General features: G+C 50.2%; 54 protein-coding genes (1 of these 54 running past the window's edge). 31 read left to right on the top strand and 23 right to left on the bottom strand.

What is annotated here, in order from left to right:
• The first annotated feature begins 286 nt into the window (after positions 1-286).
• Positions 287-718 (top strand): hypothetical protein, encoded by a 432-nt coding sequence (locus O4H49_RS00005; RefSeq protein ID WP_269421351.1) that lies wholly within the window; start codon positions 287-289, stop codon positions 716-718.
• Positions 719-799: 81 nt separating this feature from the next.
• Here O4H49_RS00005 and O4H49_RS00010 read toward each other — a convergent pair whose 3' ends face one another.
• The 3 genes from O4H49_RS00010 to O4H49_RS00020 form a co-directional block, all read right to left on the bottom strand.
• Positions 800-1,027: an amphi-Trp domain-containing protein gene (locus O4H49_RS00010; protein ID WP_269421352.1), complete on the bottom strand. Its 228-nt coding sequence runs from the start codon at positions 1,025-1,027 to the stop codon at positions 800-802.
• A gap of 215 nt (positions 1,028-1,242) precedes the next feature.
• Positions 1,243-2,130, bottom strand: a complete 888-nt coding sequence (gene sigJ / locus O4H49_RS00015; RefSeq protein ID WP_269421353.1) for an RNA polymerase sigma factor SigJ — start codon at positions 2,128-2,130, stop codon at positions 1,243-1,245.
• A 37-nt stretch (positions 2,131-2,167) separates the two neighbouring features.
• Positions 2,168-2,599, bottom strand: a complete 432-nt coding sequence (locus O4H49_RS00020; protein ID WP_269421354.1) for a carboxymuconolactone decarboxylase family protein — start codon at positions 2,597-2,599, stop codon at positions 2,168-2,170.
• 202 nt (positions 2,600-2,801) lie between these two features.
• On the opposite strand from O4H49_RS00020, the gene O4H49_RS00025 reads away from it, so the two are divergent.
• Positions 2,802-3,836 carry a P1 family peptidase gene (locus O4H49_RS00025; RefSeq protein WP_269421355.1) on the top strand — a complete coding sequence of 345 codons (1,035 nt, stop codon included), beginning with the start codon at positions 2,802-2,804 and terminating at the stop codon, positions 3,834-3,836.
• Positions 3,837-4,152: 316 nt separating this feature from the next.
• A complete protein-coding gene (locus tag O4H49_RS00030; RefSeq protein ID WP_269421356.1) occupies positions 4,153-4,869 on the top strand; it encodes a 5-formyltetrahydrofolate cyclo-ligase in 717 nt (238 codons plus the stop codon).
• Between the two features lie 156 nt (positions 4,870-5,025).
• Here O4H49_RS00030 and wrbA read toward each other — a convergent pair whose 3' ends face one another.
• The 3 genes from wrbA to O4H49_RS00045 form a co-directional block, all read right to left on the bottom strand.
• Positions 5,026-5,625 (bottom strand): NAD(P)H:quinone oxidoreductase, encoded by a 600-nt coding sequence (gene wrbA, locus O4H49_RS00035; RefSeq protein ID WP_269421357.1) that lies wholly within the window; start codon positions 5,623-5,625, stop codon positions 5,026-5,028.
• Between the two features lie 69 nt (positions 5,626-5,694).
• Entirely contained in the window at positions 5,695-6,324 is a 630-nt protein-coding gene (gene ycaC, locus O4H49_RS00040; protein WP_269421358.1) for an isochorismate family cysteine hydrolase YcaC, read from the bottom strand.
• Between the two features lie 44 nt (positions 6,325-6,368).
• A complete protein-coding gene (locus O4H49_RS00045) occupies positions 6,369-7,223 on the bottom strand; it encodes a pirin family protein (RefSeq protein WP_269421359.1) in 855 nt (284 codons plus the stop codon).
• 107 nt (positions 7,224-7,330) lie between these two features.
• On the opposite strand from O4H49_RS00045, the gene O4H49_RS00050 reads away from it, so the two are divergent.
• From O4H49_RS00050 to O4H49_RS00060, 3 genes are all read left to right on the top strand, one after another.
• Positions 7,331-7,696, top strand: a complete 366-nt coding sequence (locus O4H49_RS00050; RefSeq protein WP_269421360.1) for a winged helix-turn-helix transcriptional regulator — start codon at positions 7,331-7,333, stop codon at positions 7,694-7,696.
• Between the two features lie 321 nt (positions 7,697-8,017).
• Positions 8,018-9,361, top strand: coding sequence for a DEAD/DEAH box helicase (locus tag O4H49_RS00055; RefSeq protein WP_269421361.1), 1,344 nt, complete (start codon positions 8,018-8,020; stop codon positions 9,359-9,361).
• A gap of 293 nt (positions 9,362-9,654) precedes the next feature.
• Positions 9,655-11,331, top strand: coding sequence for a monovalent cation:proton antiporter-2 (CPA2) family protein (locus tag O4H49_RS00060; protein ID WP_269421362.1), 1,677 nt, complete (start codon positions 9,655-9,657; stop codon positions 11,329-11,331).
• 35 nt (positions 11,332-11,366) lie between these two features.
• On the opposite strand, the gene O4H49_RS00065 is transcribed toward O4H49_RS00060, so the two are convergent.
• The 4 genes from O4H49_RS00065 to O4H49_RS00080 all read right to left on the bottom strand — a co-directional run bounded on the left by O4H49_RS00065 (position 11,367) and on the right by O4H49_RS00080 (position 15,093).
• Complete coding sequence (locus O4H49_RS00065) at positions 11,367-11,906, bottom strand: hypothetical protein (protein WP_419715198.1); 540 nt, start codon at positions 11,904-11,906, stop codon at positions 11,367-11,369.
• 474 nt (positions 11,907-12,380) lie between these two features.
• Entirely contained in the window at positions 12,381-12,803 is a 423-nt protein-coding gene (gene arfB / locus O4H49_RS00070) for an alternative ribosome rescue aminoacyl-tRNA hydrolase ArfB (protein ID WP_269421364.1), read from the bottom strand.
• Between the two features lie 45 nt (positions 12,804-12,848).
• On the bottom strand, positions 12,849-13,514 hold the full coding sequence (locus O4H49_RS00075) for a glutathione S-transferase (protein WP_269421365.1): 666 nt from the start codon (positions 13,512-13,514) through the stop codon (positions 12,849-12,851).
• 235 nt (positions 13,515-13,749) lie between these two features.
• Positions 13,750-15,093 carry a DEAD/DEAH box helicase gene (locus O4H49_RS00080; protein WP_269421366.1) on the bottom strand — a complete coding sequence of 448 codons (1,344 nt, stop codon included), beginning with the start codon at positions 15,091-15,093 and terminating at the stop codon, positions 13,750-13,752.
• Between the two features lie 446 nt (positions 15,094-15,539).
• Between O4H49_RS00080 and O4H49_RS00085 the strand changes: the two genes are divergently transcribed.
• Genes O4H49_RS00085 through O4H49_RS00100 form a run of 4 tightly spaced genes read left to right on the top strand, consistent with a single transcriptional unit; the run spans position 15,540 to position 17,880 of the window.
• Positions 15,540-16,505 (top strand): CsgG/HfaB family protein, encoded by a 966-nt coding sequence (locus O4H49_RS00085; protein ID WP_269421367.1) that lies wholly within the window; start codon positions 15,540-15,542, stop codon positions 16,503-16,505.
• Positions 16,505-16,804: a hypothetical protein gene (locus tag O4H49_RS00090; protein ID WP_269421368.1), complete on the top strand. Its 300-nt coding sequence runs from the start codon at positions 16,505-16,507 to the stop codon at positions 16,802-16,804. Before O4H49_RS00085 ends, O4H49_RS00090 begins: the two co-directional genes overlap by 1 nt.
• A 27-nt stretch (positions 16,805-16,831) precedes the next feature.
• Positions 16,832-17,188 (top strand): DUF4810 domain-containing protein, encoded by a 357-nt coding sequence (locus O4H49_RS00095; RefSeq protein WP_269421369.1) that lies wholly within the window; start codon positions 16,832-16,834, stop codon positions 17,186-17,188.
• Complete coding sequence (locus tag O4H49_RS00100) at positions 17,185-17,880, top strand: DUF799 domain-containing protein (RefSeq protein ID WP_269421370.1); 696 nt, start codon at positions 17,185-17,187, stop codon at positions 17,878-17,880. The genes O4H49_RS00095 and O4H49_RS00100 overlap by 4 nt, the downstream gene beginning before the upstream one ends.
• Positions 17,881-18,143: 263 nt before the next feature.
• On the opposite strand, the gene O4H49_RS00105 is transcribed toward O4H49_RS00100, so the two are convergent.
• The 5 genes from O4H49_RS00105 to O4H49_RS00125 all read right to left on the bottom strand — a co-directional run bounded on the left by O4H49_RS00105 (position 18,144) and on the right by O4H49_RS00125 (position 22,706).
• Positions 18,144-18,782 carry a lysophospholipid acyltransferase family protein gene (locus O4H49_RS00105; protein ID WP_269421371.1) on the bottom strand — a complete coding sequence of 213 codons (639 nt, stop codon included), beginning with the start codon at positions 18,780-18,782 and terminating at the stop codon, positions 18,144-18,146.
• Between the two features lie 2 nt (positions 18,783-18,784).
• Positions 18,785-19,768: a phosphatidate cytidylyltransferase gene (locus O4H49_RS00110; protein ID WP_269421372.1), complete on the bottom strand. Its 984-nt coding sequence runs from the start codon at positions 19,766-19,768 to the stop codon at positions 18,785-18,787.
• Positions 19,765-20,385 carry a CDP-alcohol phosphatidyltransferase family protein gene (locus O4H49_RS00115; protein ID WP_269421373.1) on the bottom strand — a complete coding sequence of 207 codons (621 nt, stop codon included), beginning with the start codon at positions 20,383-20,385 and terminating at the stop codon, positions 19,765-19,767. Before O4H49_RS00115 ends, O4H49_RS00110 begins: the two co-directional genes overlap by 4 nt.
• A 142-nt stretch (positions 20,386-20,527) precedes the next feature.
• Positions 20,528-22,246, bottom strand: coding sequence for an SDR family oxidoreductase (locus O4H49_RS00120; RefSeq protein ID WP_269421374.1), 1,719 nt, complete (start codon positions 22,244-22,246; stop codon positions 20,528-20,530).
• A complete protein-coding gene (locus O4H49_RS00125) occupies positions 22,239-22,706 on the bottom strand; it encodes a thiol-disulfide oxidoreductase DCC family protein (RefSeq protein WP_269421375.1) in 468 nt (155 codons plus the stop codon). Before O4H49_RS00125 ends, O4H49_RS00120 begins: the two co-directional genes overlap by 8 nt.
• Before the next feature lie 161 nt (positions 22,707-22,867).
• On the opposite strand from O4H49_RS00125, the gene O4H49_RS00130 reads away from it, so the two are divergent.
• Together O4H49_RS00130 and O4H49_RS00135 are read left to right on the top strand one after the other, a co-directional pair.
• Positions 22,868-23,674 carry a substrate-binding periplasmic protein gene (locus O4H49_RS00130; protein WP_269421376.1) on the top strand — a complete coding sequence of 269 codons (807 nt, stop codon included), beginning with the start codon at positions 22,868-22,870 and terminating at the stop codon, positions 23,672-23,674.
• A gap of 194 nt (positions 23,675-23,868) precedes the next feature.
• Positions 23,869-24,225, top strand: coding sequence for a cupin domain-containing protein (locus O4H49_RS00135; protein WP_269421377.1), 357 nt, complete (start codon positions 23,869-23,871; stop codon positions 24,223-24,225).
• 20 nt (positions 24,226-24,245) lie between these two features.
• On the opposite strand, the gene O4H49_RS00140 is transcribed toward O4H49_RS00135, so the two are convergent.
• From O4H49_RS00140 to ovoA, 3 genes are all read right to left on the bottom strand, one after another.
• Positions 24,246-24,863, bottom strand: a complete 618-nt coding sequence (locus O4H49_RS00140) for a LysE family transporter (RefSeq protein WP_269421378.1) — start codon at positions 24,861-24,863, stop codon at positions 24,246-24,248.
• A 50-nt stretch (positions 24,864-24,913) separates the two neighbouring features.
• Complete coding sequence (locus O4H49_RS00145) at positions 24,914-25,360, bottom strand: Lrp/AsnC family transcriptional regulator (RefSeq protein WP_269421379.1); 447 nt, start codon at positions 25,358-25,360, stop codon at positions 24,914-24,916.
• Between the two features lie 122 nt (positions 25,361-25,482).
• Positions 25,483-27,651, bottom strand: a complete 2,169-nt coding sequence (gene ovoA / locus O4H49_RS00150; protein WP_269421380.1) for a 5-histidylcysteine sulfoxide synthase — start codon at positions 27,649-27,651, stop codon at positions 25,483-25,485.
• A gap of 274 nt (positions 27,652-27,925) precedes the next feature.
• Between ovoA and O4H49_RS00155 the strand changes: the two genes are divergently transcribed.
• A complete protein-coding gene (locus O4H49_RS00155) occupies positions 27,926-28,867 on the top strand; it encodes a threonine/serine dehydratase (RefSeq protein ID WP_269421381.1) in 942 nt (313 codons plus the stop codon).
• A 309-nt stretch (positions 28,868-29,176) separates the two neighbouring features.
• Positions 29,177-29,896 carry a substrate-binding periplasmic protein gene (locus O4H49_RS00160; RefSeq protein WP_269421382.1) on the top strand — a complete coding sequence of 240 codons (720 nt, stop codon included), beginning with the start codon at positions 29,177-29,179 and terminating at the stop codon, positions 29,894-29,896.
• An 88-nt stretch (positions 29,897-29,984) separates the two neighbouring features.
• Here O4H49_RS00160 and O4H49_RS00165 read toward each other — a convergent pair whose 3' ends face one another.
• A complete protein-coding gene (locus O4H49_RS00165; RefSeq protein WP_269421383.1) occupies positions 29,985-30,377 on the bottom strand; it encodes a DM13 domain-containing protein in 393 nt (130 codons plus the stop codon).
• A 194-nt stretch (positions 30,378-30,571) separates the two neighbouring features.
• On the opposite strand from O4H49_RS00165, the gene O4H49_RS00170 reads away from it, so the two are divergent.
• From O4H49_RS00170 to O4H49_RS00195, 6 genes are all read left to right on the top strand, one after another.
• Entirely contained in the window at positions 30,572-31,198 is a 627-nt protein-coding gene (locus tag O4H49_RS00170; RefSeq protein ID WP_269421384.1) for a TetR/AcrR family transcriptional regulator, read from the top strand.
• A gap of 275 nt (positions 31,199-31,473) precedes the next feature.
• Complete coding sequence (locus O4H49_RS00175; protein WP_269421385.1) at positions 31,474-33,249, top strand: sensor histidine kinase; 1,776 nt, start codon at positions 31,474-31,476, stop codon at positions 33,247-33,249.
• Positions 33,250-33,369: 120 nt separating this feature from the next.
• Complete coding sequence (locus O4H49_RS00180) at positions 33,370-34,281, top strand: DMT family transporter (RefSeq protein WP_269421386.1); 912 nt, start codon at positions 33,370-33,372, stop codon at positions 34,279-34,281.
• A 68-nt stretch (positions 34,282-34,349) separates the two neighbouring features.
• Complete coding sequence (locus O4H49_RS00185; RefSeq protein WP_269421387.1) at positions 34,350-35,501, top strand: PA0069 family radical SAM protein; 1,152 nt, start codon at positions 34,350-34,352, stop codon at positions 35,499-35,501.
• Positions 35,502-35,634: 133 nt separating this feature from the next.
• Positions 35,635-36,504: a GNAT family N-acetyltransferase gene (locus O4H49_RS00190; RefSeq protein WP_269421388.1), complete on the top strand. Its 870-nt coding sequence runs from the start codon at positions 35,635-35,637 to the stop codon at positions 36,502-36,504.
• Between the two features lie 172 nt (positions 36,505-36,676).
• Complete coding sequence (locus O4H49_RS00195) at positions 36,677-37,075, top strand: DUF983 domain-containing protein (protein WP_269421389.1); 399 nt, start codon at positions 36,677-36,679, stop codon at positions 37,073-37,075.
• Here the strand turns inward: O4H49_RS00195 and O4H49_RS00200 are convergent, their stop codons facing one another.
• Complete coding sequence (locus O4H49_RS00200) at positions 37,076-37,507, bottom strand: Lrp/AsnC family transcriptional regulator (RefSeq protein ID WP_269421390.1); 432 nt, start codon at positions 37,505-37,507, stop codon at positions 37,076-37,078.
• A gap of 143 nt (positions 37,508-37,650) precedes the next feature.
• Here O4H49_RS00200 and O4H49_RS00205 point away from each other — a divergent pair, with 143 nt between their 5' ends.
• Both O4H49_RS00205 and O4H49_RS00210 read left to right on the top strand, forming a co-directional pair.
• Positions 37,651-40,683, top strand: a complete 3,033-nt coding sequence (locus O4H49_RS00205) for an aminotransferase class III-fold pyridoxal phosphate-dependent enzyme (protein ID WP_269421391.1) — start codon at positions 37,651-37,653, stop codon at positions 40,681-40,683.
• A 90-nt stretch (positions 40,684-40,773) separates the two neighbouring features.
• Complete coding sequence (locus O4H49_RS00210) at positions 40,774-41,343, top strand: TetR/AcrR family transcriptional regulator (RefSeq protein WP_269421392.1); 570 nt, start codon at positions 40,774-40,776, stop codon at positions 41,341-41,343.
• Here O4H49_RS00210 and O4H49_RS00215 read toward each other — a convergent pair.
• Positions 41,340-42,239 (bottom strand): DMT family transporter, encoded by a 900-nt coding sequence (locus O4H49_RS00215; protein ID WP_269421393.1) that lies wholly within the window; start codon positions 42,237-42,239, stop codon positions 41,340-41,342. The two genes, O4H49_RS00210 and O4H49_RS00215, sit on opposite strands and share 4 nt — an antisense overlap.
• A 208-nt stretch (positions 42,240-42,447) precedes the next feature.
• On the opposite strand from O4H49_RS00215, the gene O4H49_RS00220 reads away from it, so the two are divergent.
• Both O4H49_RS00220 and O4H49_RS00225 read left to right on the top strand, forming a co-directional pair.
• Positions 42,448-43,323 (top strand): AraC family transcriptional regulator, encoded by an 876-nt coding sequence (locus tag O4H49_RS00220; RefSeq protein WP_269421394.1) that lies wholly within the window; start codon positions 42,448-42,450, stop codon positions 43,321-43,323.
• An 86-nt stretch (positions 43,324-43,409) separates the two neighbouring features.
• Positions 43,410-44,000, top strand: coding sequence for an NADPH-dependent FMN reductase (locus O4H49_RS00225; RefSeq protein ID WP_269421395.1), 591 nt, complete (start codon positions 43,410-43,412; stop codon positions 43,998-44,000).
• A gap of 94 nt (positions 44,001-44,094) precedes the next feature.
• Here O4H49_RS00225 and O4H49_RS00230 read toward each other — a convergent pair whose 3' ends face one another.
• Positions 44,095-44,706, bottom strand: coding sequence for a YceI family protein (locus O4H49_RS00230; RefSeq protein WP_269421396.1), 612 nt, complete (start codon positions 44,704-44,706; stop codon positions 44,095-44,097).
• 257 nt (positions 44,707-44,963) lie between these two features.
• Between O4H49_RS00230 and O4H49_RS00235 the strand changes: the two genes are divergently transcribed.
• Positions 44,964-45,530 carry a D-sedoheptulose-7-phosphate isomerase gene (locus tag O4H49_RS00235; RefSeq protein WP_269421397.1) on the top strand — a complete coding sequence of 189 codons (567 nt, stop codon included), beginning with the start codon at positions 44,964-44,966 and terminating at the stop codon, positions 45,528-45,530.
• 27 nt (positions 45,531-45,557) lie between these two features.
• Here O4H49_RS00235 and O4H49_RS00240 read toward each other — a convergent pair whose 3' ends face one another.
• The gene (locus O4H49_RS00240; protein WP_269421398.1) at positions 45,558-46,235 is read right to left on the bottom strand and encodes a D-glycero-alpha-D-manno-heptose-1,7-bisphosphate 7-phosphatase; all 678 of its coding nucleotides are present in this window, start codon (positions 46,233-46,235) and stop codon (positions 45,558-45,560) included.
• 485 nt (positions 46,236-46,720) lie between these two features.
• Between O4H49_RS00240 and cysD the strand changes: the two genes are divergently transcribed.
• The 6 genes from cysD to O4H49_RS00270 form a co-directional block, all read left to right on the top strand.
• Positions 46,721-47,614 (top strand): sulfate adenylyltransferase subunit CysD, encoded by an 894-nt coding sequence (gene cysD, locus O4H49_RS00245; protein ID WP_269422260.1) that lies wholly within the window; start codon positions 46,721-46,723, stop codon positions 47,612-47,614.
• A complete protein-coding gene (cysN, locus tag O4H49_RS00250; protein ID WP_269421399.1) occupies positions 47,614-49,512 on the top strand; it encodes a sulfate adenylyltransferase subunit CysN in 1,899 nt (632 codons plus the stop codon). The genes cysD and cysN overlap by 1 nt, the downstream gene beginning before the upstream one ends.
• Positions 49,513-49,844: 332 nt before the next feature.
• Complete coding sequence (locus O4H49_RS00255) at positions 49,845-52,205, top strand: alpha/beta fold hydrolase (protein WP_269421400.1); 2,361 nt, start codon at positions 49,845-49,847, stop codon at positions 52,203-52,205.
• Positions 52,205-53,932 carry a long-chain-fatty-acid--CoA ligase gene (locus tag O4H49_RS00260; protein ID WP_269421401.1) on the top strand — a complete coding sequence of 576 codons (1,728 nt, stop codon included), beginning with the start codon at positions 52,205-52,207 and terminating at the stop codon, positions 53,930-53,932. The genes O4H49_RS00255 and O4H49_RS00260 overlap by 1 nt, the downstream gene beginning before the upstream one ends.
• Positions 53,933-54,021: 89 nt before the next feature.
• Positions 54,022-55,164 (top strand): thiolase family protein, encoded by a 1,143-nt coding sequence (locus tag O4H49_RS00265; RefSeq protein ID WP_269421402.1) that lies wholly within the window; start codon positions 54,022-54,024, stop codon positions 55,162-55,164.
• A protein-coding gene (locus tag O4H49_RS00270) for a 3-hydroxyacyl-CoA dehydrogenase/enoyl-CoA hydratase family protein (RefSeq protein ID WP_269421403.1) crosses the window boundary here: on the top strand, positions 55,161-56,663 show its 5' portion. Its footprint extends 825 nt past the window's final position; only the first 1,503 of its 2,328 coding nucleotides appear in the window; its start codon is at positions 55,161-55,163; its stop codon lies beyond the right edge, outside the window. Before O4H49_RS00265 ends, O4H49_RS00270 begins: the two co-directional genes overlap by 4 nt.

The following is a 56,663-nucleotide window of genomic DNA, read 5'->3' on the forward strand; positions in this document are numbered from 1 at the left end:
GCGGGGTGGAGCAGCCCGGTAGCTCGTCAGGCTCATAACCTGAAGGTCGCAGGTTCAAATCCTGCCCCCGCAACCAATTAAAAAACCCCCTTAGTCAGGAATGACTAAGGGGGTTTTTTGTTGCCGTTGGCTACGCGCTCTTGAAGATGTACAAATCTTAATTACCTTGGGATTATAGTGATCATGCTATTTATATAGCTCACTTGTTATCTTTTTTGGGTAGCACTGTTATTCAAAACAAAATTTTATCACAAATTACGTTTGATGGTCCGCCTGGTTTTATAAAATGAAATTGGTCTTGGTTGAAAAGAAAATATTATCCAGCTGTGTTTTTGAGACTTTCGAGTGCAATGGGGAGTTCCTCCATCGCGTAGAGCTGACCGGAAATACGGGCAGGCAGGAGCGCATTCCGCTTTACCAAGAAACTCTGGCATTGAATAAGTCTAAAAATTATTTCTGCATTCTCGATAACAGGCGTGGGTTCGAGAATACTCTGACACTGGATGATATACGTTATTTTGACGATATGCTGGTTTGTGCCGGAATAGAATGTTTCTATGGGGCGACAGTTACTTTGGATAATGAGTATAAAAAGATAACCACACTGGCCAACTTCAATGTGGAGGTTTCGAAGCTGACCGGTGAATTGTTGGCGACCAGCAGTTATCAGGAAGCAGAGGATTTTATCTTTTCTCAGATGAAAACAAGATATTCCTAGAGTAAAGTGCCGCACCTGATATTTCGAATTGCTTCCCGAACGGCCTGTTTATCCAAGGGGAAGAATGGAGCAGGAGAAAACTTACTTCACGTTGTTCCATTTGATCTGGAATTCAATTTCTTCTTCTCCATCACCGCGTTCATGTTCGATGTTATAGATCGCCCGGACCGGGACATAGATGCGTTCCCCTGCGATCTGGATTTCAAAACTCTTGTTTTGCTCGAGTGAATCAGCCAGACGGCGCAGCTTTGCGATGAAGTCCTCCAGGGGATAGGTTTTCTCGATATCTCTTTCGGGCTTGTGCGCCATGACTGGATCCTTGTCTCTGTGTTTTTATCGTAAAAAGTGACGCGGTAATCTTTACCGGATCATCTCTTTGAGGCAAGGGGCAGAATATCTTTCCATTCAAGGTGATGGTTGAGGAAAATGGATTGTTGTTCCATAGCGAATGATAGTGTGTGCCGGAAATTTGTTATGTCGCCTTCTCTTAATCTTTGATCTGGTCTGATCAAAAGGAAAAAGTATTAGTGAACTATTTCAGGTGTCATGCGCCTGAGCTTGTCGGGGTTGCGCACGATGTAGATATCTGTCACATCACCGTTCTCCCCGTAGGCAAAGGTAACACTCGCCAGAATTTCACTGTCTTTTTGCAGGAAAAATCCACGTGTTCCGTTGATTTCAGCCGTGATCCAGTCGTAGCTGGCCCACCAGGCGTAGAGGCGTTCAACCAGGAAGGGAATGACATCGGCTTTGCCCCGGAGTGTCTCAAGCAGGGTCTGTACCTTGCCACCCCCGTCAGCACTTAGGCGGATATCATCTGAAAGTAATGTGGCGAGTTGGGCTGGTGTCCCTGTGGTGATTGCCTGTTGAAAAGCGCAAAGGAGCTGCTCCTGGCGTTCTACAGGGGTGTAACTTCTGATTTTATTTTTATCAATCTGTCCTTTGGCGCGGGAGACAAGCTTGCGGCAGGTGGTTTCCTGCAAGGTCAACATGCCGGATATTTCAGCGTAGGAAAGATCAAAGATATCATGGAGCAGGTAGGCGGCGCGTTCTTTTGGTGTCAGGCGTTCGAGCATCAGCATAAAAGCGGTGGTCAGGGTTGAGGCAAGCTCCAGCCGGGTGTCTGTTTCGTGATCTGTTGCCATATGGAGAGGCTCCGGGAGCCAGGAGCCGACATAATCGACCCGGGCACGATGGGCAGAGCGAAGCAAATCAATGCTGCGACGGGTACAGCTGGTCATCAACCAGGCGGCAGGGTTTTCTATTCCCTCCTGTCTGGTGTTTTGCCATTTGATAAAGGTATCCTGTACCGCGTCTTCCGCATCGGCGCGAGACCCGAGGATCCGGTATGCCAACCCGTAGAGACGGGGACGACAGGCTTCAAACATATCTGTGTGGTCGTGTTCTGGCATAAAAGTTTCCCTGTGTATCCGGGTCTCTTTGGGTATATCAGTCTCTTGATATCTGGATACGGTTCCACAGGTTGATCATCGCAATGGTTCCTGTGAGTATCCCGATTTCCTTTTCAGTAAAATGTTCTCTTAATTCCGCACGTAACTCTCCAAGATTTACGTTGTGCGCCATGGAGGTCAAGGCTTCAGTCCAACGCAGTGCGGCGCGTTCCTTCGGGGTGAAATCAGTGACCTTGTCCCAGACTATCAGACGATCCAGTCGCGTAGTGGTTTCGCCATCCTCCCGGGCCTCTTTACTGTGCATCTTGATACAGAAGGCACAACGGTTCATCTGTGAGGCGCGCAGCTGCACAAGATGGTGGAGACTACGGTCAAAGCCGTGACTGTCCATAACTGTATGTACAGATGCCAGGCTTTTTAGAATGTCGGGGATTTCCTGTTCGTATTTGACGGCTTGCAGCGGGTTCATGTTCTTTATTCTCCTGGGTACAGAATTTGTGTGTCTATACCCTTATGACGATCCTGCTGATGTGTTTGTGACGTCTTAAAAGAAAATTCCGAAAAAGAGAGTGTTGAGCTATAAAACCACTTGGGAATATTTTTTGAGCTGGCCTGATGCAAAAGCGGAATAAGGGTTGCCTAAAAACAGAATTGGACCAGAGGGGATGCAGATGTCGGGGTTTCCGGGAAAAGAAGGCTGGTGGCGTCTGCCCCCGGGTTCAAAAAACACAGTATGTGATGTCCCCGGTGTGCTGGTTGGGCATCAGACCCTACATGAAGGGGAGATCCATACAGGGGTGACGGCAATTTGCCCGCATGGGGGAAATATCTATCGGGATAAGGTCCGGGCAGGGCTGGCCGTTCTCAATGGTTTTGGTAAGTCTGCAGGATTGCTACAGCTTGCAGAACTGGGGCAGATAGAGACGCCGATCATTTTGACGAACACCTTTGGTGTCAGTGCAGGGATTGAAGCCCTGGTCCGTCGAGCCATAACCGAGAACCCGGATATTGGCCGGAAAACAGCCACCGTTAATCCTGTTGTCATGGAATGTAACGATGGCTGGTTGAACGATATCCAGCGATTGTCGGTGACAGAGGATATGGTGAATAAGGCTTTGCACACGACAGCAGAAGACTTCGCCCAGGGCGCTGTCGGGGCTGGTGCAGGGATGAAAACCTTCGGCTTTGCTGGCGGTGTGGGATCGGCTTCACGAAAGATTATATGTGGTGATGGGACGATCTTTACCCTTGGGTGTCTGGTACTGTCCAATTTCGGTGTCCGGGAAGACTTGCGGATTTGTGGTGAAGTGTTTGAACCAGACAGAGAGGAAAGCAGGGATGAAGACAAGGGGTCTATCATTTTGGTCTTTGCCACAGATGCGCCGCTTGATGCCCGTCAACTTGGCCGACTTTGTCGAAGAAGCAGTGCAGCGCTCGGACGGCTGGGAAGTGTTCTTGGAAACCAGAGTGGTGACATTGCCCTGGCGTTTTCAACAGCTGGAACCGTAAGCCATGATGAAAAGTGTGCGGTAAAACAGCTGACGGGCTTTAATGAAAACGACATGAATGCGGTGTTCTATGCCGCAGTGGAAAGTGCGGAAAACGCTGTTCTTAACAGCCTGTGGCACAGCTCGGCTGTTTTGGGGCGAAATGGGCATAAAGCACCTGCCTTTCGTGAAGCTTATGAACTGTTAAACCGTGTTTGACAGCCAGCCGACAAGTGGCCTTGCCGTAGCTGGAATCTGCTTTTCAAAAAGCTGCACAGGCAAAGCCTTGATGTTTCCAGGCCCATGAGCTTCTTGACCGCTTGTATTCCGTCGGGGAATGAAAGAGCTAAGAGCTAAGAGCTAAGAGCTAAGAGCTAAGAGCTAAGAGCTAAGAGCTAAGAGCTAAGAGCTATTGGTATCGGGCTTGAAGATCAGATATAGCTGAGAGTCCATTAAATAGCATATGAGATGCCTGTTTATTTTACGCCAAGGCATGACCTGTTTTCAAATTGAACCAGATTGTTGGGGCAGAAGAATGAAGCTGGAAAACGAAGAGGAAGAAAACAAGGAGTTTGCTTCTCCACCTTGTATGATGCACGAGCTCGACCCGACTTATTCAGAGTTTGCTGTAAACAATAAGGATGCAGTCCAGGAGCAGGATGTAAAGCGCTGGCGCAAGGCAGAACGCGAACATCTGATTAAACAGCGGTTGGCTATCCCTCCGGATATCCGACGCCGGTCAAACGGGCAGATTACAGGCTATCTGGAAGAGGCCATTGGCGATGTCAAAGGACTGATTATCAGCTGTTACTGGCCTTTTAAAGGAGAACCTAACCTCCATCCCTTTATGAAAAGGCTCGAAGGTCAGGGTGGTATCTGTGCCTTGCCTGTTGTCGTATCTCTTGGGAAACCGCTATTCTTCCGGGCCTGGTCACAGGAAACGCCGATGACTCGCGGTGTCTGGAATATTCCGATTCCGCAAGAAACAGCACCGGTTGTTGTTCCTGACGTGGTTATTGCTCCCTTGATCGGCTTTGATCCCTCAGGTTACCGTTTGGGGTATGGAGGTGGGTTCTATGACCGGACACTCGCTGGTATAACCAAAACAGTGCGGGTTATCGGTGTCGGGTACCAACTCGCGGCTATTCCGACAATTTTTCCTCAATGGCATGATATTCCCATGGACATTGTGATTACAGAGCAGGGGGAAATACCACTGGAGGCAAAGAAAAGCTGTAACGAGGTTCGTTAAAAAGATCCTGTTCCCGGATATTTTGAAACCTTGGTTCCACGTGTTCAACTGATCTTATCTGAATGAAGAGCCTGGCCCTGTCTCATTGAAATAATCGAGACAGGGCCAGGCGTGATCTGAACAAACCCGGTATTCCGGGCTTGGCTTCAAGCAGGATCAGTCAAACAGTTTGATGCTGACTTCGGCAATACGGCGTCCCTGATACCGGGCGCCATCCAGATCTATCTGGCTGGGCTGGCGGCTTCCATCACCGCCGGCAATCGTCGTGGCGCCGTAGGGCGCACCACCAACAATCTCGTCTTTATTCATCTGCCCGGCATAGCCATAATCAAGGCCTACAATCGTCATGCCAAAATGCAGAAGATTGGTGATCATGGAAAAGAGGGTTGTTTCCTGCCCGCCATGCTGTGTGGCAGTGGACGTGAAAGCACCGCCAACCTTGCCATTGAGGGCGCCGCGCAGCCACAATCCGCCCGCCTGATCCAGAAAGCTTGCCATTTGTGACGGGATACGGCCAAAGCGTGTGCCTGCGCCGATGATGATTCCGTCGTAATTTTCCAGCTCGGCAACTGTTGCGATGGGGGCTTTCTGATCCAGCTTGTAACCGCTTTTCTGGGCGATTTCCTGGGGGACAGTTTCGGGAACACGTTTTATATCAACTGTGGCTCCGGCAGATCTGGCGCCTTCAGCCACGGCTTCTGCCATCTGTTCGATGTGACCATAGGTAGAATGGTATAACACAAGGATTTTTGCCATTTTTTTATCCTGATCTGGTTTGAAAGTATGAGGAAAAGCTGGAAGCACACTGTGTGTGCTCGGGTTTGTTTATTTTGTTTTGCTGTTGACGGTGTTGTAGCTGGTGATCAGATTTCCGTAATCGGGGATATGGTTGGCAAACAGGGTGCCGAGCCCTTCGACATCATTACGCCAATCACGGTGGAGTTCGCAGGCAACAGCGAACCAGCTCATCAATTGGGCACCGGCCTGGGTCATGCGATTCCAGGCCGCCTGGCGAGTTATCTCATTGAATGTGCCGGAGGCATCTGTCACGACAAAGACATCAAAACCTTCTTCTATTGCGGAAAGAGCAGGGAAGGCCACGCAGACTTCGGTCACGACACCGGCAATAAGAAGCTGTTTCTTGCCCGTGGCTTTAATCGCTTTGATAAAATCTTCATTATCCCATGCGTTGATTTGTCCCGGGCGCGCTATAAAGGGGGCATCAGGAAATCTTGCTTTCAGTTCAGGCAACAGCGGGCCGTTCGGACCGTCTTCAAAGCTTGTTGTCAGGATTGTCGGAAGCTCGAAATATTTTGCCAGGTCCGCAAGCGCAAGAACGTTGTTCTTGAACTTGTCCGGATCAATGTCGCGGACAAGAGAAAGAAGCCCGGCCTGGTGATCAACCAAAAGCACGGCGGCATTGTCTTTATCAAGTTTTGTATAGGGCTTTGTCATTTTGTTAACTCTCAGTTGTGGGTGGATAAAATTAAACCTCGTGGTTAAAAGTGGCCAAATCGACCATTGTTGAAATCGTTGATTGCTTCGCGAATTTCAGCCTCGCTGTTCATGACAAAGGGGCCATAGCCAACGACGGGCTCGGCAATAGGCTCTCCGGTCATCACCAATAATGTCGCATTGCTTTCAGCAGTGAGTGTTATGCTGTTACCAGTGCTGGTCAGTTGGGCAATTTCGGCGGTGTGTATGTTTTGTCCGTCACTGGTAATATCCCCGGAAAGGACAGCAATCATTGCGTTGTGGTCCTGGGGCAGGTCCAGTGTAACCCCGGCTTGGGCATCAAGACGAACATCCCAGAGGTTGATGGGGGTGAAGGTCCGTGCAGGCCCCTTTGTTCCCTTGAATGTCCCGGCAATAATGCGCGCAGTTCCCTGTTCCAGATCGACAACAGGAATTTGGCTGCTGGAAAGAGCCTGATAAGCGGGCGGAGCGCTTTTGTCTTTTGCCGGTAAATTAATCCACAGCTGAACCATCTGGAATGGCCCGCCTGATTTGGAAAATTTCTCCGAATGGAACTCTTCATGAATGATACCGCTACCGGCGGTCATCCACTGGACATCTCCCCGGCTTATCGTTCCGCCGCCACCACTGCTATCCCTGTGACTGACTTCCCCCTCATAGACGATTGTGACAGTTTCAAACCCGCGGTGCGGATGCTGTTCCACACCACGCGGGTTCCGGATGTTTGGTTCGAACAGATGTGGTCCGGCATAGTCAAAAAGCAGAAAGGGACTGGTGGCTTCGGTGTCGCCCTGGTAGCTGAAAAGGGATCTGACGGGAAAACCGTCACCGACCCAATGAGAACTGCTGCTGCGCAGTATCTGTGCAATTTTTTTCATGACATTCATTCCATCAATAAAGTTGTTTTGATGCTGACGGGCTTGATTTCTGTCATATTAGCTCATACGTATTTTTTACAAGTACTATCATTTAGGATACTGTTGAAATGACAAAGCATTCCGGTTGCCCTACAGAGACGACGCTGGCTTTGATCGCTGGAAAGTGGAAAGTCATGGTGATCTACTGGCTTCTCAAAGAGAAACGGCGGTTTAACCAGCTGCAGCGGGATCTGTCAGGGATTACGCCCAGAACACTTGGCAAGCAGCTGAAGGAGATGGAACAGGATGGCCTGTTGAAGCGGGTCGACTATGGAGAGATTCCCCCAAGAGTAGAGTATAGTCTGACTTCGCTGGGAAGATCCCTAGAGCCTATTTTGATCGCGATGGAAGAATGGGCGCAGCTTAACGGGGAAAAAATTCCTGCTCGGAAAAAACAGCGACATCTTGAGAATAGCCTTGAAATAAAAGATTAAGGAATTTGAAATGAAGAAAAAATTATTTTGCATATGACCGTGCTGGTTTTATTCAATATCTAACTAATTGCAATTGTTATTTTTTACTCCTTTAGGGGAGGCTTTTCGGGTTCTGATACACATCACGTTGAATGTTCCGTTCAATGATCACTGTGACCAGAGAAATAACGATTGTCTGTTTCTGGACGAAATCATATAGCTGCTGGCCAATATTTGCCTTAATACACATGGCTGCTCCGCCTTTTGTTTGAGCGTTACATGATTGACTCTTTCCCCTATGCGCTATAGGTAATCGTCTCTCTCAACTTGAAAGTATGCCCCATGAGCAAATTTGCGGAACTCGGCCTGCGCGCACCAATTTTGCGCGCTCTGGAAGAGGGTGGTTATCAGGAGATGACGCCAATCCAGAGCAAGGCTATTCCCGACGTTCTCCTGGGGAAAGACCTGATCGGTGTTGCCCAGACCGGCACAGGAAAAACGGCGGCCTTTTCGCTGCCGATTATCCAGATGCTGCTCAAGGCAGAAGGCAAACGCAGTCCAAAGGCAGCCCGTTCACTTATTCTGGCGCCTACCCGTGAGCTGGCCGTACAGATCGCCGAGAACATCCAGGCCTATGCCAAGTACCTTCACCTGCGTATTGCGCTGGTCTATGGCGGCGCTTCGGAAAAACCGCAGATCAAGTCGATGCAACAGGGCGCGGATATTCTTATCGCCACACCTGGTCGTCTGCTTGATCTGGTAAACCAGAGCCATATAAATCTGCGACAGGTCGAGTTCCTTGTGCTTGATGAGGCGGACCGGATGCTTGATATGGGCTTTATCCGGGATATCCAGAAAATTGTGGCCTATCTGCCGAATGATCGTCAGACGATCCTCTTTTCTGCGACCATGCCCAAAACAGTGGAAAAACTGGCGAACAGTATTCTGGTTAATCCGATCCGGATTGAAGTTGCTCCGGCAGCGACAACCGCAGAAAAAGTCGAACAGCACGTTCTGATGGTGCCAAAATCGCGCAAGCGGGATCTGTTGGCACATGTGCTGCAAAATCAGGAAATCAAAAGGGTTCTGGTTTTCACACGGACCAAGCATGGAGCGAACAAGGTCTCAGAATACCTTGGAAAACTGGGGGTGACTTCCGGTGCTATTCACGGGAACAAATCCCAGAACGCCCGCCAGAAGGCATTGAATGATTTTCGTTCAGGTGATATCCGGGCACTGGTCGCGACCGATGTGGCTGCGCGCGGCATTGATGTTGATGGTGTAACCCACGTGATCAACTTTGAACTGCCAAACGAACCTGAAAGTTATGTCCATCGGATTGGTCGAACTGCACGGGCAGGAGCGACAGGTGTTTCACTTTCTTTCTGTGATCACGAAGAGCGCGGATATCTGAAAGATATTGAAAAAACCATTCGCCAGACCGTACCTTTGATGGAAGACCATCCCTATCACCTTGAGGGAATTGATTCCCGCTTTGATAGTGGGCCCAAAGAAGACAAGAACAAGGGGAGACGTCCGGGGGGCGGGGGGCGTCGGACGTCCAATGCTTCCAAGGCCAATCGGCATATCAATCAGCCGAAACCCCACGGGGCACCAGGTGGTGCGCAGCGCAAAGGCCGCCCTGGAAACAGAAGACCGAAAGCAGCCTCGACCTCGGGCCAGTAAGGGAAAGTCAAAAGGGGTGAGGGATGTTAACAATCCCGATCTGTTTTTTTGATTGTCCGGCGGGCCTTGTTATAAAACTCGCATAAAAAGAGCTGCAGTTCATGCGGCTCTTTTTTTGAGAAAACGAAATGTGCTAAAGGGAAAACAGGGGATATAGCTTGTTTAGACAGTTTTTTCGTTATGTCCTGATTGTTAATCGTATTTTTCCTTTGTGCGGTTAGCCTTGATGATTGAGGGGAATAACACTGATTTTCCCACCAGGTTAACGAGATAGAAAAGAAACGGGGAGCGGGATGGCTGAGATCGTATCGTTGTTGGCAGCATCTGTTTTGGCAGTCTTGCTGTTCAGTCGGTTGGGTCTTGGTTCTGTTCTCGGGTATCTGGCAGCAGGTGCTGTGATTGGCCCCAGCGGTCTGGCTCTGGTGACGGATGCAGACAACATGCGCCATATCGGCGAGTTTGGTGTTGTTTTCCTGCTGTTTCTGATCGGTCTGGAAATCAAACCGCAACGTCTTTGGGTCATGCGCCGACTGGTCTTTGGTCTTGGTGGACTGCAGGTTGCTGTCACTGGCGTATTCCTTGCCGGGTTGATTTATCTTGTTCTGGGCGTTGAAGCGCAAACAGCATTGATAATCGGATTTGGCCTGGCGCTTTCCTCGACAGCTTTTGGCGTTCAGATTCTGACAGAGAAGCAACAGACCACCAGTAACTGGGGCAGGATCAGTTTTTCTGTCTTGCTGTTTCAGGATCTGGCGGTGGTTCCGCTTTTGATTCTTTTACCCCTGCTGGCACTCGGCGAAATGCAATTCTCTGTCTCCATGGGATTTGCGGTTTTGCAGGCAATGGGAATTTTTATCTCGGTCCTGGTTGTCGGGCGTTATGCAATCAGCCCGCTGCTTAATGCCATTGCCTATAGCAAAAGCGGAGATGCCTTTGTTGCGACTGCCTTGTTGCTGGTCCTCGGATTTGCCTGGGCGATGGAACTAATTGGCCTGTCCATGGCCATGGGGGCTTTTATAGCGGGGGTTCTGCTTTCCGAATCAGAATACAAACATCAGATAGAAGCCGATGTGATGCCGTTTCGTGGCTTGTTGCTTGGCCTGTTCTTTATGAGTGTCGGGATGACATTTGTGCCCACCTCGGCGTGGAACAATCTGGGGGTGGTTGTCCTGGGCGCTTTGGCACTGGTCAGCATCAAGGCGGTAGTCCTGATCGGTCTTGCCCGCCTTTGGCGTGTTCCACTGTCGATCGCTGTAAAGTGTGGCTTTCTGCTATCTCAAGCCGGAGAGTTCGGTTTTGTGTTGTTCTCTCTGGCGCAAAATCTGGATCTTTTACCTGTTGGCATGATGGAGACCCTGATTTCCGTTATTGTCCTGAGTATGATCCTGACTCCCGTCATGGTGAAAATTGCCGAGAAACTGGCCCGGCGGTTAAAGTCTGCTGCTTCTTTTGCCATGGAGACTTCAGACCCTATCCCTGAAAGACCTGTCATCATCGCCGGGTTTGGTCGGGTCGGAGAAGTCATTGCCGGAATGTTGCGCGCGGTTGATGTTGCCTGTGTGGCGATTGATATGGATGCAGCACGGGTGGCCAGAGGACGTGAGCTTGGACACAGCCTTGTTTTTGGGGATGCCAGTCGCCCCGAGATCCTGCGGGCGATTGGTGCAGACCGGGCGCGTTTGATGGTGGTGACACTCGATGACCATCACATGGCTGAGGGAGTTGTCCGCACAATGCAACGGCTCTATCCCGAGGTGCCAGTTCATGTGCGCGCCCGTGACTGGGGGAGCGCTGATCATCTTACTGCTTTGGGGGCTTCGCATGCCATTCCAGAAACGGTAGAAGCCAGTCTGAGGCTGGGGGCTGCCGCCTTGAAAGCTGCAGGTGTCGGGGAAGATGAACGCCGGGCATTATTTGAGGACTTGAGAGAGGAAGACTATGCAAAGTTGCGGGAACATCAGAAAGCCTGAAAGGGCGTGTTATCGCGAACTCGAACCGGGTAATATCATTTTTCCCAGGTGATTCCATATTTTCCCGCAATCCAGTCAAAGCGGTTATCTGTGAAAACCGAAAAGAGGATTTTCTCCAGTTGGGCAGCGCTTATGGGGCCATTTTTACGCACGATACCAACAAAATTGTAAGGCTGATCATAGTGGTCTGAAATGAGTAATACAGAGCGCATTTCCTGATGAGACTGGAAATAATATTCCAAAAAGCTTTCAGTCATGACGCCAACCTGAACCCTTTTGGAAAGCACCATCTTGAGAATTTGCATCTGGTTGGTCACCAGTGAGATGTCAAATTTTTGGCTTAAAGCAGCTGGGTCTGCCTCATAATCTGAAAACCGATAATGGTATCCAAGAATGGCGCCTATTTTTTTATCAGAAAGGTCATCAAAAAAATCAGGGTGAACTTCTGAACCCGAAAGGGTTATATACCGCTCTCCTCCTGTGAGATAGCGTCTTGTTGCTTCTACCTGGGATCTGTCCCAGCCCCATTCAATATGATCAAATAGTGAGACGTCATAGGCACCCTTTTTGAACATCTGATGTCGCCTGCGGGCACTGGATTCAATAATTGAGAATCTGAACTTCGATTGGGTTTCATTCATTGCAGCGATCAGATCAATTCCGATGCCTCTGTGCGGAATGCCACTCTCAATTACATAAAACGGGGGGAAATGAGAGATATTAATCTTGACATCAACGGGGGGGGCCGCAGCCCGGACTGCTGACAACGGGAGTAGTAGAAGAAGCAAGCTCAGGGCAATCGCTAGTGTGAACTGAAGCCAAGGGTATTTGCGCACAGTTCTAGAAGTGGTCAGGGCCAGCAATGTATAATGATATCCTGTCGTAGCCTATAGAAAAGCGGGTTTGGGTTTTCAGTATACCTATTTTACAAGAAAAAGTGCGGAATTTCTTTGGGAATAGGTTGGGACACCCTGGAAGAATTATTCCAGAGTTGTCGAAGGTAAATATGATTGTTGACAGGGGGGGGCGGATTTAGGCAGGCTGGATAATCAATCAGAGAAAGAAACATTCCCACGGTTTTTTTTGATTGCACCGCGTTGCGTTTTTTTATCCGTACGTTTGGTTTTTGCCGACTTGCTTGGCTTGGTTGGACGGCGGTTTTTTTGCCGGATTGTTGCCTTCTGGATCAGTTCAATCAGCCTGTCCCTTGCATCCTGACGATTGCGATCCTGACTGCGATGGCTGTTGGCGGTGATAATGATTTCTCCATCACCAGTCATCAGATGGCTCGCCAGCGTTCGAAGGCGGTTAAAGACAAAGCTGGAGATCGCCGGACTGTTTTTTGCATTAAAGCGCAATTGTACTGCGGTCGATACCTTGTTCACATTCTGGCCACCGGCGCCAGAGGCCCGGATGAATGTTTCGCTCAATTCATCCGGATGTATCTCTATCTGATCTGTAATCCGGATCATGAGAGGTGCCTTTATCAATTTTTCCCGGTTTTACGTATGTCGGTTTTAGTGTGGTTCATTTTCCGGGAAAAGCGTTTCCCTGTCACCACTTTCCCACCGCGGATATTTTTTTAAAATCGCCCGGAAAATCGGGGAGTCCAGAAACTCCGTCAGCCATTTTTGCACAGAGGGATAATTTAACCGGGCAAACCAGTCCGGGTCCACTTTAGAGAATTGCCTGATAAAAGGCGCAAGGGCCATATCTGCCAGTGAAGGGGAGGGGCCAAAAAGATAGCCGGATCTGTTAAGCAGTGCTTCCAGTTTGATCAGAAAATTCTCGGCAATGTCTCGCTGTTCCAGGGCATCCACATCTTCATAGCGGTTGGGATACTTATAGCGGTCCAGATGGGGTTTGAAGTCGGTCTCACAGTGTTTGATCAGTGTGAGCATTTCGTCAAGAGATCCTGCATCGGGACTTAACCAGCCTTGCGGATCGTGTCGGTTGAGTGCCCAGAGCATGATATCGAGGCTTTCTTCCAGCACGGTTCCGTCTGGCAGAAGGAGCACCGGAACGGTGCCCTTGGGCGATGCATCAAGCATGCTTTCGGGTTTGTCGCGCAGGATGATTTCCCGCAGTTCACATTGCTGGTTGCTGCTCTGGAGGGCGAGGCGTGCCCGCATGGCGTAGGGACATCTGCGGAAGCTGTAGAGAATGGGGAGCTTTGTTTTCATCGTTTTATATTTGCTGATCAACTCTGGTCACTATGCGGAAAAAGATACAGGGGACAAGCTTTATTAAAAAGGATCATCTCTGTGTATGTGATCTGACGGTCAAGCCAGGTTTCAGGTGATCATTGTTGAGGGCGTAAAGAGTGCAATCACTTTAAAACAGGAAAAGGCCGCCGATGTGGCGACCTTTTCCTGTTTTATTATCAGCTTGGCTGCTTATGCCCGTAAGGCAGAAGGCTTAAGCTGCCTGGCGTTTGCCAAAACGTTTCTGGCCGTTGCCATTGGTGTTCTGGGCTGAACGTGGCTTGTAGCTGCGTCCGCGACCGGCGTCGTCACCACGGCCTGCGCCATCGCGTCCGCCACGGCCATTGCCGCCGGATTTGTTGAAAGGACGTCCACCGCGGCGGTTGGCAGGTTTCTGACTACCGGCATCGCGCGCACTGATTTCCACGTGGAAAGGATGATCTTTCATGACAACAATGTCCTGACGGATAACCCGTTCGATACGTTTGAGCGTGCCGATTTCCTTTGGTGAGCAGAAAGAATAGGCTTCGCCTGTAGCTTCTGCACGACCGGTACGGCCAATACGGTGAACGTAGTTTTCAGGATCGGTTGGCAGATCGATGTTCACGACGATCTTGATACCGGGAACGTCGATACCACGAGCAGCAACATCAGTTGCTACCAGTACATCAATGTCACCACGGCGGAACTTGTTCAATACCTTGGTACGGATACGCTGCTGCTTGTCACCATGAATGGCATCAACACGACGACCATCTTCGCGCAGGGCATCAGACCAACGATCGGCTTCGGCTTTGGTCTGCATGAAGACCAGAACGCGTTCACCAGGATTGTTGTCGAGAATGTGGTTGAGCAGCGCCTGTTTCTGACCGCCGTGCACATAGAAAGCACGCTGGGCGATGTTGGCAGACGTGGTCGACTGTGGCGCAGTCTCGATGCGAACGGGATCGTTCAGCAAAGAAGCAACCAGACGATCAACAGCTTTTGGCATTGTTGCCGAGAAAAGCACGGTCTGGTGTGGCTTTGGCAGGCTGTTGGCGATCTCGGTGACTTCTTCGGAGAAGCCGAGGTCGAGCATGCGGTCAGCTTCGTCAAGGATCAGCGTGGTGGTATTGTCCAGTTTCACAGATCCGCGGTTAATGTGATCTACCAGACGGCCCGGTGTTGCCACAAGAATGTGCACGCCACGATTGAGGTCGCGGAACTGTGGGAACATTGGTGCGCCACCGGTTACTGTGGTGTAACGGATCGGCAGAAATTTCGTGAAGAGACGAAGAACCTGGCCAATCTGCTGGGCGATCTCACGCGTTGGGGCGAGGATCAGCGCCTGTGGATGGTTAGGCTCGAAACGTTTGTTCTCTTCGGTCAGGCGCTGGAGCAACGGCAGAACGAAAGCAGCGGTTTTTCCCCCACCGGTCTGGGACAGACCGATAACGTCTTTGCCAGCGAGCAGGGCTGGAATAGCCTGTTCCTGGATAGCTGTTGGTGTGGTGAAACCCTGTGCGTCGATCGCGCGTTGAAGCGGCTCAATAAGATTGAGCTCGGAAAACTGAGTCATGCTGGATAAATCCTTTGAAAGCATGGTGAAGGCTATACCTGGATCAATCTAGCTCTTCGCCGCACTCTCGGAGATATCTGTGTACACACAAGAACAAGCGCCATCGATCAAGGCGGAGTTGATATGCAACTCCATTATCAGAGCGGGTATTCATGAAGTGTCCTTCATCCCCTCCCGCAAGGTGACGCAGCAATATAGGATCGGCCCCTGAGGGTCAAGCCCAATGGTGGGAATTCTTTTGCATGGCGCCTATGCGTTTGATCAATCTGTCCTTGAAGGGTAATTGATGATGGTTTTTGTTTTAGGAAGATAATTCTCACTTGATATTTTCGTTTTAAAGTAGAAAATCTCCTCCGCAGTTCTGGTAAGCTCGTTTGCTGAAACTAACGTTGCATTAGATTTTTAATGAGTTTTAAGTTATTGGTAAATAGGATTAATTTGTCTTGATGATAAGAAAAATCGCAATAATCGGATTGTCCGCTGTCTCTTTGGCAGCCTGTGCAGTCCCGGACAAAGTTGCTAAGCCGATCGAAGCGTCTGCTACACAGGCCGAGCAAGAACGTGCTCAGAAGCAGGCTTTTTCTACTCCAGAAGTCAAACGCCTAAAGCGCAAGGTTGCAATCGCGAGATTTTCCAATGAAACCCGGTATGGAAAAACATTCCTGAGAGACAACGAAGATGACCCTCTTGGCAAGCAGGCAACAGATATGTTGTCTTCACAACTAGTGGAATCTGGAAAGTTCTTGATTTTTGAACGTCCGGATATCGAGAAAATCAAAAAAGAGCAGGAATATATTCAAAACGTTAACATGGTTGGGGTTGATACGCTGATTGTTGGATCTGTCACAGAATTTGGCCGAAAAACTGTGGGCAAAAGTGGTTTCTTGAGTTCAACAAAAAAACAGGTTGCCCGGGCCAAAGTCGAAATTCGTCTGATTGATAGTAGAACGGGGCACGTTTTTTTCTCTGCGGATGGTGCAGGTGAGGCCACTAACGAGGCTGGAAGTGTCGTTGGTTTTGGCAACCGTGCGGAATATGATGCCACATTGAATGATCGGGCTATTGCTGCAGCAATTTCTTCGGTGATGAGCGAAGTTGTTCAGAAACTGGATGAGCGTACTTGGCGGACTGATATTCTTAGACAAGAAGGCAGTACTGTTTTTATCAGCGGGGGGGAACGTCAGGGGCTTTCTGTTGGAGATTTGCTTGTCGTGATGAAAGCTGGAGAAACTGTTCGCAGTGGGCAAAGTGGATTTGATATTCAGCTCCCGGCCGAAAAAATCGGATCCTTGAAGGTTGTCAGTTTTTTTGGCACGGACGAAACCAATGAAGGTTCAGTTACCCAAATTGTAGATGGGGTACTTGATCGTGTTGGCGAAGCTGAATTATTTGTTGCTGAGGAGGCAAACTAATGAAGAGATATTTCGTTCTTTTTTTCCTCGCTGTGTTTTTGCCTTCTTGTGCTCAGCCTGTTGAAACAACAAAAACCTTGGATGAACGTCCCAGTATCGGTTTTGACAATGTCCCGCAAACGGCTGAAATTTTTGTTGATGATCTGAGTATGGGAATTGTTGGCGATTACGATGGGAAAAGTCGAAGCCTGATACTTGTGAACGGTCGCCACAAAGTTAAGCTGATTCATGACGGTCAGGAGATCCTTTCTCAGGAAATCTACCTGAGGGGCCCGTCTGTTACAATCCTTCGTCCATAAACGCTGCTCTTAAGGGGGGAAGAAATAATGCGTTGTTTGAAGTACGCCGTTCTTTTGATGTCTGGCGCGATATTCTTAAGTGCTTGCGCTGCACCCGAGAAATATCATTGGGGAAGTTATGAACAGGATCTGCTTACTTATTATAAAGATAATGGGCAGCAGATTATTCTGGTAGAAAATTTGGGAATGATGATTGAGAAGGGGGAAGAACAAGGGCGTGTTCCCCCCGGGATTTACGCTGAATACGGATATTTGCTGCTTGAGAGTGGCAAGTTTGATGACAGCGTGACTTTTTTCAGGAAAGAGCAAGAAAGTTGGCCGGAATCTGAAACCTTAATGAATGCTATGATTCGCATAGCTGAAACGGAGGCTAAAAAACAATGATAACTATTGTCCGTTTCGTCCGATTTATGGTGGTTCCAGTGCTTTTATTAGCCCTTGGAGCTTGTCAGCATACAGCACAAGAACCGTATGATTATTCAAAACTCCGTGCGGACGACCCTCATTCTGTGCTTATTGTTTTACCCGTCAATCGAAGTGTTGAAGTTGAGGCGCCACAATACTTTCTTTCTACGATAAGCCGCCCTGTCGCAGAAAAAGGCTATTATGTGTTCCCGGTTAATCTAGTAAAACGGGTGATGGAAGAAGAGGGGATGTCCGACGCTGATTTGGTGTATAATTCTGATCCTACTGTGCTCGGTGAACTGTTTGGGGCAGATTCTATACTCTATATCTCCATTGATGAATGGACATCTAAATATATCGTGCTCGATACGCAAACGACGGTCAGTTTTTCCTATAGCTTGAAGAGTGGCCACTCTGGAGAGACACTTTGGGAGAGCTCTTCAAGTATTGCTTATTCTCCGAACCAAGGAAATTCCAATGGGGGATTAATTGGGCTCGTGGTTCAGGCTGTTGCTGCTGCAGTGGAAAAGGCTTCACCAAATTATATTCCCTTGAGCCGCAAAGCAAATTATTGGGCAGTTAATGCAACAGGTAAAGGATTACTGCCGGGACCCTACCACAAAGATTATGGGATGACTGAAGAAGCTCCTGCCGAACCTGTGGTTAACTAACGACATCATTCTGTCTCGCTGGATTGGCTAAAAGGCAGAGAAAATTTTCTCTGCCTTTTTCTTTTCTATTATCTGCTTCGGGCGATGTAGCGGATTTCTCTTCACATGAGGCTGTTTATAATAATCCAAGAGATTTGTGAGAATATCTGAATAGCCAGTTATCAAGCACATGTGCAGACCATCCAAATGAACGCTGATTAAAAGCAAACTCAATTATTTTAAAGAAATATATATTGAAACAGGTCGCTGTGTGACAACTCCGGCTACTTCCAGACGGGGAAACGTCCCTCGGCGGCGAGGTCGCTCATTTGTTGTTCCAGTGCTTTAATGAAGCTTTCTGTTTCTCCGGACCAATGTCTGGGCGACCCGACAAAAGCATCGCAGAAAAAGGGAACAAAAACGGCTTCCCCCCGGGGCAGGGCTTTTCCCAGGCCGTGAAGAAACAGGGGGGATATCGGTACATCAGGGAATTTTTTACTGATTATGGCGATCCCCTTTTTAAACTGGGTCAGCTCTTCCGGGTTGCCACGGGAGCCTTCGGGGAAAATGATCAGGATCTCTCCACGTTGCAAAGCTTCAAAGCTTGACGCCAGAGGGTTTCCGCCGCGTGTAACCCGTTTAACCGGGATAATGCCAATGATGTTAAGGGCAAACCAGGCAAGAAGAGGGTTTCTGAGGAAGTAGTCAGCAGCCGCGACCGGCCTTACTTTGGGTAAGAGTCTGAGGGGGAAAAGAGATAGAATTACCAGGGTGTCGAGGTGGGAGTTATGATTGGCAACAATCACGGCTGGCCCTTGCGCAGGAAGGAGCTCCCGGCGGCGGATATTCAACCCCATGGCAAGCAGTACCAAAGGCCTGACAATTATGACGATAAACAAGGCGCGGAGTAGCTGGTTGACCATGATCAGTAATAAAAATACCTGATATAATGAAAAAAGATCGGGGCGCTATAGGTCAGGCTGTCCAGACGATCAAGCAAGCCACCATGCCCTGGGATTGTACTGCCTGTGTCTTTGACCCCGAGATCCCGCTTGATTGCAGAGATTGTGACGTCGCCAATAAAACCTGCCAGGGCAGTAACAGCCCCGGCAATGCCAGCCATCATCAGCGACATGGGAGAAAGCAGCGGGCCAAGGGCAAGCGCGAGCAAGGAAGTTGAAAACATTCCACCGAGGAAACCGGCCCAGGTTTTCCCGGGGCTTACCTTGGGGATGATCTTGGGGCCACCGATTAGCTTGCCCCAGACATACTGGGCGACGTCGTTGAACTGGGTCAGGAGGACCAGCAGGAAGAGAAGGCCTGCGCCTGATTTGTCAAACTGCCGGACTGCGGTTGCGGGTGCGAGTTCAACAAGGGCACTTTCTGGCAAAACCAAAAGATAGGCGGCGTGGGACAGGGCAAAAACAGTCATCATCAGTCCCCAGCTCAGGGTGCCGATTGCCCTGAGGAAGCCTTCGGTTTCACCCAACAAGACCATGCGGAAAGGCAGGAAAAGAAAAACCCAGACGGGGATGAAAATGATGAACATGCCGTACCAGCCAGCATGGATCCAGTAAAACTGGATCGGAATGGCAAGATAGGCCCAGAAGAGAACCCGGTGATCGGCCCGGCGTGTCGGGATCATCGAGAGGTATTCTTTGAAAGCGAGAAAGGAAAGAAGTGCCAGAAAAATAACAGAGAGCGTGCGGTTGATAGCAATGGCAAAGATAAAAATTCCGGCCATGTACCACCAGGACTTTACCCGCAGCCAGAGCTCCTTGTGCACTTCATCGGCTTTGCCCCGGCGCATGACGGCGACCAGAAGGGTTGCGAACGCAAGAAGACCAAAAACACCGGCAATGACGTAGACAAGGTTTTCCGGGATGGGCAGGTCTTGCAAGGAGATCATGAAGGGGTGCTTTCGTCCGCTTCGCGCAGGGCTTTTTGCGCGCGATTAAAAAGTGTGTAACAGGACAGTCCGATCAGGATTGCCAGATAAACGGTGCTTAGCTGAGGGGAGATGAAATCAAAAGCAAGAAGAACCGCCAAAAGGCCAAAGGCAAAAGCCCGGTCACTTTTACCGAAGGGGCCGTCGTATCTTCTTGAGGCGCCGATCTGTACCGCAATGATCCCGGTCATCTCGACAATGATGCCAAGAAGGATCACCAGGGTACAAAGAACGGCTGAAACACCGGGTATCAAGGCAAAGGGGAGGTAGAGGGCAACATCGGCGAGTACATCCCCCAGTTCATTCAACACTGCACCGAGTCTGCTTTTCTGGTTGAACTCCCGTGCCATCATGCCATCGACGGCGTTAAGGGCCATCCGTATGAACAGGAGTACTGGCAGGGCCAGTAAAGGGAGGGCAGATCCTGGCGCAAGGGCGATCCAGATACCGCCAGCGCCGGAAAGGATCAGGGCGGCAAGAGTTATGTGATTGGCGACAAGGCCAATCTTGATAAAACGGGCGCAAATCGGCCGGAGCAGATTCTGAAATTGTGGCTTCAGATCATAAATCGTTATCACCTGCTCCCCCCGATAGCTTAATCACTGATAATACCCGCGATCATAAGTTGGGGATACGGGAGTTGTAAATCACTCAGTTGAATACTGTCTATGGTATGGGCCTGTGCCTTCTTGAGTTCATGATCTGGCCGGGTTTGTCAGCCTACGGTATCTCGTCTTTGGACATCTGGGCCAAGGGCTGGTTGCCCGGAACCAGCCAGCCACGGTAACTGATCAGGTGACCCCATAGGGGGAGAGAGATCTTTACTGAAAAATGGAAACGCCCTCGCTCATCCAGTTTCTCCTGTGTGTCACTGATCGGTGTCATCCAGCGGGGCAAAGGGCAGCCGAGAAAATAGGCCCGGATAACGACCATGTCGAGTATCCCTTCCTCTGAGACAGGCAGGGCCAAGAGAAAAGAAAGCGGTCCGAACTGCTCGATCTGCTCGCCTGGTTTTGCCGTTGATGGGCGAGACATGATGGATCTAAAGCTGTTCTTTCCAAATTTACGTTGCCATATCTCGCGATTGCCTTTTTTCTCAATCGTCACCTGTAACGGAATTTCCAATGTATCATCCGGAAATCCCATGATCTTTTTTATCAGTTTGGCAACCGGGTTACGACCACTTTTTACCGATGCCAAACCATGAAAAATCGCGAGGTCCTGAACTTTGTGCAACGTTTGGACAGGAAGAGGAAGGCGGTTGAATGCGTCCCCGAGAACCAGTTGATAGAGTGAGGGGGTTTCTTTTCTGACGGTTTGATAACTGGCTGGCAGTGTCGCGAGAGCTTGCTCAAGATCTTCCATTGCGAAGGCGCCAAGGCAGGGGCGCGCACCGGGTGATAAGGGGCCCGTTCCGGTGGGGGACTGAGAGGAAAGGAGGATTTTCTGTGCAAGTATCAAGCAGGGAAGAGCCGGAACAAAAGGCCCGTCACCCTTCTCAACAATCAGATCCCAACTGTGTTTGAAAAGTCGCCCCTTTCTGGTGCCTAGAACAGTGAGGAACATGCCTCCCCGATCCGTGCCAAAAGGTTTGAAGAGCCTGCTTGTGGCCATCAAGCTGTTTGTCAAAGGCAGAAGATTTCTGATCAAGCCAAATCTTGGCAGCAGGGACAGCAGCCAAAGACCCAGGTGTAACAGAGGATTCTCTAGTCCAACCCGGGTTTTGACTGCCCGGGCATTGTAGCGTTCAGGGAAAAGCCTGAGGTCGGGAAGCTCAATCAGGGCACTCCAGCGGCCCTTTAGGGAGGAGGCGGTATCTGTCTGTAATGTATGGCGGGTGAGACTTCCCCAACTCCATGCCTGAAACAGCTGGTTATCTCGCCAGATTTCCAGAGGTTGACCAGCCTGCTTGAGAACAGTCTCGACCAATGATCGCCCCCGAGGGGCCTTGTTGCCGGGCAGGATGGCACTTTCAATTAAAGCGATCTCATCCAGACCGGCAGTAAGATGGTCTGCCAGGACCGAGGTTATGGCTGGTGCGGTACTGGCACCTGAAAGAGCGATCCTGTTCTGAGCACGGGCAAGATCATCCAGCAGAGGAATGCCACGGACAAAATCGGGAGAGTCCGCCAGATCAAGATAGTGTGCACCTTGTTCCAGGGCAGCTTTTGCCAGTCGGTAAGGGTTGCGTCCATAGTCCTGAAAGGGACCCGCTGCATCAATGACCAGATCCGGGGACAGGAGCGCGAGTTGTTCGACCAGATCTGCTTCCCGTTCGAAATGTATGGCTGTTCCGCCATAACGTTTGCAGAAGCTGCGCGCCTTGGCGAGAGAGCGTCCGGCGACCAGAACAGAGAATTGCTTTTCCCGGATTAACAGGCGGCAAATCCGGCTGCCGAAAACGCCATAACCTCCGACCACCAGGATTGTTTTAATCAATGAAACGTTTCCTGATATCCGGCGTTGGAACCATACAGCTCTCGGATCGTCCAAAAATCCTGTAGCGGTTTTTGGCGATGCTTTCATAAAACCATCGATCAAGAGGAGAGGGAATAAAGCGGGCGAGCGATAGAAGACGCACGGGAAGAGGAAGTAAAGACATGATGGTTGTGAAAGCGTCCAAGCGGGCATAAGCCTGGCCGTTATAAACCAGCAGGTTGGTTTCGAAGTTCACCGGGTCAAGTCTGTAGTGTTGAAACAACGCCTGCCCCAAGGGAGATTGCGCGGCAGTAAAGTGGAATTTTTGTGCATGGTCATGTTTGAGGACAAATTTAATAAAGCCGGAACAGAGGATGCAAACCCCGTCATAAACAACCAGAGGACGGCTGTCGTCAAACCGGGGAACCGTGGCGTCTTCGGCAAATGAGTACGCCTTGAAGGGGAGAAAGGCTTTTGGCATGAGGGATCATATGGGGAGGAAATACCCCTTGTCGAGATGATTGTTCCGGGCAGGACAGGACCGAGGTGCATTAACGGTTTGATATCTCCTTTTTTGGTAAGCTTCTGGAGAGAGATTGGGGTGGTCAAGTTTGATTTGAAGGGGATTGCAGGGCCGGGAAGATGAACAAGATTGCCAGAAAAGTTTCAATTCTTATCGTCGCGATTGTTGTTATGGGCTGGAGCGGGATAGCCAGTGCCAATTGTGCAAGAAGTTATTCTGTTGCCTATTCGGACGACTATATCCCCTATCAGTACGAAGAGACAGGCAAAGGCCCTGCGGGGTTGGATATCGATATTATCAAGGCTGTCATGGACGAGTTGGGCTGTGACCTGGAAATCAGACTTGTGCCGCCAAAACGGGCACAGAAACTATTGCAGACAGGTGATCTTGATTTGATGCCAGCTGCATCTGTAACCGAGGAACGTCAAGGTTATGCCCATTTTTCCCTTCCCTACCGGGACGAGAAGGTTGTGATGTTTGTTCAGGTGAGCAAATGGGATCGCTATCAGGGGTATAGTATGGCTGACGCGATTGATCATCGGTTGCGGATGGTGGCAGGAATAGGCGGGTGGTACGGTGAGGAATATGGAAAAGAAAGCCAAAGGGCGATTGATAACGGCATCCTTGATCTGAATAACAGTACTCAAACCCGCATCAACCAATTGATTGTCGGAAGAGTTGATCTGGTGATTGCGGATCTTTTTGTCGGGTACCATCATGCGATCAAAGCAGATGAAGCAGACAAGATCATGCCGCTTCCTCACATCCTTAACAGTGACCCCGTACATTTCATGTTGAGCAAGGCTTCGGTTTCTGACAAGGAGGTAGAGGCATTCAATGTGGCGTTGAAGGCCGTTATTGAAAGTGTGGATTTCCAAACATTGTTGGAAAAGTATCGCCCAGCAAATACGGCGCCGATCAATTAGTTCAGCTTTTCAAAATCGATAGCAGCTCAGATGAACAGAAGGTGGAAGCCGGGATAATGTTTGTCGGGAGAGTTCTGGCATTATAGATTGGAGCAAATTGTGATGGTATACCCGAGTACTTTCTCTTGGGATCTAAGGGGTGAAGCCCTCAAACTGTTGCCTCTTGTAAAATTTGCTCATGGAGTTTCTGTAATATGCTGCCTCAAGGAATTATCCGAATTGATCGTGAAGCACCGGCAAGTGAAAGCAATATTGGGCAGGATGTGCTTCTTGCCGGGAAATCTGACACAAAACTCTGGAATGCTTTCACGGATCAGACCGGACAGTTCTCCGTAGGGCACTGGGCCAGCGGGAGTTGCAAGCTGAAGGTTTCCTATGATGAGAATGAGTTTTGTCTCTTGTTGAGCGGGAAGGCAATCTTGACTGATGAATCGGGTCAGAGTTGTGAGTTCGGACCCGGGGAAGCTTTTACCATCGCAGCCGGCTTTAAGGGGACCTGGGAATCAGTCGGAGATGTCGTCAAGATCTATGCGGCCTTTGAAGCAGCCTGATAGACAGGCTGTTCTGCTTTTCAGGACAAGAGAACATAAGTCCCAAACCCGCCGATAATAACAGCAGAGAGCAGGTTTATAGCTGTGATCGTGCCTGTGGACAGGCGGGTTCGCAGAAGGGCGCCAGTGGCTGCAATGCAGAACCACCAGCCCAGTGAACCGACAAAAATCCCTGAAGCAATTATCCAGCGCTCTGTTTGGGCTGCTTCGGCACCCAGTCCCGCAAAAATTGCCAGAAATGTCAGGATGGTCATGGGGTTCGTCATGGTCAGAGCGTAAGCACTGGTAAAAATAAGCAAAAGTCTGCTGGATTTTCTGCTTTCCAGCTTTGCAACTGCCGGGCGTTTGTGGTCCCGCAGTATTTTTAGAAGGCTGAACCCGGCCATCAAGAGCAGGATGGTGCCGCCCACGGTGCGGATAATATCATTGTAATCCAGCAGGACGCTGGTGATAGCTGTAAGGCCGAGCAGGGCAATAATACCATAAGACATGTCGGCAAGAGCAATGCCGAACCCTGTTGCGATGCCGGCTGACAGCCCGCGCTCAAGACTGAATTTCAGACAAAGCAGAGCCATGGGACCAACCGGTGCAGCTACCGCGAGGCCAATCAGCAACCCTTTTATGATCAAGATGAGCATGGGAGTGTATTTCCCTTGATTTGAACCCTGAAAACGATAGCCCCGAAAATCTAGACGGGCAGAATGGATGTTTCTTTTTCACTTTGCAGGACAACAATGGTTTCTGTTTTGGCAACAGCGGGTAATCTTTTGAGTCGTTGTTTTAAAAACTGTTGCAGGCCATTTGTGTCGACGACCCGTACCTTGGCAAGGTAGCTATGGGGACCAGTGATGTGGTGCAACTCCTGCAACTCGGGAAAACTGCGGGCTTCCTGGACAAAAGCGTCTTCGTCACAGTCAGGATGCAGGTCAACAAACAGAAAAGCTAGAAGATCGAGACCAACAGAACCGGGGGTGATGATCGCCTGGTTGCGCTGGATCGTTCCGTTGCTTTGAAGTTTGCGTACCCGTTCGTTTACAGCAGAGATACTCAGGCCAGTTTTCTCGGCGAGGAGGCTCATCGAGATCCGGTTGTCTTCCTGGAGGGAGGAGATTATTTTTCTGTCAATGTCATTCATATCAGGAAATATGCCTGATATTATAAAAATATCAAGATAATTTATTGTATTTTGTAAAATTTCAATAATTCCGAGGCCTCGACACAAAGGTTGAGGTCTCGGTATTATCTGTAACGCAGATTTCAGAGGCGTTTACGCCAGACTGAAACTTCTGACAGGCTGTGCTGGAATTTGCGCCGGGTTTCCCTGATGACAAAAGGGACATCCCGTGGCGGGCACACCATTTCAAATTCGGGGGTCAGGGTATCGCGCAAGCCATCAAGAGTTGTGTAGCTCTCTCCGGTGTTGGCCTTGAAACCCCCGAGCCAGTTTTCCCGTTGCGTGAATTCTTCCAGCCAGGTGTAGGGTGATGCCAGAACCAGCAGTCCTCCGGGCCGTATGCGTTGTTTGATAGTTTTGAGGAACTGGAGAGGGTCATAAAGTCGATCGATCAGGTTGCCGGCAAAAACAAGATCATAATTTGTATATTTGGCAGCGAGGTTACAGGCATCGCCCTGCATGAAGCTGATCCGGTCTTTGATGTTTTCGTAAGAATCAAAGTCGGAGAGTTTTATCTCTTTATAGCTGACCAGTTCACCTTCATCCTGGATTGTATAGCGCTGCGCACCCTTTTGTTGCAGGCTGGTCGGGGCCTGTATCAGTCGGGCAGAGAAATCTATTGCATCAACATGGTCAAAAACCCGGGCCAGCTCGAAAGATGCACGTCCTGTGGCACAGCCCAGGTCAAGCGCACGTTCTGTTCTGCCTTTTCCTGCGTGTTCGAGGCAAATCCTGGCACAGGCAACTGGAAAATTCGGCACAGAAAAGAACTCTTCGCCATAGTGAAACTCGATATACTGAGCCACAATGTCATCGGTTTCGTACATATTGACCTCATTTGCTGGAAGTTCATCAGCTTCAACGTACCGTAACCCGGAGTGCTGGAAAAAATGTCGGCGAAAGGCGTAGCGAGAATCCCTGATCGCATAATTCCCGGTAGAAATCCAGCAGCCGCCTTTGAAGATGTTATGCTTGCCATCAAACGTCGGGGTGGAAAAATCATCGTAGATGGGATGTACCCTGAAGCCTTCGAAACCATCAATCGGGGTTTCTGTCCACTGCCAGGCATTGCCGACAAGATCAAAAAATCCCTTGGCAAATTCGTGACGGTTAACCGGGCAGGATGACATCTCGCGCTCAAGGTTGATGTTGCCGGGAGCCTGTTCCCAGTCGGGTTGGTCTTCGGGAACAAGCGCACGCAATCTGTACCATTCAGCCTCTGTCGGCAGCCGGATAGATTTTCCTGTTTTTGCGGACTTCCAGTTACAGAAGGCTTTGGCTTCGAGGTAGTTCACATCAACTGGCCAGTCCCAGGGCATATCAATAAGAGAAAGCATGCTGCGATAGCGGTATTCCCCAGCCTGCTCTACCCAAAAGACCGGGTGTCTAGCCTTGCGATAGGAAGCCCACTTCCAGCCTTCTGTTGTCCAGTACTTTTCATTTTGATATCCGCCGTCGGTGACAAAGTCGAGATACTCCCGATTTGAGACGAGGAACTTACTGGCTTTGAACCCAGAGACATCCATATGTTTTTGTCCATATTCATTGTCCCAGCCATAGAGGTGATTGTTTTCTCCCTTACCCAGTGTAACCGTGCCGGCCGTAACCGGAAGCAGTTCGTTCTGTGGTGCCGAGCCGCTCTGTTTGCAGATGTTGCTCCAGATCCGGTGAGCTTGCAGCTTTTCCAGAGGAAGTTCGCGGATGAGAACCGAGGTGGTTTCAAGATGAATCCGTTCGTGTTCAATCCCCATCATGACGATCCAGAGCGGATCATTCTGAGTTATGGGTATGCGCAGATCGCAAGTCCGGATGAAGCGGTCAACCAGGTTCCGGGTCTTGTCGCGATAGTCTTTGACCTTTGCGGGGGTGGGCCAGACATAACTGGTGTCATTGAGGTCATCCCAGGACATTTCGTCGACCCCGATAGCGAGGCTGGATTCAATCTGTTCATCAATCCGTGTATCAATCAGTTTGGCGACATTAAGCTTGTTTATAAAAAAAACGGCTGTGTGCCCATAATAGAAAATCAGGGGATGGCGCAGGGGATTGGCCCGACGGTAGAAGGCCTCGTCATCAACAAGGCATTCGAAAATCGATTCATACAGTGAAAAGGTTTTATGAAAATAATTGAGAATTTCCTGGCGCTTTTCCTCGACTTGACCCTGATCAAGAATAACGGTGCGAGTGACAAGAAGCTCCTGATCAGAGAAGGTAATGTTCTGTTTCTGATCCCTGGTTATTTCCAATGACATGATGCTAAATCCCTGGTGACGTCTATCTGGGGCCTGTTCAAGCTATTTTATATAGGGTGCGGATGTTGTCTTCGCCCGGTAATGACGAAACTGTGATCGTGGAGAGCGATCATCGGTGATTAATTTTTTATCCTGTGAAGGGTAACGCAACATCTGGGCTGTAAAAAAGGAACATTTCCCCCTATTTCGTGAATGCGACAAAAAAGCAGTATGAAATTACTTTTAATACCGGTTTTCTTCCTTACATAACCTCTGTGAAAAATGGAGAATGATGATGGATGTATCTGCACGTGTTTCCCAAGCCTCTATCCTCGGCGCATATGAGCGGATACAACCGTTTATCAGAAGAACTCCGGTGCTGCGGGCACCTGCGGGGGAACTGCTTGAAACCAGTCCGGTGACGCTCAAGCTGGAACAGTTGCAACACGCCGGTTCGTTTAAAAGCCGGGGAGCTTTTAATGCGCTGTTGTCTGACGGAGATCTTCCCGAGGCAGGTGTGATTGCGGCATCGGGTGGAAACCATGGGGTGGCTGTTGCCTATGCAGCGAAACAGCTGGGCGTAAAAGTGGAAATTTTTGTTCCTGAAATCGTTTCTGCAAGCAAGCTGGCCAAGCTGGAAGAATACGGCGCTTCAATCCATGTGGTGGGCCATGACTTTGCAGCAGCACTGGCGGCTTGTTCCTTGCGTCAAAAGGAAACCGGAGCCCGGCTTCTGCATGCCTATGACCAGCATGACATTGTTTCCGGGCAAGGCACTGTTGGCCTTGAATTGTCCGAACAGGCACCTGAGCTGGACAGTCTCCTGGTCGCAGTTGGTGGTGGCGGGCTTATCGGAGGGATTGCTTCTTGGTATCAGGGCAGTTTGAAGATTATTGCCGTGGAGACAGAAGGCACTGCTACCCTTCACGCTGCGCGGCGGGAAGACAGGCCGACGGAGATAACAGTCTCGGGTCGTGCAGCTGATTCTCTGGGGGCCAGACAAATCGGACAAATCGGGTTTGAGGCAGCAAAGCGGTTTGTCAAAGAATCTGTCTTGGTGCGTGATGAGGCCGTTGCTCATGCGCAGGAAAGATTGTGGTCGGATTTCAGGGTTATTGCTGAGCCAGGGGGCGCGACCGCTTTTGCTGCCCTGCTTTCCGGGGCCTATCAACCTGGGAAAGATGAAAAGGTTGGTGTCCTTGTATGTGGAGGCAACGCCAATCTGGCAACCTTTTAACTGCTGAACCGCAGATTATGCACGACCCCGGCAGAGGTTAAGCCTTTTGTAAGTAGAATGGGCTATTCTCAAAGCTGTTCCGACAAATGGACTTCCCTAGAGTTAACGGGGATATGAGATTTGGAAACTGGTCTTGGCTTGATACCCGGCAGATTGAGGAACCTTCTGTGCTTGATGAGAAGCAGGAAGGCATGGGTTGGTTTTTTCTGTTTGCTTCTCTTTTTTAGCGGCAGGGGTGCGTTTGGCCAAGCGTTTGCAGAATCTGGAGAAAGCTCTTTCAATAAGCCCGTCCGGATCTGCGCTGACGAATTGGGTTTTCCCCCCTTTACCTATCTTGAAAAAGAAGTTCCCGACAAGCCGCAAAGAGAATTGACGGGGGCAAGTTATGAACTGATTTCACTCGTTTTTTCAGAAGCCGGTATTCCGGCGAAGGTCGAGTTGGCACCCTGGAAACGCTGCCTGGCAAGTGTAGCGCGCTTTTCGGTTGAAGGGGATTTTGAAATCTTTCTGGATGGTTCAAGTAATCGGGAAAGAGAAGGCCTCTATCTCCGTACCCAACCGGTTTATCTTGCCACCCGGGCAATCTATTATTCTAAAAAAAATCTTCCTCGTGCGACGCAAATACCAGAATTGGCAGCTTTGAATCAATATCGCCTCTGTGGAATTGCGGGCTATAATCTTCAGTGGCTGCGCTTGTACAGTGTAACCCAGTCTGTTGACCAGACGACCTATTCCTATGATCAGGCTTTTCACAAGCTTGACGAGGGAAGATGTGATTTTGTTATCGGTTACAAAGAACAGGTTGAGGGGCTGATAAAAGAGGGGGACCTGGCTCTGCCCAAAGATGTGGAAATCTTGAAAAACATGATTTTCCCGACAGAAACATTCTATTTGTGGATTTCGCGCAATTCTGAACGGGCAGATCATTTGCTGCAGATCGTCAATGATGGCATTGCCCTGCTGCAGCAGGACGGACGTTATGAGGATATTTTCCTGCGCTATGTAAAAGATGAGATGCTTGTGCGCTAGTATTTGTCTATGGGGACAGGCGTCAAGCTGGCCTCCTTGAAAGGCGAGGCCAGCTTGCGACAGGGGGGCAGCAGAAGGTTGTTGAGAGTTATTTCAGGCTTGCAACACCAAGCGGTACATCAAATTTCTCGCACCACACGTAAATTTCGTTGAACTGTGCGGGGTCAATAGAGGCAGGAAGCAGATATTCCTGTTTTCCGCTGTTGTGTTTCAGCGGGCTGAAAAGGGTGTTTTTGTTGATGCCATCATGTCCAAATGCCAGTTTTGGGTCGGGGGCCCCATCCAGGGAAAAATCTTCGCCAAGAATAACCTTGTAACTACCGTCACTGTTTTTGATCACCTCTACCTTGCCTGTGGTGATGTGGTCACTGCGTCCGGCAAAGGTTCCTTGTGAAATAATGTCCGCGGCTTGGGCCTGGCTAAAAGAGAATGCTGCAAGAGCAAAGATGATCCCTGTTAATAAATTGATATACTTACGCATTTGACTGTCTCCGTTTTATGTTAAGGTCGCTTTTTTTGATCAACAGAAACCTTGATTACTGTTGTGTCTGCTCTAATATGTTATTAGAGACCAATCGGTCCAAAACACAAAACTGTGATGAACAGAAGTATGTCAGCAGAATTTGAGACAGGACTGTTAAAGATAGCTGATAACAAGACCAAGGGTTGATCGAGATGGCTCGACCGCGTGAATTTGATATCGAGGTTGCTGTTGAAGCGGCACTCCAGGTTTTTTGGGCCAGAGGCTATGATGGTGCTGGATTAGGTGAACTTCTTGAGGTCATGCAGATCGCAAGAAGTAGCCTCTACAAAACCTTTGGTGACAAGCGGTCGCTTTTCCTGGCGGCATTGGCGCATTATGACATAACACGGGTCTCGGCAGCAGTTTCCCTGTTACGCGACGGATTGGTTCCGGATGGGGGGCAGAGAATTGCAAACTTATTAATGTCTGTCGCCGAGGTCATTGAGGCGCAGGGTGATCGACGGGGCTGTTTTCTTTGTAATACGGCTGTGGATCAGGCGCCGCATGATGCCGAGATTTCCGCGCAGGTGCGCCGGATGATGGGGCGAATGGAAGCTGGTTTCTTCAGTGCCCTTGAGGCGACGGACCTAGGACGAACCCGGTCCCGGGATGGCAAGGGGGAGGCGAGGATGTTAAAAATCGCCCGGAGCCTGAATACGATCTATAACGGGGTGAGGGTGATGGCCAAAGCTGGCTACCCAGCTGCAGAAATCCGGACAGAAGTTCAGGCCCAACTGCAACACAATGGTTTGGCGAATACAGGGGCCGTCTCGAGCTAAACTTACTGGCACTCCTTAATTCCAGGCCAATAGTCGAGTAAACAAGCCGCGTTACACTTCATGAAGAACAGAGGCCAGATCGTCGGAATACAAAAAGTATAAAATGACATCCTAAAGGTGTATCTTAAGATGTTTTCCACTTTATTGGCGTAATCTTCCTGCCAGAATGATATTGTTTCTGAAAATAACAGGTAAGATTCTGATTAATGTTCTAGGGGTAGGCAAGGCTCTATGCAGGAACAGGATGGATTGACGAGTCTCTCTCAGGAAATGCGATGCTCGCCGTAAATCAAAAAGATGTAGAACAGGGTAAAGCCGATAAAGGGGTGCCCCGGCATGAAAGGGATAATGCTGCCGGTTACCGGGGCTTGAGCCGCTTTCATCTGCGCTGGCGCATTTACCTGGCTTTTTTCTTCAGCATTGCTTTGTTTACCTTTGGGGGAGCACTGACCGTTTTCATTCTTGAGGACGAGCGGGCTATTCTTGAGCAGACGCAAAATTATCAGGCAAGGCGTCTTTCCGATCTTACTGGCCTGTTTCGACGCCTTACCGATGCCAACAGCGCTCTTTCTGTCCTGCTGTCCGGCAATGATGAGGAAACAGCTGATGACGAGCTGTTCAAGTCTGCTTTACCCTATGTGCAAGAGTTAAAAAGCATCCGGTACCTGCTCGAAGAAATCCGCTCAGATCCTGCCCTTGTCGAAGCGGAAGAACGATACTTGCTTAATGTTATTGCCCGTCTGGAAAGTTATCAGCAGGTCATTTCCTCTGCGGTAGAGATTCCGCAGAGCATTCAGCATGTCAAACTTACCGACTTGCGTCATACAAGTGATCGTTTTCTCCGGATATCGGAAGCTTTTGGAGAATATGTCGATTACTACAGCGACCGGACAGATGGTGATATGGGGGCCCTGCTGGAGCGATATTCCTTTTATATCCCCTTGTTTGTGACCTCTATGATCATTGGTTTTTTTGTCCTCGGCGGTGTCGCCTTGGGCGTCTCTTCCTCTATCGTTAATGATCTTGCACGCGTGACCCGGACATTAGCGCTTCTGGCGCAGGGGCGAAATGTCAGCCAGTTGGAAGGGCTGGAACGCAAGGATGAATTCGGGGATATTGCCAGAGCAGCTGATCTGTTTCGCCATAATCTTAAACGCCTTGACGATCTCCGGCATTTGCAACAGAACGAGAGCGCTTTGAAGGACCGTATAAAAGAGCTGGGTGAGGCGGAGGGACAGCTGGAAAACCAGGTCGAATTCCTGCAGGGATTTGCCCAGAATCTTGACGACGCCAGACACAAGGCCGAAGCCGCGGTTATGTCGAAAAACCAGTTTCTCGCCCATATAAGCTATGAACTGAGATCCCCCCTTAACAATGTCATCGGTTTCTCGCAAATCATGACCCAGGAGATGTTTGGTCCCATTCAGGATCAACGTTACAAGGACTATGCAATTCTGATTGAGAAAAGCGGGACAGATTTGCTGCAACTCGTGGATGACATCCTTGAACTGGCAGATCTTGAAGCAGGCAAGATCAAGCTTGAAGAAGAACCGCAAGATATCAAGGAACTGTTTGAGAGTTGTGAGCGAATGGTGAGTACTCATGCCAGAGAAGCGGGAGTGGATTTGTCGTTCGAAGTTCTGCCCATTGGATTGCAGCTTGTTTGTGACTTTCGCGTTATCCAGCAGGCTTTATTGAACCTCTTGTCCAATGCGATCAAGTTTTCTGATCAGGGTGGGCAAGTTCATCTGTGGGGAGGTTTGAATAATGTTGGTAATGTTTGCCTTTCTATAAAAGATACCGGTTGCGGAATGGACCCTGCCATAGCTCAACAAGCTCTGGAACCTTATGGAAAGGGTTCCGTTGCTTTGGTCAGGGGGCGACGGGGCGGCGGATTTGGGCTGCCTTTGGCCTCTGGTTTTGTTGCCATGCATGGGGGGCGTGTGACAATCGACAGTGAAATCGGGAAGGGGACCATGGTTACCTGTCTTTTCCCGGCAGAACGCACACAGTTACCAAAAGACAGTCCGCAATTTGAGCAAGCCGAATAGCGGTTATGATGCTGTGATCAGGTTTATTCCCTAACCTGGCCTTGATGACTTTCCTTCTTCAACGTAGTTTTGCCGGAAACCGGATTCTGCCGGCTGTACTCTTCGTTGGAAGGTTGTGTTATGTCGGCACCACGTCGGGCATTTATGTTTTTGGTTATTGCTCAGTTGCTGTGGGCGGGAAACTTTATCGTTGGTCGGGCTTTTGCCGCTGATATTGCGCCGCTAACCCTGTCATTCTGGCGCTGGACTGTTGCTTTCGCCTGTCTGTTACCCTTTGCCGGGCCAGCCCTCGTCAGAGAGTGGCCGCTCTATCGGCCTGTAATCTGGAAAATGATCCTGCTCGCCCTCTTGAGTGTGACCAGCTTTAATACCTTGTTGTATTTTGGTTTGCAGACAACAGGGGCAACCAATGCAGCGCTGTTGAACTCGATGATTCCGGTTATCATTATTACCCTGTCATTTCTCTGCTATGGCGAACGCATTCGTTTGATCCAGATTGTTGGAATCATGGTATCTTTTTGCGGTGTACTCGTGTTGATTACCCGGGGGAATTTTGAAAACCTGCTGGGACTTACACTGAACAGTGGAGACTTTCTGGTGTTAGGGGCCGTTGTGTCCTGGGCTTTTTATTCTCTCTGGCTGCGATGGAAACCGGAAGGTGTCTCGCTTTTTTCCTTTGTGCTGCTCAGTATTGGAATCGGGGACTCCTTTCTTGGTGTGATCTATTTTTCCGGAGTGCTTGAAGCAGCACCCCTTGAGTTGAGCCTGAACAATATTCTTGCAGTTTTTTACGCCAGCGTACCCGTATCTATCCTGGCTTTTACCAGCTGGAACATTGGTGTCAGGCAGGTCGGGGCCAGTCTTGCAGGTCAATTTATTCATCTGTTGCCGGTTTTTGCATCTGCAATGGCGATTATCCTGTTGGGCGAGAAACCTGAACTTTATCACGGTGCTGGTGCGATTTTGATAGGGCTCGGTGTATGGTTTTCAGTACGTAAAAAACGCCGTGCGATTAAGGTCGAACCTGTTTGATTCCCAAATAATGATAACTGAAAAAGAATCATGTTCACTTTTTGTTCTTTATTCTGTATCTTCAGAAAATGAACAAAGACACAGCTTTCGACCAACATCCCGATGAAGCGGGAAATCGTATAAAAGGAGATCTGCATCCTGACTCTCGCCGGGGCAGGGGCGCGCTTTCTAATCGTGTTGGAAGGTTCGAGAAATCTGAAAGAGAGCGTGTTGATGATGGTTGGGGCAGTCTTGAAGAGGGGACGAAGCTTAAAACAGAGGTAAGAGTGGATCCCAGCCGGTCAGTTATTTCCAGAAATAGCTCGCCGGATGTTCCGTTTGAACAGTCCTTCAACCCTTACAAAGGGTGTGAACACGGCTGTATTTACTGTTTTGCACGCCCAACACATGCATTTCTCGGTTTGTCGCCGGGGCTGGATTTTGAACGGCTGATTTTTGCCAAAGAGGAAGCCGCAGCTCTGTTGGCGGCAGAACTCTCCAGGCCATCCTATCAATGTAAGGTCATTGCGTTTGGTGCCAATACGGATCCCTATCAACCGATTGAGCGCGAACAAAATATAACCCGACAGGCGTTGGAAGTCTGCGAGGCATTCAACCAGCCTGTTGCCATTATTACCAAGGGCAATCTTGTCCTGCGGGATGTTGATATCCTCGAGAGGATGGCGCGAAAAAACCTTGCCTCGGTTGCGATTTCATTGACAACTCTGGATCGCAAACTTGCCCGTACAATGGAGCCACGTGCCGCAACCCCGATGCGGCGTCTGGATGCCATTCGAGAGCTGACACTCAGGGGGATCAAGGTATCAGTGCTTGTCGCGCCAATTATTCCAGCCCTGAATGATCATGAAATTGAGCGCATCATAGGACTTTCAGGAAGGGCAGGGGCTGTGAGTTGCAGCTATGTTTTACTCCGCCTGCCAGGTGAAATCCGGGATCTCTGGCTTGAATGGCTGGAGAACAACTACCCGGACAGGGCTGGGCGTGTCATGAAGCTGCTGCAGTCAATGAGGGGTGGAAAAGATTATGACCCCCGTTGGGGAAAGCGCATGCAGGGGGAAGGCGTTTACGCAAAACTGCTGTCTGATCGCTTTCATCTCGCCCGGCAAAAGTACGGCCTTAACAAGAGATCCCTTCGTCAACTCGATACATCTCTTTTTTCTGTTCCCCATCAGTACAGGAAGTCTGTTTCATCGCTAAAGCAACTTGATCTTTTTTCGTGAAAAATTCTGAATTTTCCTTCAGAGGGCCGGGTCCTTTTTTTGTCACAATCATACGTTACATTTTCTCTGGGTCCCCGATCCGGTTTTGCGTAATCTGCGCGTCCTGTTTTCTATTCCAATAAAGGTTGATCCAGTGTCAGACAGTTCAGAAAAGATCTTTGAAATTCGTCATGCGAATGAAGAAGATGTCCAGATTTTCTGTGATTGGGCCGCAATGGAAGGCTGGAATCCCGGGCTAAGGGATATCCAGTGTTTTTATGGAGCGGATAAATCGGGGTTTTATATTGGCTGGCTTGGGCCGGAACCGGTTGCCTGTATATCAGCAGTGAAGTACGGCACGAGCCATGGTTTTATCGGGTTCTACATTGTCCGTGAAGATCAGCGTGGAAAGGGGTATGGCCTTAAGATCTGGAACCATGCAATGGCGTCCCTTGAAGGGAGAATTATCGGACTTGATGGTGTTGTGGATCAGCAGGACAATTATGCCAAATCAGGCTTTGCCCTGGCCTATCGCAACATCCGGTTTGAAGGCGTTGCCCCGGATCTGGCGCATTCTGATAAAGAGGGGCGCATCTCTGTTTCTGATACCCGTGGTGTTCCCCAGCATCTGCTGGTTGATTATGACCGTCTGCATTTCTTCACGGAACGAAAGGCTTTCCTTTCATGCTGGTTGAAAGGGGAGGGACACGAAGGTCTTGCCATACTCGAGCAGGGAAAGGTGGTTGGGTACGGGGTCATGCGCCCTTACGCCGACGGCTATAAGATCGGGCCACTTTTTGCAGAAAACGTGCTGATTGCAGACGAGCTGTTTCAGGCATTTTGTCATAAAATTCCGGGCAGCAATATCATTCTTGATGTACCAGAAGAGAATATTGCGGCGGTAGAGCTGGCCAGGAGATATCAGTTGAAGCAGAGTTTTGAAACGGCCCGGATGTATCGAAACGGGATGGCAGATTTACCATTGGCACAAATCTTTGGTGTGACAAGTTTTGAGCTTGGCTAGAACACTTTTTGCGTGAAAATAAAAAACGTCAATCGCTGACTGCGACCTTGTGAAGCGGCGAAATAACTCGTTTTCCGGATTTTTAGCGCGTATCTATGGTTTCTCAAAATGAGGGGAACAAGGTTCTGCATCAAGCAGTAACCAAACAAGGTAATCGGAAAGTCTGACAACCATGCAAAATACTACTGATGCCGACAAGTCCTATCCTGAACTTTCAGCGATGAAAACGGGATTGCGTGGAAAGTGTCCACGTTGTGGAGAAGGAAAAATTTTCGATGGATTTCTGACGATCGCCAAGGACTGCAAGGCTTGTGGCTTGAGCTATTCCTTTGCCGATCCTGCTGATGGTCCGGCGTTTTTCATCCAGATGCTTTTTTGTGTACCGGTCGTGATTTTTGTCTTGTGGTTCGAGGTGAAAATTGAGCCGCCAGTCTGGGCGCATATCCTGACGACGCTTCCCCTGTTGATCCTGACCTGTGTGCTGCCTTTGAGGCCACTCAAAGGTTGGCTGATCGCCAGTCAATTTTTCTTCAAGGCTGAAGAAGGACGTTTGGTAACCAGGGAAGACTGATCAGCTCTCCAGCTCCCGGTTCAAGATCAGCGATGTCCGGAGTTCATCGACCACAGGGTTGTTTGATATTTTATTCCGGACTTCATTCAGGGCTTCAGGACTGCCCGCCCGGACTTCGATCAGAAGGTCCGGGTCGCCGGCCAGAGAATAACAGCGCAAGATTTCGGGGAAGCTCGAGATTTCATCTATCAGGGTGATCGCGGGAGTTCGTTTGAGCCGAACAAAGAGGAAAGCGCCAAAACCTGACGTGGCGGCGTTTTTGAGCTCAACTCTGTAGCCCGTGATAACACTGTCACTTTCCAGCTTTTGCAGGCGATGACGTACAGTGGACCGTGCCAGATTTGTCTGAGCAGAAATGCCCTTGATCGTTTCACGGGCATTCTTGCGCAAAACCTGCAGAATAGCCCGATCAGTTTCGTCCAGTTCACGCATGGAATCCTGCCTATATGAAGATGGGGCGAGATTATCAGGCAGCAACCAAAAAAACAATCAAACGTGCACAATGGCGAAAGATATCGCCGGGATAACATACTAAAGTAAAACCAACTACTTGGTTCGCACAGTTAGGTATTCCCATGGCACAAGACACACTCCATCTTTACAGCGCAGCGGAAGCAGAATGTCTCTTCCAGGAATTATATGGTCCTGTTGGCAGGGCAACGGCCTTGCCGAGCGAACGGGATCAGAATTTCAAGCTGGTTGTTGAGGGGGAGGGTGCCTTTGTTCTGAAACTCTATGCACCAGAGACAGACAGAATTTGGCTGGAAGCCCAGGATGCCCTGCTTCAGGAGTTGGCCGAAAGAGATGCTGATCTTCCTTTGCCCCGGGTTGTTCCCAATAATAAAAATAAGATAACGGATGAGGTTCTCGACCCGTCAGGCAAACCCCGTCCGATCCGTCTGCTGAGCTGGATGGAAGGGGAGGTCTGGAACAAGGCGGCGCAGAAACAGGATCTGGATTATTCCCAGATTGGGCAATTGATGGGGCGGATGGACAAGGCCCTTAAATCGTTTGGTCATGAAGGGGCGAACCGGACCTTCCTTTGGGATATTGCCCAGGCTGTAACCCACCGTGCTTTCCTTCATCTGATAGATGATGAAAAAATCAGATCGATTGTCACGGACATTCTGGACAGATTTGAGCAGGAAAATGCCTGTGCACTTAATAAGTTGCCATCTCAGGTTATCCATAATGATGCCAATGATTATAACATCCTGGTGGATAAGCAGGGGCAGATCAGTGGTCTGATTGATTTTGGCGATTTTATCAATAGCTACCGGGTTTGTGATCTGGCTGTTGCCTGTGCCTATGCCATGCTTGGCCAAAGAGACCCGGTTGGCCGGGCTTGTGATGTTGTCTCGGGCTATCACAGGGTTAATCCCCTGACAGCCGGAGAAATCGCGCTGGTTTATGATCTTGTCCAGGTCAGGCTGGCTGAATCAGTCTGTATGGCGGCCCAACAATATGCCGCCAATCCGGAAAATGAGTATCTTCTGATCAGCCAGAAAGACGTGCGGGAGCTTCTGATCCGCATGGAACAGATAAACAGGGAAGTGGTTCATTATCGCTTTCGTGATGTCTGTGGTCTGGAAGCCTGCCCGGGATCCCGCAAGCTGGTCCAGTGGCTTTCGGCCAATGCAGACCAGATCGGACCAATTTGTGATCCGGCGCTTTCTGCGGATAACGTTCTTGTCCTGGATCTCTCGACATTGTCTGTAGATGAAGAGGGGAAAGCCCTTGATGCAGAAGCTGCCACCAATCTGATCTTCTCGATAATGGAGGAGGCTGGTGCTGAGGTGGGGATCGGCAACTACCTTGAGGACCGCAATGTCTATAAAGGTGATTTTTTTGAAACGGTCGATCCGGAAGAACGTCGAACAGTTCATTTGGGTATCGATCTGTTTTTGCCGGCCTATGCCCCGCTCTATGCGCCCCTTGATGGTAAGGTCAGAGTTCATAACGACAACACCCGGGACTATGACTATGGTCCGGTGGTGATTCTGGAACATGAGACGGACGAAGGGCAGGTTTTCTATACCAAGTATGGCCATTTGAGCCGTACATCTCTTGCTCTCTGGGAGGGTGGCAAGGCGTTTAAAAAGGGCGAGTTGATCGGGTATGTCGGCCCTTATCCCGAAAATGGTAACTGGGCACCGCATGTGCATTTTCAGCTGCTGCTTGATCTGATGGGGATGGAAAATGATGTCTGCGGGGTCGCGGCACGCAGTGAACGCAATGTCTGGGCATCGGTTTGCCCGAGCCCGAACCTTATACTGGGTATGCAGATCAAATGCGAGGGGACTATAGTACGTTCGGCAAGGGATATCCGATCTGAACGGGCGCGTCATCTCGGGCCAAACTTGAGCCTTTCCTATCGTGCTCCGTTGAAGATTGTCCGGGGTGAGGCGCAGTTTCTATATAGCGACAGCGGAGATGCCTATCTCGATATGGTCAACAATGTCTGTCATGTCGGGCATTGTCACCCGCGGGTGGTCAAGGCCGCCACATCACAATTACCTGTGCTCAATACCAATACCCGTTATCTGCATGATAATATTGTCAACTATGCACGGGAGTTGCTTTCGACTTTCCCTGAGCCTCTGGAAGTCTGTTTTTTTGTCAATTCCGGCAGTGAGGCAAATGACCTCGCCTTGCGTCTGGCACAAAACTATACCGGAAGCCGTGACATGCTGGTCGTGGACCATGCCTATCATGGCAATCTGACGTCGCTGATTGATTTGAGCCCCTACAAGTTTAACCGCAAAGGCGGCAAAGGCAGGCCGGAGCATGTGCGGGTTTGCCCGATGCCGGATGGCTATCGTGGTCCTGTCAAGGCGAGTGACCCGGATTGCGGGGACAAATATGCTGACATGGCAATCAGGGAACTTCGGGCATTAGAGCAGGCCGGAGGCAAACCCTGTGCCTTTATCGCGGAATCTCTTTTGGGCTGCGGCGGGCAGATCGTTTTACCGCAAGGCTATCTGCCAAAGATCTATCAAGCTGTGCGGGCTTCGGGAGGGTTGTGCATTGCCGATGAAGTTCAGGTCGGCTTTGGCCGGATCGGCGAGCATATGTGGGGCTTTGAACAGCAGGGGGTGGTGCCGGATATTGTGACTCTTGGCAAGCCGATCGCCAATGGTCATCCTATGGGGGCTGTTGTGACGACCCGTGCGGTTGCTGATGCTTTTGTTACCGGAATGGAGTATTTCAATACTTTTGGCGGCAACCCGGTATCCTGCGCTATTGGTCTTGAAGTCTTGCAAGTTGTCCGCGATGAGCGCCTGCAGAATAATGCCCGTAGGGTCGGTGAACGGATGATGCAGGGGTTGAGGCGGATGGTCGATAACCACCCGCTTATTGGTGAAGTTCGGGGGATGGGGCTGTTTATCGGAGTTGAACTGGTGCAAGATCACGACACGCTGGAGCCAGCAACTCTTGAAGCTGGGAAGCTTGTCAATCTGATGAAAGAGTGCGGCATTTTGCTCTCTACCGACGGGCCGTTGGATAATGTGGTAAAAATCAAGCCCCCGATTTGTTTCTCAGCTGATGATGCGGAGCGTTTCTTGCGGGAGTTTGATCGTTGCCTCGCCCTGGTGGAGCAGGAATAGCTTCGATCTAACTATTGCATCAGGTTTCCTGGTAGTCAGTAACGTGAATATTTGTTATAGGTGAGCGATCAATCACTCTGGACATGTAAGATGCGTGACGGCTCGGCTACCCGTGAAAAAATCAATCAGGCGGCGCTTGAACTTTTCGCTCGTAAAGGCGTTGCCGAGACGACAACCCGGGATATCGCCGGAGGAGCTGGTATTGCCGAGGGAACAATTTATCGGCACTACAAAAGTAAAGATGAGCTGGTGCGCTCGCTGTTCCTGTCCCTCTATAGCGAGCAGGGAGAGCTGTTGGCCGTGCAGATCAGGGATGAAAGCGGGATCAAAGAGCAGATTGCCGTGATGATTCAACTGTTCTGTCGTCTGTTTGATGAGAACCGCCCGCTTTTTACCTTTCTGCTGCTGACCCAGCATGGCCAGCTTGAACGTGTTCCAGATGGAATAGTGACTCCTGTGGGGGTGATTCGGGAGGCAATTACCTGTGCGCAGGCAGCAGGACAAATCCGGAAAGGGGATCCGGATCTGTTGGCAGCCATGGTGCTGGGGGTGGTTGTCCAGCCCGCTGTCTTTAGCGTTTATGGCCGATTGAAACAGCCCTATCAGGACTTTAGTGCAGAACTGGTTCAGGCGGCCTGGGGAGTTCTGGGGCTGAGCTAGCGGGTGGACATTGAAAGAATGGGGGCAGGCTTTCTTTTGGTAAAGATAACGACATTACCGATCAGGGCAAGTGCAACGCCAAGCAGTGCATAGGGCGTCCAGAGGTAATTTTCATAAACCGTGGAAAGCGAGAGGGCGACAACAGGGAAAAGTACGGTGCAATAAGCGGCTTTTTCTGCGCCGACACGGCCCACCAGATTTAGATACATGGCAAAGCCGATGACAGTACCCGGTATGGCAAGATACAGCAGGGCACCAAGATAGCGGGGTGTTGTTTCCAGCTCGAAACTATACCCCTGTAACAGGCACCAGATGCCCAGTGTGATGCTGCCATAAACCAGGGCATAGGAATTGGCGGTGAGGACATTGCGCCCCTGTTTTTGCTGGTGCTGGGAAACCATGTTCCCAAGCGAAAAACAATAGGTTCCACACAGAGCCAGAAGCAGGCCTTTTATATTGTCTCCGGTCCAGTTCCCGCTTCCCAGATCATTCCAGAACAATGCACAGACGCCTGCGATCCCCAGGGTGGCCCCGATGAGCGAGCGCAGAGCAGGTAACTGGCGATGAAAGATAAGGCCGTTGATCATATTGAAAATGGTCGCCATGGAAAAGACAACCGCAATCAGCCCGCTGGTGGTATAGACTGTGGCGTTATAAAAAAAGAGAAAGTTTACACAAAAAAGCAGCAGGCCTTGCAGGATAAACCATCGATGTTGGCGAAAGGGAACCCAGGTCAACTTTCCAAGAGCCGACATCAGGATAATTTGTGTCAGAGCAGCAAGGGTGAACCGATAGAAAGCCGAGACTTCGACGGCGACGTCGCCGACCTGAAAGGCAATTGCCAGCCAGGTGGTACCCCAGATCAGGACAGTGCCGAGGTAGAGAAGGCTACTCATAAAACAGGATCCCTTGAAACACGGAACAGGTTGAAACGTGATCGTAACGGCGATCAGTTCCCCCGGCTATCGGGTTCTTGCTCTCTTTTTCACATTCTTGCGGTTATTATTTTATCTGCTCTTTACTCGTGCTTCTCATTTAGGGAACGGCAGGCTAGATTGTACGTGAAGTGTAAAAGCCTTCAGAAGATTATCCGGGTGTGGGTTGATGCGACCAGAAGAACTTTATGTTTACAAAGCCCTTGTTGAAGTGGGCGCAAAATCAGGTCGTTCAGCTGATCTGGGGGAAGGCCTGTCTTTGTCTACCTGGCGCAATCAAAAGGGCTTTGCTGTTTACGAACGGGCCGATCATCACAGTATGAGCTATTACCTGGAAGGCGGAAAGGACACGCGCCGCCACTCGGGAGAGAGATGTATAGGTTCGGGATATCCCGGAGCGGTCTGTATCATGCCAGCGGGTGTGCGTTCGGAGTGGAGCATTGATGCATCGTTTCGTTTTATGCACCTGTACTTTGACTGTACCTGGTTCGATCGCACTCTTGCGGAGAGCTGTGATGTTGATCCATCGGGTATCGAACTGCGTGATCTCTCTTTCCGCAGCGATCCGGTGATTGAACAGATCTGTCGAAACATTATCTATCCTCTGGATTGGCAAAGTGCTGCAGATCAGATGGCCCTGTCCCAGGCAGGTCAGCTGTTGGTTCAACATCTCGTCAGGCATTATACCAGCAGACAGCTGGAGCCTGGATTTTGCCGCGGCGGGCTTTCTCCCTATGTCTTGCGCCGGGTCAAGGAATATGTGGAAGCTTTTCTGGACCAGGGACTGACGGTGACAGAGTTGGCCCGCTCGGTGGATCTCAGCCCTTTTCACTTTACGCGGATGTTTCGTGTTTCGGAAGGGATCAGCCCGCATCAGTACGTGTTGCAGCGACGTATTGAAAAAGCCAAATATCTTTTGGGCGATAACAAGGTCTCTCTATCCGAGATTGCTCATGATTGTGGTTTCAGCAGCCAGAGCCATATGTCCACCCGCTTTCGTCGGGCCACAGGTCTGACTCCCCAGAGCTTCCGTCGATTATCCTGAGCTCTTTACTGGCTCTCTGGGGACGCGCCTGATATGAGAATAACAGGAACGTTTTATATTGTTTTTTTGAGGGAGACTATTGCTCAATGGAATCGCAGTCCGGGTTATCACAAAAAACGCGAGTTCTGGCTTTGGTCGGAAGTCTCCGGGAAAAATCCTACAATCGGGCTTTACTGCGCGAAGCCATAGCCGTTGCTCCCGAAGGTATTGATATTGTGGTTTTTGACCGCCTGGCCGAACTGCCTCTTTTCAACGAAGATCTCGAAGCTGTGCAAACGCCGGAAGTCGCGCAGGAGCTGAAGCAGGCCATCATGGCCGTGGATGCGCTGTTGATTGTGACGCCGGAATATAATTCAGGACTTCCTGCCGTGCTGAAAAACGGGATCGATTGGGCATCGCGCGGGACACCGTCAGTTTTTGCCAATCTGGCTGTGGGAATCATGGGCACCAGCCCGGGAGCTTTTGGAACAGCACGGGTACAGGCGCAATTAAAACAAAGTCTTGGCGGACTGGGAGCTTATCCTTTGGCGGCCCCTGATTTTGTCTTGCCCTTGGCAAAAAGCAAGTTTGATGATGACTTGAAAATCACGGATGAGGCCACGCGCACGCGTATGACAAAGTATCTTGAGCGTCTGGGGGAACTTGCCGTCTGTCTGGCCGCTATCCGGAAACGCTGATAGGGGTTTCCTGTCTTTCTCAGGCTGTCAAACTGACAAAGGGCGCTGATATAAGCGCCCTTTGTCAGTTTTATTCTTCTTCGTAGGCGTGGAGTTATTCCGCGCGGCGCATTTCGGTTTCAATGTTAAGGGTCACAACATCGGAAGTCAGCGGAGCAAAACCGCCAACGCCAAAATCACTGCGAAGGATGGAGCCTTTTGCCGAGAAGGCGACATATGGTGCACCGGCATAGGACGGAACAAAGGCCGCCAAAGGGTGATCGCCATGATGGTTCAGTGTTGCCTGCAGAGTAACCGGTTTGGTTGTGTCTTTAATCGTCAGGTCGCCTGTGACAGCATAGAAATTTTTACCTGTCTGTACGACTTTGGTGCTTTTGAAGGTGATTTCGGGAAACTTTGCGGCATCGAAAAAGTCACCACTGCTGAGATGCGCGTCAAGTTCCTCGACGTTTGTATCAATGCTTGCTGATTTGATGACAACATCGATTTGACTGTTTTCCGGCTTTTCGAAATCAATGGTCACTGTGCCGTCGTAGTCATCAAATGTACCGGACTGTGTCGACATGCCAACGTGGTTATAGGCAAAGTTGATTTCGGTATGGCCTTTGTCAAAGCTGAAGGTTTCAGCAGCCTGAGCGGATACGGCGGAGACCACAAGAGCGGTTCCGAAAGCAACGGAGGTCAATTTTTTCGAGATCTTGAGCATTTAAGGCTCCCCTGTATGTGGCTGTTCCAAATAGGTCAAAAACAGTAATTGTTGTTGCACTTACTGCTGCTTACTTAGGGATGGAGGAGTGGTTCCGTCAATGACACTCCCGGGAAACAGTCTGTGCATGGGGAAACAACAATTTCGTGATCCGGGGACTGTTCCCCACTGGAAAGAACGGTAGGGCGGTGATAAACCATACGGTGTTGTGCATTTGTTGCGGACAAGTTTTGTAAAACAACTGTTGGGGATAAGGCGTGTCTTTTGAAAGTTATTGCCAGACTGTCGCCCGGAATTTTGAAGCCCTTGGGGCTTTGGAAGGGGTAATGGTACAGGCTGCAGACATCTGGGTTGAGGCCCTGAAAAATGGCAATAAAATCATCTTCTGCGGTAATGGAGGGTCGGCTGCTGATTCCCAGCATCTCGCAGCAGAGCTGGTTGGACGCTATATTCTGGAGCGGGAATCCTTGCCTTCAATCGCCTTGACCGTCGACAGTTCTGCCTTGACAGCGATTGCCAATGATTATGGGTACGAGCAGGTTTTTGCGCGGCAGTTGAGCGGTTTGGGCAAAGCCGGTGATGTTTTTGTCGGCATCACAACCAGCGGCAACAGCGGGAATATTCTGGCGGCTGTAAAAGTCGCCCGGAAGATGGGCATCAAGGTGATGGGGTTTACTGGCAAAGGTGGCGGCCAGTTGGCAGAAGAATGTGATCTCTGTATCAAGGTTCCTTCGGACACGACCAATCATATTCAGGAAATGCACATTGCCGTCGGGCATTATCTGTGTGGCGTTACTGAAACGCGTCTTTGCAGTGTGCGCTAGATTCCATTCCCGGCAAAGACGCGCTTTTTATTTCAGAAGCGGGAGCTCCAGAGCTGCCCGCAGGTCTTTTCCGGTCGTAACCTGATAGGCAGGAGTATTCGCCTGTAAGGCAGCCGTTCTTTCCCCCGGGCGGTTTCCATGTCCGGTGAGGACATGAAGCCCGCCAGCAAGCCCGGCTTTTTTTCCTGCGAGAATATCGGTATCCCGGTCACCGACGATCCATGAATTGCGAAGGTCCAGGTTCAGTTGCTTCTGGGCCCGGGTCAGCATGCCGGCATTGGGTTTCCTTGCTTCGTGATCCTCGGCCCGGCTCCAGATCGTTTCGCCTTTGAGGTGAAAAGGGCAGGCGTAGACGGCGTCTATTGTGGCACCTGATGCTGCCAGTTCCCTGTGCAGCTTGTTCTGAACGGCTTCAAATTCTTGCCAGCCAAAGTATCCATAGGCAATGCCAGCCTGGTTGGTCACGATGACTACTGGAACCTTCAAGGCGTTGGCTTTTGCGATAACTTCGGCTGCTCCGGCGATCAGGGTCAGATTTTCGGCTCTGTGAAGGTAATTGACCTCTTCAACAACCACTCCGTCACGATCAAGGAATAGGGCGGGCCTGGGTTCTGTCACGGCCGATAATTTCGGTACACGCAGTTCTTCCCAGATTCCGCTGGAACTGACAAAGGGGAAGTCGGGAGAGATAAAGTCTTGAGGCATTGCTTCCTGTCGCTGGATTGGGTGTTGGCCTGTCTCGTCCGCATTTATAGCGTTCCCTCGGGCAGGAAGACAGTTTCTTCTCTATCTCTTTGCTGGTGACATACATATTTATATACAATTATTATGTGTTAAATTGTAATTAATTCATGACGAATTTGCATGTTCGATAATTTTTTTCGAAATAAATTATGTTATCTATTTGTTTTAATTTATGTTGTATGAAATTAACAAATAACATTTTAAAAATGTAATATAAAAATATTTTGCTTTTATTCTTGTGTAATTCACGTTACATACTATTTTCAACCAGTGGCGGGGGAGATCCAGTTCGATCGAGCCCAAGATCTGTAAAACAACGTAAGCCTGAACAAACGTCTGCTGCCATGACCTCTGTCGAGAGAGTGGACGCTGACAGGCAGTAAATGTACTTTTATGGCCTGCTGACTGACTGGCAGGGTTCGGAGATTTCGGTGAGTGATCCCTATCTGACACATTTAAAACAGCTGGAAGCCGAGAGCATCCATATCATCCGGGAAGTTGCCGCTGAATTTCGCAATCCGGTGATGCTCTATTCCATCGGCAAGGACTCTGCCGTTATGCTGCATCTGGCGCGCAAGGCATTCTATCCTTCAAAGCCACCATTCCCATTGCTGCATGTGGATACCACCTGGAAGTTCAGGGAGATGATTGCGTTCCGGGACAAGATCGCCAGCGAATACGGTTTTGACCTGATCGTTCACACCAATGAGGAAGGTCGAAACAAGGGAATGAACCCCTTTGACCATGGTTCTGCTCTCTATACCGATGTGATGAAAACCGAGGCTCTCAAACAGGCCTTGAGCAAGTACAAGTTCGATGCTGCCTTTGGTGGCGCACGACGTGATGAGGAAAAGTCACGGGCAAAAGAGCGGGTTTTCTCTTTCCGCTCAGAGAGTCATCGCTGGGACCCGAAAAACCAGCGGCCTGAATTGTGGAATATCTATAATGCCCGGGTCAAACCCGGAGAAAGCATTCGAGCCTTCCCCATATCGAACTGGACGGAGCTGGATATCTGGCAATATATCTATCGTGAAAATATCCCGATTGTGCCTTTGTATTATTCAGCAAAACGCCCTGTCGTCGAACGTGATGGCGCTCTGATCATGGTGGATGATGACCGTATGCCGCTGAAACCGGGTGAAACGCCATCCTTGCGCTCTGTACGTTTCCGGACACTGGGATGCTATCCCCTGACTGGAGCGGTTGAATCCACTGCTGACACCTTGCCTGACATTATTCAGGAAATGCTTCTCACAACGACTTCCGAGCGACAGGGCCGCGTGATTGATCACGATCAGGCCGGGTCCATGGAAAAGAAAAAGCAGGAGGGCTACTTCTGATGGCCCATAAAGACAAACTTATCTCTGAAGACATTCTCGCCTACCTCAAGGTGCAGGAAGATAAAAGCCTGTTACGCTTTATCACCTGTGGGTCGGTCGATGATGGAAAATCCACCCTGATCGGGCGTTTGCTGTTTGATTCAAAACTGATCTTTGAAGATCAGCTTTCGGCGCTGGAAAGTGACAGTAAAAAAGTCGGGACAACAGGTGACGATATCGATCTGGCCCTGTTGGTTGACGGTCTGCAGGCAGAACGCGAACAAGGTATCACTATTGATGTGGCCTATCGTTTCTTCTCGACGGACAAGCGCAAGTTTATCGTTGCCGATACGCCGGGACATGAACAGTACACCCGCAATATGGCCACTGGTGCTTCGGGAGCCGAATTGGCCCTGATCCTGGTCGATGCGCGTAAAGGGGTCCTGACTCAGACCCGTCGTCACAGCTACATTGTATCACTTCTGGGCATCAAGAACGTGGTTCTGGTGGTCAACAAGATGGATCTGGTCGACTATTCCCAGGCCCGATATGACGAGGTTGTGAAAGAGTATCTCGCTTTTGCCGAGAAGCTGAACATTCCGAATATCATTTCAACACCAATTTCTGCGCTGAAAGGCGAGAATGTCACTGTGCACAGCACTTTGATGGAGTGGTATCAGGGGCCAACATTGCTGGAGCATCTGGAAACGGTTGATGTGATTTCCGATTTGACCCAGACGCCTTTCCGGATGCCGGTCCAGTGGGTTAACCGTCCTAATCTGGATTTCCGCGGGTTTAGCGGCACGATTTCTACTGGTCGGATCAAGCCGGGTGACAGGCTCGCTGTATCGCCTTCTGGCAAGGCCTCGACAGTTGAGCGGATTGTTACCTTTGATGGCGATCTGGAAGAAGCGATTGCCGGACAGGCTGTCACCATAACCCTGGCCGACGAGATTGATATCAGTCGGGGCGATGTCCTTTCCAAAGCAGATGAAATGCCTGGATTGAGTGATCAGCTGCGTGCGCATATTCTCTGGATGCAGGAAGATGCCATGTTGCCCGGACGGTCTTATCTGCTGAAAACCGCTGCGACTACTGTACCGGTGGTGATTTCTGATCTGCATCACAAGGTCAATGTGAATACGCTGGAAGAGCAGGCAGGCAAAAAGCTGGAGCTGAATGAAGTCGGGGTCTGTAATCTGGCTCTTGATCGCGCCATTCCCTTTGATGCTTATAAGGACAACCGCGAAACCGGTTCATTTATTCTGATCGACCGTTACAGCAATGCGACTGTTGGGGCCGGGATGATTGATTTCGGCCTGCGCCGGGCCAGCAATATTGTCTGGCAGGAGCTGGATATCAACAAGGATAAACGGGCCGAGCAGAAGGGACAGAAACCTTGCGTTCTCTGGTTTACCGGTTTGTCCGGTGCTGGAAAATCCACCGTTGCCAACCTTGTTGAGAAGAAGCTTTTTGCGGAAGGTCGACACACCTACACCCTTGATGGGGACAATGTCCGTCACGGTTTGAACAAGGATCTGGGCTTTACCGATGCCGACCGGGTCGAAAACATCCGTCGCGTCTCGGAAACTGCCAAGCTCTTTGTCGATGCAGGATTGCTGGTTCTGGTCTCCTTTATTTCTCCGTTCCGCAGCGAGCGGCGCATGGCACGCGAACTAATGGGAGAGCAGGAGTTTATCGAAGTCTTTGTTGATACTCCGCTTGAAGTCTGTGAAGAGCGCGATCCCAAGGGACTGTACAAAAAAGCACGGGCAGGAAATATCAAGAACTTTACCGGGATTGATTCAGCCTATGAGGCCCCTGAAAATGCCGAGATCGTTCTGGCAGGCGGAAGTGCGGAACCTGAAGTTCTCGCAGATCAGGTTATTGCAGCTTTGAAAGAGAAGGGCTTTATCTAGCGCATTTTCTGGAATGCACAGAGGCTTTGTGCCTACATTATGTAGCAAAAGGCTGTTGCCCCGTACAGGGCAACAGCCTTTTGTCGTTTATGCCTTTGTATAAGGAGTTGCGATGGGGGAATCGTGATGGAAAATCAGGTAGTGGAGCATGTATTTTAACACTACCTTAGCCAGAAGTGTGTTTTACTGAAGTTCAAGGGCATCATTCCGGGAATCTTAACCATCTTAGCGTGAAACTGGTTTATAAGTGAGTAGGTTAATCTTGACCATATAGTATCGGTATTTGGTGAGACCAAAAATTCCCTGATAATCATTGTTATTTGAGTGGGGCGATGAATACAGAGCAGGACCTAGACTTCAAGCCAACCTACGACTGGTGTGTCAGGGCCTTTTCTCTCATGAAGCGTCGGTTGGGGATCAATATCAAGCTTCATGATGAAAATGGTGATTTTCCTGGTGGCGATATCTATCTCTTCAACCATTTCGCCCGTTTCGAAACGATTATACCGCAGTACCTGATCCATGAAGCCACGGGTGGCTATTGTCGCTGTGTCGCATCGGGAGAGCTGTTCGAAAGCAATGAAAACTTTGCCAAGTTTCTCTACGGTGTTGGTGCTGTTCCTCACAATCACCCTCGGCTGCTCCCGTTTCTGGCGGCGGAAATCATGCGCGGGCACAAGGTTATCATTTTTCCTGAAGGAGGAATGATCAAAGACAAGCAGGTTGTTGGACCGGGCGGGGAGCTGAGCATTTTTTCTCCGACAGCCCAGAAGAGACGCAAGCACCACACCGGAGCCGCCATTCTTGCTTTGACGGTTGAGCTTTTCAAACAACGGGTTCTTTCTGTCTTCGAAAAGGGTGAACACGACAGGCTGGAACGTTGGGCCCGGGCGCTGAATATCAAATCCACCGAGGCCTTGCTTGCTGTGGCGAGCAAACCGACAGAGATTATTCCGGCAAATATCACTTTCTATCCTATTCGGGCCAGTGACAATATTCTCAGCAGAAGTGCGGAGTTTCTCAGCAAGGGTAATCATCCCCGGATGGTAGAGGAAGTCCTGATCGAGGCGAACATCCTGCTCAAGGATTGCGACATGGATATTCGTGTCAGCCGCCCTCTTGAGGTTCAGCAGGTCTGGCGCTGGTGGGAAAAGATTATGCTGTCCCGCCTCTTTAGCCAGATCAACTCCCTGGATGATTTCTTTTCTCTCAACGCCACGGCGGACACCTTAAACGAACGTATGTTCAAGATGTGTACCTCTCGGGGAACCAATCGGTTGAGGGATTACTATATGGAGGCGATCTATGCGGGAGTGACCGTTAATTTGCACCATCTTGCCTCGGCTCTGATCAGAGAGTTTGTACAAAAGGGACAACTACAGGTCAGCAAAAAACGGTTCCATCAGGCACTCTATCTCAGCATAAAGCGATGTCAGAAAGATACAGAAGTTCATCTGCATCGTAGCCTCAGCAAGCCTGAGAATTACTGGAATCTATGGAACGGCGATAGTTGCCCGGTGCTGGATAAATTTTTTGCCTCGGAAGGCTGTGTCGAGCACCTGACCTTTGAGGGAAAGAATTATGGTTTTTCAGCTTCGGTCATGGATGCCCGTAGTTTTAATCGTGTGCGTCTCGAAAATCTGATCCTGGTCTATGCCAATGAGGTCACACCGATTGATCAGGCGATCACGCATGTAAAAGAGGCGATGGATGAGGCCGAGACAGTAACATTACAAGATATGGCGTTGTTACTTTTTGATGACGAAATACTTTCGCTGGATTGCGATCGAAAGACCTTTTTCAAAGAGCAATACCGTGAGACCAATGCAAAAGAGACCGCCTTCGCCAAACCGGAACCGTTTCTTGTTTTACCGGATAAACCAAAAAAAATCGGTGTGCTTCTGGTCCATGGGCTTCTGGCATCACCGGCTGAAATGGATGATTTTGGCAAGGAACTGGCAGACAAACGTTTTCCGGTTATGGGCCTTCGCCTCAAAGGACATGGAACATCCCCCTGGGATCTCCGGGATCGGCATTGGCAGGACTGGTCAGCCTCGGTCAGCCGGGGGCGGGAAATCCTTTCCTGCTTTGTCGATGAAATTGTGATCGTCGGTTTCGCGACCGGCGGATCACTTTCTCTCTATGAGGCTGCGACCCACCCCCCAAATATTGCCGGAGTGGTGGCGATTTCAGTGCCCTGGAAATTCAAGACCCGGAACCTGGTTCTTGCCCATCTTGCCCAGGGATTTGAGCGCTTGGCCAGCTGGGTACCGAAGCTGGAGGAAAAAGCAATTTTCCGCTCCCATCCCGCGGAACACCCCAACGTGAATTATCAGAATGTACCAGTACGCACTGCCTATGAATTGCACCAGCTTCGCCAACAGCTTCTGACTCGCCTTCCAGATGTCAGCTGCCCGGTACGGCTGTTGCAGGGAACGGATGATCCCATCGTTGATGCACGGGGAATCAACAGTGTGTTTGAGCTGATTGGGTCAAAGGCAAAGGAGTTAAAGATGATACCGTCCAAACGGCACGGTATTCTTTATGAGAATATAGGCGGCTGCCGCGCCGAGATTGTCTCCTTCCTTTCTGAACTTGAAACGTCAAGGAGCGAAGATTTCGGGAAGGACGGAGGTGAGCGTCTTGGTGGCTCTGAGTTGAGTCGCCCAAAAGCTGAAAGTGAGGTTGTCTGATGGGGCTTTCCTCTCATATGGGACGTACGCCACTGAGTGCTGTGGCTCGCAAAGATCCGGTACGGCCTGGCAACAGATCCCTGTATGAAAATCTGGAGCAGGTCACTTTGGCTTTTGGCCAGAATTCCTGTGTCGAGTTTCTCGGGCGAGATTACAGCTATCGAGAAATTCTGGATCAGGTACACCGGGTTGCAGCAGGCTTGCAGCGCCAAGGCGTGAAAAAGGGAGACAGGGTTGTTCTGTTCCTGCCGAACTCTCCCTATTTCGTCGTCAGCTACTACGCAATTCTGAAAATAGGAGCCGTGGTGGTGAACAGCAATCCGCTTTATGCGGAAAGCGAGCTGGAACACCAGTTGAAGGATAGTGGGGCCGAGGTTCTGATCACAATTGACATTAAGGAGCTCTGTCAAAAAGCGATCAAACAGCTGGGGCGGACACCGTTACGTAAAGTGGTAATCTGTCGCCTGTCCCAGGCAATGCCAATACTTAAAGGGGCGCTTTTTTCCCTTTTGCAGTTCCACAAGGTATCTCACCCGACAGGACCGCAAATTCTGGAATTTGAAGATCTGGCTTCCAGCCTGGACGGGGCTTACCCGGTAGAGGTCAAACCAGCAGACCTTGCCGTTTTGCAATATACCGGTGGAACGACAGGTGCTCCGAAAGGTGCGGCTTTGTCCCATGCCAATGTGATGGCAAATACAGAGCAGGTGACTGCCTGGTTTTCCAATGCAGTCCCTGGTGAAGAGCGCATACTCGGCGTGCTGCCTCTGTTTCATGTCTTTGCCATGACGACCGTCCTGAATATGGGAATCTCTCTCGGGGCACAGATCATCCTGTTGCCACGCTTTCAGCTGGGGCAGATGCTCAAAACCATTGACCGGTTGAAACCGACTTTGATGATGGGGGTGCCGACCCTATACAATGCCGTGAACAACAGTCCGGTGGTTGATCAGTATGATCTTTCCTCGATCAAATACTGTATCTCTGGAGGAGCGCCCCTGCCACTGGATTGCAAGCACCGTTTTGAAGAGCTGACGGGGTGTGTGCTGGTTGAGGGATACGGGTTGAGCGAGGCGTCCCCGGTCTGTGCCTGCAATCCGGTTGCCGGACAGAACAAGGAAGGATCGATTGGTCTGCCCATGCCGGGAACGCTGTTGGAAATCCGGTCTCCTGAAGCTCCCTTTGAGCTGTTGCCCAAAGGAGACAAAGGGGAGCTTTGCATCACTGGCCCACAGGTTATGACCGAGTATTGGCACAACTCCGAAGCAACAGAAAAAACCATCTGCGAAGGCCGGTTACGCAGCGGTGATATTGGCTATATGGACAAGGAAGGCTACGTCTTCCTGCTTGACCGTCTCAAGGATCTGATCCTTTGTAACGGCTATAATGTCTATCCTCGCAACATAGAAGAAGCAATCAATCGCCATCCCGCCGTTGCAGAAGTCACGGTGATTGGCGTGCCTGACAAGGAGCATGGAGAAATCCCCAAGGCCTTTGTCAAACTACACGCAGGACAGCAGCTGAGCGAAGCGGATTTGCAGGAGTTCTTGCAGAAATATCTTTCTGTCATTGAACGCCCAAGGATTGTCGAGTTTCGCAAGGAGTTGCCAAAAACCATGATTGGCAAACTGTCAAAAAAAGAGCTCCGGCAGGAAGAACAGGATGCTGCCAGGGGAAGAAGCGACAGCAAACACGATTTGAAAGGGAGTGACGATGGGACTTCTTGAGTTCTGCCTCTCTCTAAGCAAAACCACGAATGACGGGCCCATCCGGCGTCCGTTCTGATTTGAGCCTTAATTAAGCCAGGGAAACCAAGATGGTAGATATTGTATTGGCAGGATATGCACGTTCTCCCTTCCACTTCGCCAACAAGGGCGCGCTGGCACGGGTGCGACCGGATGATCTGGTGGCGCAGGTGATCAGGGGGCTGGTTCATAAAACCGGTGTTGCCGGGAAGGACATCGAGGCAGTTTTCATGGGCTGTGCTTTTCCCGAAGGGGAACAGGGATTGAATATTGCCCGGCTGGCAGTGTTTCTTGCCGATTTACCCCAGTCGGTTGGCGGTGCAACAGTCAATCATTTCTGCGGGTCTTCTATGCAGGCAATCCATATGGCAGCAGGGGCAATCGCCATGGGAGCAGGGCAGGCCTATATCTGTGCCGGTATTGAATCCATGACCCGGGTGCCGATGATGGGGTATAACCCGCTGCTTAATCCCGCTTTGGCCAAAAGCTTCCCGCCAGCTTTTATTTCGATGGGTGAAACAGCAGAAAACGTTGCCGACAAGTACGGCATGAGCCGGGCGGATCAGGATGCTTTCTCTCTTCAAAGTCATAAAAAAGCAGCCAAAGCCCAATCAGAAGGGCGATTTAAGGAAGAGATTGTTACCATTACCGGCCCGGACGGAGCTGTGATTGAACAGGATGGCTGCATCCGTGCCGAGAGTACAATTGAGGGATTGGGATCTCTTTCTCCTGCCTTTCGTGAAGGAGGCTGTGTGACAGCGGGAAGTTCATCTCCGCTGACGGATGGAGCCTCGGTGGTTCTTGTCTGTACTGCCGACTATGCAAAACAGAACTCTTTGCCTGTTCTTGCAAAAATCCGCAGCATTGCCGTGGCCGGCTGTGCGCCTGAAATTATGGGTATTGGTCCGGTAGCTGCGACAAAAAAGGCTGTCGAGCGTGCGGGTATTTCGATCAAGGATCTGGATGTTATTGAACTGAACGAAGCCTTTGCCAGTCAGGCGTTGGCCTGTATGTCCGATCTCGATCTTGACCCGGCCAAGATCAACATTGACGGCGGGGCGATTGCGCTGGGGCATCCTCTGGGGGCAACGGGCGCCCGCATCACCGGAAAAGCGGCCCAGTTGCTCAAACGTGAAGGCGGCAGGTTTGCCCTTGCAACCCAGTGTATCGGTGGGGGGCAGGGAATCGCGACCGTGCTGGAGGCAGCTGAATGAGCAAAATAGGAAAAGTTGCCGTTATTGGCGCAGGAGTGATGGGGGCGGGGATCGCCGCGCAGGTTGCCAATGCCGGGGTTGAAGTCCTTCTGCTTGATCGGCCAGGTGAGGGCGAAGACAGAAGTTCGATTGCCCGTGATGCCGTTGCGCGTCTGCTCAAAACCGATCCGGCTCCGCTGATGCACAAACGCAAGATGAAACTGATTACCCCCGGAAATACCGAGGACGATGTCGACAAGCTGGCAGAGTGTGACTGGATCATTGAAGCAATTATTGAAAATATCGAGATCAAGCAGAAGCTTTATCACCATCTGGAAAAACACCGCAAAAGCGGTTCCGTGGTATCGTCCAACACTTCGACCTTGCGGCGCAGTGATCTGATTGAGGGGATGCCGGAAAAGTTCTGTCGTGATTTCCTGATAACCCACTTCTTTAACCCGCCGCGGTACATGCGCCTGCTTGAGCTGGTGGGCGGTAAAGAAACCCCCGAGGCTTTGCTTGAGAAAGTAAGTTCTTTTTGTGATCGTTCACTGGGTAAAGGTGTGGTGGTTTGTCGGGATACCCCGGGGTTTATCGGTAACCGGATTGGTATTTTCTGGCTGCAATGCGCGGTGGTCGAGGCAATGGATCGCGGTATTTCCATTGAGGTCGCTGATGCTGTGATCGGCCGTCCTTTTGGTATTCCGAAGACCGGAGTTTTTGCCCTGCTCGACATGGTTGGTCTTGACCTGATGCCGCATGTACTGGGATCGATGGCCAAGCATTTGTCGCCAGAAGATGATTTTCACAAGGTTTACCGCGAACCCGAACTGATCAAGAAAATGATCGCGCAGGGCTATACCGGGCGGAAGGGCAAGGGCGGATTTTATCGCTTGCGCCCTGATAGTCCGGACAAGGTAAAAGAGGCAATTAACCTGGTAACTGGTGAGTATAGCGAAGCGTCGCGACCACGGGTTGGTGTGGTTAAAAAAGCGGGAACAAAAAATCCTCGCAAGGTGTTGCAGGACACCAGTGATGCAGGCTGTTATGCCTGGGCTGTAATGTCCCGTACACTGGCTTATGCGGCGTCGCTGGTGCCGGAGGTGACAGAGGATATTGCGGCAATAGATGAAGCCATGAAGTCGGGCTATAACTGGAAGTATGGCCCTTTTGAGCTGATGGACCAGATAGGAACCGCCTGGCTTGTGCATAATCTGGAGGTCGACGGACAGAAGGTTCCTCCGGTTCTCAAACAGGCAGAAGAACACGGATTTTACCGGGTTCGTTACGGCACGAGAGAACTGCTTTCTATGCAGGGCAGCTACCGAAAGCTTTTGCAGCGCCCGGGTGTTCTGAAGCTGGAGGATGTTAAAGCTCGGGGCGGCCCTGTCGACAGCAACCCTTCTGCGTCACTCTGGGATCTTGGCGACGGTGTTATGGGACTTGAGTTTCACAGCAAGATGAACTCGCTTAATCTCTGGAGCCTGAGCATGATGCAACGGGCGATCCCCCAGATTATT

This window comes from Kiloniella laminariae, from assembly GCF_027214005.1.
GTDB classification, from domain to species: Bacteria; Pseudomonadota; Alphaproteobacteria; order Kiloniellales; family Kiloniellaceae; genus Kiloniella; species Kiloniella laminariae_A.

Bases quoted from the DNA above. Each gene is read 5' to 3' on its own strand.
- O4H49_RS00005 (WP_269421351.1), top strand. From the start codon at position 287: ATGAAATTGGTCTTGGTTGAAAAGAAAATATTATCCAGCTGTGTTTTT.
- O4H49_RS00010 (WP_269421352.1), bottom strand. From the start codon at position 1,027: ATGGCGCACAAGCCCGAAAGAGATATCGAGAAAACCTATCCCCTGGAG.
- sigJ (WP_269421353.1), bottom strand. From the start codon at position 2,130: ATGCCAGAACACGACCACACAGATATGTTTGAAGCCTGTCGTCCCCGT.
- O4H49_RS00020 (WP_269421354.1), bottom strand. From the start codon at position 2,599: ATGAACCCGCTGCAAGCCGTCAAATACGAACAGGAAATCCCCGACATT.
- O4H49_RS00025 (WP_269421355.1), top strand. From the start codon at position 2,802: ATGTCGGGGTTTCCGGGAAAAGAAGGCTGGTGGCGTCTGCCCCCGGGT.
- O4H49_RS00030 (WP_269421356.1), top strand. From the start codon at position 4,153: ATGAAGCTGGAAAACGAAGAGGAAGAAAACAAGGAGTTTGCTTCTCCA.
- wrbA (WP_269421357.1), bottom strand. From the start codon at position 5,625: ATGGCAAAAATCCTTGTGTTATACCATTCTACCTATGGTCACATCGAA.
- ycaC (WP_269421358.1), bottom strand. From the start codon at position 6,324: ATGACAAAGCCCTATACAAAACTTGATAAAGACAATGCCGCCGTGCTT.
- O4H49_RS00045 (WP_269421359.1), bottom strand. From the start codon at position 7,223: ATGAAAAAAATTGCACAGATACTGCGCAGCAGCAGTTCTCATTGGGTC.
- O4H49_RS00050 (WP_269421360.1), top strand. From the start codon at position 7,331: ATGACAAAGCATTCCGGTTGCCCTACAGAGACGACGCTGGCTTTGATC.
- O4H49_RS00055 (WP_269421361.1), top strand. From the start codon at position 8,018: ATGAGCAAATTTGCGGAACTCGGCCTGCGCGCACCAATTTTGCGCGCT.
- O4H49_RS00060 (WP_269421362.1), top strand. From the start codon at position 9,655: ATGGCTGAGATCGTATCGTTGTTGGCAGCATCTGTTTTGGCAGTCTTG.
- O4H49_RS00065 (WP_419715198.1), bottom strand. From the start codon at position 11,906: ATGTTCAAAAAGGGTGCCTATGACGTCTCACTATTTGATCATATTGAA.
- arfB (WP_269421364.1), bottom strand. From the start codon at position 12,803: ATGATCCGGATTACAGATCAGATAGAGATACATCCGGATGAATTGAGC.
- O4H49_RS00075 (WP_269421365.1), bottom strand. From the start codon at position 13,514: ATGAAAACAAAGCTCCCCATTCTCTACAGCTTCCGCAGATGTCCCTAC.
- O4H49_RS00080 (WP_269421366.1), bottom strand. From the start codon at position 15,093: ATGACTCAGTTTTCCGAGCTCAATCTTATTGAGCCGCTTCAACGCGCG.
- O4H49_RS00085 (WP_269421367.1), top strand. From the start codon at position 15,540: ATGATAAGAAAAATCGCAATAATCGGATTGTCCGCTGTCTCTTTGGCA.
- O4H49_RS00090 (WP_269421368.1), top strand. From the start codon at position 16,505: ATGAAGAGATATTTCGTTCTTTTTTTCCTCGCTGTGTTTTTGCCTTCT.
- O4H49_RS00095 (WP_269421369.1), top strand. From the start codon at position 16,832: ATGCGTTGTTTGAAGTACGCCGTTCTTTTGATGTCTGGCGCGATATTC.
- O4H49_RS00100 (WP_269421370.1), top strand. From the start codon at position 17,185: ATGATAACTATTGTCCGTTTCGTCCGATTTATGGTGGTTCCAGTGCTT.
- O4H49_RS00105 (WP_269421371.1), bottom strand. From the start codon at position 18,782: ATGGTCAACCAGCTACTCCGCGCCTTGTTTATCGTCATAATTGTCAGG.
- O4H49_RS00110 (WP_269421372.1), bottom strand. From the start codon at position 19,768: ATGATCTCCTTGCAAGACCTGCCCATCCCGGAAAACCTTGTCTACGTC.
- O4H49_RS00125 (WP_269421375.1), bottom strand. From the start codon at position 22,706: ATGCCAAAAGCCTTTCTCCCCTTCAAGGCGTACTCATTTGCCGAAGAC.
- O4H49_RS00130 (WP_269421376.1), top strand. From the start codon at position 22,868: ATGAACAAGATTGCCAGAAAAGTTTCAATTCTTATCGTCGCGATTGTT.
- O4H49_RS00135 (WP_269421377.1), top strand. From the start codon at position 23,869: ATGCTGCCTCAAGGAATTATCCGAATTGATCGTGAAGCACCGGCAAGT.
- O4H49_RS00140 (WP_269421378.1), bottom strand. From the start codon at position 24,863: ATGCTCATCTTGATCATAAAAGGGTTGCTGATTGGCCTCGCGGTAGCT.
- O4H49_RS00145 (WP_269421379.1), bottom strand. From the start codon at position 25,360: ATGAATGACATTGACAGAAAAATAATCTCCTCCCTCCAGGAAGACAAC.
- ovoA (WP_269421380.1), bottom strand. From the start codon at position 27,651: ATGTCATTGGAAATAACCAGGGATCAGAAACAGAACATTACCTTCTCT.
- O4H49_RS00155 (WP_269421381.1), top strand. From the start codon at position 27,926: ATGGATGTATCTGCACGTGTTTCCCAAGCCTCTATCCTCGGCGCATAT.
- O4H49_RS00165 (WP_269421383.1), bottom strand. From the start codon at position 30,377: ATGCGTAAGTATATCAATTTATTAACAGGGATCATCTTTGCTCTTGCA.
- O4H49_RS00170 (WP_269421384.1), top strand. From the start codon at position 30,572: ATGGCTCGACCGCGTGAATTTGATATCGAGGTTGCTGTTGAAGCGGCA.
- O4H49_RS00175 (WP_269421385.1), top strand. From the start codon at position 31,474: ATGCTCGCCGTAAATCAAAAAGATGTAGAACAGGGTAAAGCCGATAAA.
- O4H49_RS00180 (WP_269421386.1), top strand. From the start codon at position 33,370: ATGTCGGCACCACGTCGGGCATTTATGTTTTTGGTTATTGCTCAGTTG.
- O4H49_RS00185 (WP_269421387.1), top strand. From the start codon at position 34,350: ATGAACAAAGACACAGCTTTCGACCAACATCCCGATGAAGCGGGAAAT.
- O4H49_RS00195 (WP_269421389.1), top strand. From the start codon at position 36,677: ATGCAAAATACTACTGATGCCGACAAGTCCTATCCTGAACTTTCAGCG.
- O4H49_RS00200 (WP_269421390.1), bottom strand. From the start codon at position 37,507: ATGCGTGAACTGGACGAAACTGATCGGGCTATTCTGCAGGTTTTGCGC.
- O4H49_RS00205 (WP_269421391.1), top strand. From the start codon at position 37,651: ATGGCACAAGACACACTCCATCTTTACAGCGCAGCGGAAGCAGAATGT.
- O4H49_RS00210 (WP_269421392.1), top strand. From the start codon at position 40,774: ATGCGTGACGGCTCGGCTACCCGTGAAAAAATCAATCAGGCGGCGCTT.
- O4H49_RS00215 (WP_269421393.1), bottom strand. From the start codon at position 42,239: ATGAGTAGCCTTCTCTACCTCGGCACTGTCCTGATCTGGGGTACCACC.
- O4H49_RS00220 (WP_269421394.1), top strand. From the start codon at position 42,448: ATGCGACCAGAAGAACTTTATGTTTACAAAGCCCTTGTTGAAGTGGGC.
- O4H49_RS00225 (WP_269421395.1), top strand. From the start codon at position 43,410: ATGGAATCGCAGTCCGGGTTATCACAAAAAACGCGAGTTCTGGCTTTG.
- O4H49_RS00230 (WP_269421396.1), bottom strand. From the start codon at position 44,706: ATGCTCAAGATCTCGAAAAAATTGACCTCCGTTGCTTTCGGAACCGCT.
- O4H49_RS00240 (WP_269421398.1), bottom strand. From the start codon at position 46,235: ATGCCTCAAGACTTTATCTCTCCCGACTTCCCCTTTGTCAGTTCCAGC.
- cysN (WP_269421399.1), top strand. From the start codon at position 47,614: ATGGCCCATAAAGACAAACTTATCTCTGAAGACATTCTCGCCTACCTC.
- O4H49_RS00255 (WP_269421400.1), top strand. From the start codon at position 49,845: ATGAATACAGAGCAGGACCTAGACTTCAAGCCAACCTACGACTGGTGT.
- O4H49_RS00260 (WP_269421401.1), top strand. From the start codon at position 52,205: ATGGGGCTTTCCTCTCATATGGGACGTACGCCACTGAGTGCTGTGGCT.
- O4H49_RS00265 (WP_269421402.1), top strand. From the start codon at position 54,022: ATGGTAGATATTGTATTGGCAGGATATGCACGTTCTCCCTTCCACTTC.